Annotated in this window: 45 protein-coding genes (1 of these 45 running past the window's edge); 23 read left to right on the top strand and 22 right to left on the bottom strand. The window is 60.5% G+C overall.

The window, feature by feature from the left end:
• On the top strand, positions 1-846 hold the 3' portion of the coding sequence (locus BMY98_RS12555) for an SMP-30/gluconolactonase/LRE family protein (protein ID WP_074889505.1). 66 nt of this gene lie to the left of the window's left edge; only the last 846 of its 912 coding nucleotides appear in the window; its start codon lies off the left edge, out of view; its stop codon occupies positions 844-846.
• A 53-nt stretch (positions 847-899) separates the two neighbouring features.
• On the opposite strand, the gene BMY98_RS12550 is transcribed toward BMY98_RS12555, so the two are convergent.
• The gene (locus tag BMY98_RS12550) at positions 900-2,924 is read right to left on the bottom strand and encodes a methyl-accepting chemotaxis protein (RefSeq protein ID WP_074889502.1); all 2,025 of its coding nucleotides are present in this window, start codon (positions 2,922-2,924) and stop codon (positions 900-902) included.
• A 368-nt stretch (positions 2,925-3,292) separates the two neighbouring features.
• Here BMY98_RS12550 and BMY98_RS12545 point away from each other — a divergent pair, with 368 nt between their 5' ends.
• The gene (locus BMY98_RS12545) at positions 3,293-5,110 is read left to right on the top strand and encodes a sensor domain-containing diguanylate cyclase (RefSeq protein WP_074889499.1); all 1,818 of its coding nucleotides are present in this window, start codon (positions 3,293-3,295) and stop codon (positions 5,108-5,110) included.
• A 527-nt stretch (positions 5,111-5,637) separates the two neighbouring features.
• Here BMY98_RS12545 and gloA read toward each other — a convergent pair.
• On the bottom strand, positions 5,638-6,168 hold the full coding sequence (gene gloA / locus BMY98_RS12540) for a lactoylglutathione lyase (RefSeq protein WP_074889496.1): 531 nt from the start codon (positions 6,166-6,168) through the stop codon (positions 5,638-5,640).
• A 200-nt stretch (positions 6,169-6,368) separates the two neighbouring features.
• Here gloA and BMY98_RS12535 point away from each other — a divergent pair, with 200 nt between their 5' ends.
• Positions 6,369-6,872, top strand: coding sequence for a DUF4946 domain-containing protein (locus BMY98_RS12535; RefSeq protein WP_245760055.1), 504 nt, complete (start codon positions 6,369-6,371; stop codon positions 6,870-6,872).
• A 490-nt stretch (positions 6,873-7,362) separates the two neighbouring features.
• On the opposite strand, the gene BMY98_RS12530 is transcribed toward BMY98_RS12535, so the two are convergent.
• The 6 genes from BMY98_RS12530 to mexE form a co-directional block, all read right to left on the bottom strand.
• Positions 7,363-7,728, bottom strand: a complete 366-nt coding sequence (locus BMY98_RS12530; protein WP_074889491.1) for a histone-like nucleoid-structuring protein, MvaT/MvaU family — start codon at positions 7,726-7,728, stop codon at positions 7,363-7,365.
• 421 nt (positions 7,729-8,149) lie between these two features.
• On the bottom strand, positions 8,150-8,851 hold the full coding sequence (locus BMY98_RS12525; protein ID WP_074889488.1) for a haloacid dehalogenase type II: 702 nt from the start codon (positions 8,849-8,851) through the stop codon (positions 8,150-8,152).
• A 183-nt stretch (positions 8,852-9,034) separates the two neighbouring features.
• Positions 9,035-10,132 carry a HEAT repeat domain-containing protein gene (locus BMY98_RS12520; protein WP_074889485.1) on the bottom strand — a complete coding sequence of 366 codons (1,098 nt, stop codon included), beginning with the start codon at positions 10,130-10,132 and terminating at the stop codon, positions 9,035-9,037.
• Positions 10,133-10,361: 229 nt separating this feature from the next.
• Positions 10,362-11,759 carry an efflux transporter outer membrane subunit gene (locus BMY98_RS12515; RefSeq protein WP_074889482.1) on the bottom strand — a complete coding sequence of 466 codons (1,398 nt, stop codon included), beginning with the start codon at positions 11,757-11,759 and terminating at the stop codon, positions 10,362-10,364.
• Positions 11,759-14,950 (bottom strand): efflux RND transporter permease subunit, encoded by a 3,192-nt coding sequence (locus tag BMY98_RS12510; RefSeq protein WP_074889479.1) that lies wholly within the window; start codon positions 14,948-14,950, stop codon positions 11,759-11,761. Before BMY98_RS12510 ends, BMY98_RS12515 begins: the two co-directional genes overlap by 1 nt.
• A gap of 12 nt (positions 14,951-14,962) precedes the next feature.
• Entirely contained in the window at positions 14,963-16,204 is a 1,242-nt protein-coding gene (gene mexE, locus BMY98_RS12505) for a multidrug efflux RND transporter periplasmic adaptor subunit MexE (protein ID WP_074889475.1), read from the bottom strand.
• A gap of 419 nt (positions 16,205-16,623) precedes the next feature.
• Between mexE and BMY98_RS12500 the strand changes: the two genes are divergently transcribed.
• From BMY98_RS12500 to BMY98_RS12475, 6 genes are all read left to right on the top strand, one after another.
• Entirely contained in the window at positions 16,624-17,133 is a 510-nt protein-coding gene (locus BMY98_RS12500; protein WP_074889473.1) for a sigma-70 family RNA polymerase sigma factor, read from the top strand.
• Entirely contained in the window at positions 17,130-18,095 is a 966-nt protein-coding gene (locus BMY98_RS12495; protein ID WP_074889470.1) for a FecR domain-containing protein, read from the top strand. The genes BMY98_RS12500 and BMY98_RS12495 overlap by 4 nt, the downstream gene beginning before the upstream one ends.
• Positions 18,096-18,163: 68 nt before the next feature.
• Entirely contained in the window at positions 18,164-20,566 is a 2,403-nt protein-coding gene (locus BMY98_RS12490; RefSeq protein WP_074889466.1) for a TonB-dependent receptor, read from the top strand.
• Positions 20,567-20,814: 248 nt separating this feature from the next.
• On the top strand, positions 20,815-21,129 hold the full coding sequence (locus tag BMY98_RS12485) for a helix-turn-helix domain-containing protein (RefSeq protein ID WP_074889692.1): 315 nt from the start codon (positions 20,815-20,817) through the stop codon (positions 21,127-21,129).
• Positions 21,122-22,381 (top strand): type II toxin-antitoxin system HipA family toxin, encoded by a 1,260-nt coding sequence (locus BMY98_RS12480; RefSeq protein ID WP_074889463.1) that lies wholly within the window; start codon positions 21,122-21,124, stop codon positions 22,379-22,381. Before BMY98_RS12485 ends, BMY98_RS12480 begins: the two co-directional genes overlap by 8 nt.
• Positions 22,382-22,838: 457 nt before the next feature.
• Complete coding sequence (locus BMY98_RS12475; RefSeq protein ID WP_074889459.1) at positions 22,839-23,879, top strand: alpha/beta fold hydrolase; 1,041 nt, start codon at positions 22,839-22,841, stop codon at positions 23,877-23,879.
• Between the two features lie 87 nt (positions 23,880-23,966).
• Here the strand turns inward: BMY98_RS12475 and BMY98_RS12470 are convergent, their stop codons facing one another.
• The gene (locus BMY98_RS12470; protein WP_074889456.1) at positions 23,967-25,136 is read right to left on the bottom strand and encodes a mandelate racemase/muconate lactonizing enzyme family protein; all 1,170 of its coding nucleotides are present in this window, start codon (positions 25,134-25,136) and stop codon (positions 23,967-23,969) included.
• Between the two features lie 99 nt (positions 25,137-25,235).
• Between BMY98_RS12470 and BMY98_RS12465 the strand changes: the two genes are divergently transcribed.
• On the top strand, positions 25,236-26,144 hold the full coding sequence (locus BMY98_RS12465) for a LysR family transcriptional regulator (protein WP_074889451.1): 909 nt from the start codon (positions 25,236-25,238) through the stop codon (positions 26,142-26,144).
• A 216-nt stretch (positions 26,145-26,360) separates the two neighbouring features.
• On the top strand, positions 26,361-26,981 hold the full coding sequence (locus BMY98_RS12460) for a DUF7716 domain-containing protein (RefSeq protein WP_074889449.1): 621 nt from the start codon (positions 26,361-26,363) through the stop codon (positions 26,979-26,981).
• Positions 26,982-26,988: 7 nt separating this feature from the next.
• Here the strand turns inward: BMY98_RS12460 and BMY98_RS12455 are convergent, their stop codons facing one another.
• The 3 genes from BMY98_RS12455 to BMY98_RS12445 all read right to left on the bottom strand — a co-directional run bounded on the left by BMY98_RS12455 (position 26,989) and on the right by BMY98_RS12445 (position 28,710).
• Entirely contained in the window at positions 26,989-27,594 is a 606-nt protein-coding gene (locus tag BMY98_RS12455) for an SMI1/KNR4 family protein (RefSeq protein ID WP_074889446.1), read from the bottom strand.
• 22 nt (positions 27,595-27,616) lie between these two features.
• On the bottom strand, positions 27,617-28,126 hold the full coding sequence (locus BMY98_RS12450; protein WP_083398776.1) for a DUF4303 domain-containing protein: 510 nt from the start codon (positions 28,124-28,126) through the stop codon (positions 27,617-27,619).
• A gap of 134 nt (positions 28,127-28,260) precedes the next feature.
• On the bottom strand, positions 28,261-28,710 hold the full coding sequence (locus BMY98_RS12445) for a DUF7832 domain-containing protein (RefSeq protein ID WP_074889445.1): 450 nt from the start codon (positions 28,708-28,710) through the stop codon (positions 28,261-28,263).
• Between the two features lie 339 nt (positions 28,711-29,049).
• On the opposite strand from BMY98_RS12445, the gene BMY98_RS27280 reads away from it, so the two are divergent.
• Genes BMY98_RS27280 through BMY98_RS12430 form a run of 3 tightly spaced genes read left to right on the top strand, consistent with a single transcriptional unit; the run spans position 29,050 to position 31,605 of the window.
• Positions 29,050-29,916, top strand: a complete 867-nt coding sequence (locus BMY98_RS27280) for a hypothetical protein (RefSeq protein WP_074889443.1) — start codon at positions 29,050-29,052, stop codon at positions 29,914-29,916.
• A gap of 60 nt (positions 29,917-29,976) precedes the next feature.
• Positions 29,977-30,330, top strand: a complete 354-nt coding sequence (locus BMY98_RS12435) for a hypothetical protein (RefSeq protein WP_074889441.1) — start codon at positions 29,977-29,979, stop codon at positions 30,328-30,330.
• A gap of 27 nt (positions 30,331-30,357) precedes the next feature.
• Positions 30,358-31,605, top strand: coding sequence for a DUF4303 domain-containing protein (locus tag BMY98_RS12430; RefSeq protein ID WP_074889439.1), 1,248 nt, complete (start codon positions 30,358-30,360; stop codon positions 31,603-31,605).
• Positions 31,606-31,612: 7 nt separating this feature from the next.
• Here the strand turns inward: BMY98_RS12430 and BMY98_RS12425 are convergent, their stop codons facing one another.
• From BMY98_RS12425 to BMY98_RS12415, 3 genes are read right to left on the bottom strand one after another with little or no spacing between them, the layout of a single operon-like run.
• Positions 31,613-32,410 (bottom strand): hypothetical protein, encoded by a 798-nt coding sequence (locus tag BMY98_RS12425; protein WP_074889436.1) that lies wholly within the window; start codon positions 32,408-32,410, stop codon positions 31,613-31,615.
• Between the two features lie 3 nt (positions 32,411-32,413).
• Positions 32,414-32,791, bottom strand: coding sequence for a hypothetical protein (locus tag BMY98_RS12420; RefSeq protein ID WP_083398774.1), 378 nt, complete (start codon positions 32,789-32,791; stop codon positions 32,414-32,416).
• A gap of 39 nt (positions 32,792-32,830) precedes the next feature.
• Positions 32,831-33,745 carry a LysR family transcriptional regulator gene (locus tag BMY98_RS12415; RefSeq protein WP_065990323.1) on the bottom strand — a complete coding sequence of 305 codons (915 nt, stop codon included), beginning with the start codon at positions 33,743-33,745 and terminating at the stop codon, positions 32,831-32,833.
• A gap of 474 nt (positions 33,746-34,219) precedes the next feature.
• On the opposite strand from BMY98_RS12415, the gene BMY98_RS12410 reads away from it, so the two are divergent.
• The 5 genes from BMY98_RS12410 (at position 34,220) to pgm (ending at position 43,568) form a co-directional block, all read left to right on the top strand.
• The gene (locus BMY98_RS12410; protein WP_074889433.1) at positions 34,220-35,242 is read left to right on the top strand and encodes a zinc-dependent alcohol dehydrogenase family protein; all 1,023 of its coding nucleotides are present in this window, start codon (positions 34,220-34,222) and stop codon (positions 35,240-35,242) included.
• A gap of 526 nt (positions 35,243-35,768) precedes the next feature.
• A complete protein-coding gene (locus tag BMY98_RS12405) occupies positions 35,769-37,271 on the top strand; it encodes a hypothetical protein (RefSeq protein ID WP_074889431.1) in 1,503 nt (500 codons plus the stop codon).
• Between the two features lie 102 nt (positions 37,272-37,373).
• On the top strand, positions 37,374-38,771 hold the full coding sequence (locus BMY98_RS12400) for a GntR family transcriptional regulator (RefSeq protein ID WP_074889428.1): 1,398 nt from the start codon (positions 37,374-37,376) through the stop codon (positions 38,769-38,771).
• 708 nt (positions 38,772-39,479) lie between these two features.
• Entirely contained in the window at positions 39,480-41,750 is a 2,271-nt protein-coding gene (locus tag BMY98_RS12395; RefSeq protein WP_074889425.1) for an ATP-dependent DNA helicase, read from the top strand.
• A 174-nt stretch (positions 41,751-41,924) separates the two neighbouring features.
• Positions 41,925-43,568 (top strand): phosphoglucomutase (alpha-D-glucose-1,6-bisphosphate-dependent), encoded by a 1,644-nt coding sequence (pgm, locus tag BMY98_RS12390; protein WP_074889422.1) that lies wholly within the window; start codon positions 41,925-41,927, stop codon positions 43,566-43,568.
• Positions 43,569-44,409: 841 nt separating this feature from the next.
• Here pgm and BMY98_RS12380 read toward each other — a convergent pair.
• Entirely contained in the window at positions 44,410-45,105 is a 696-nt protein-coding gene (locus tag BMY98_RS12380; RefSeq protein WP_074889419.1) for a pirin family protein, read from the bottom strand.
• A gap of 373 nt (positions 45,106-45,478) precedes the next feature.
• On the opposite strand from BMY98_RS12380, the gene BMY98_RS12375 reads away from it, so the two are divergent.
• Positions 45,479-47,920, top strand: a complete 2,442-nt coding sequence (locus BMY98_RS12375; protein WP_175514165.1) for a UvrD-helicase domain-containing protein — start codon at positions 45,479-45,481, stop codon at positions 47,918-47,920.
• 18 nt (positions 47,921-47,938) lie between these two features.
• Here BMY98_RS12375 and BMY98_RS12370 read toward each other — a convergent pair whose 3' ends face one another.
• Positions 47,939-48,202 carry a DUF1652 domain-containing protein gene (locus tag BMY98_RS12370; RefSeq protein ID WP_425438869.1) on the bottom strand — a complete coding sequence of 88 codons (264 nt, stop codon included), beginning with the start codon at positions 48,200-48,202 and terminating at the stop codon, positions 47,939-47,941.
• 409 nt (positions 48,203-48,611) lie between these two features.
• Here BMY98_RS12370 and BMY98_RS12365 point away from each other — a divergent pair, with 409 nt between their 5' ends.
• Positions 48,612-50,237 carry a methyl-accepting chemotaxis protein gene (locus BMY98_RS12365; protein ID WP_074889415.1) on the top strand — a complete coding sequence of 542 codons (1,626 nt, stop codon included), beginning with the start codon at positions 48,612-48,614 and terminating at the stop codon, positions 50,235-50,237.
• 351 nt (positions 50,238-50,588) lie between these two features.
• Here BMY98_RS12365 and BMY98_RS12360 read toward each other — a convergent pair whose 3' ends face one another.
• From BMY98_RS12360 to BMY98_RS12340, 5 genes are all read right to left on the bottom strand, one after another.
• On the bottom strand, positions 50,589-51,569 hold the full coding sequence (locus BMY98_RS12360; protein ID WP_074889412.1) for a 2-hydroxyacid dehydrogenase: 981 nt from the start codon (positions 51,567-51,569) through the stop codon (positions 50,589-50,591).
• A gap of 14 nt (positions 51,570-51,583) precedes the next feature.
• On the bottom strand, positions 51,584-52,900 hold the full coding sequence (locus BMY98_RS12355) for an MFS transporter (RefSeq protein ID WP_074889408.1): 1,317 nt from the start codon (positions 52,898-52,900) through the stop codon (positions 51,584-51,586).
• A 70-nt stretch (positions 52,901-52,970) separates the two neighbouring features.
• Positions 52,971-53,936, bottom strand: a complete 966-nt coding sequence (locus BMY98_RS12350) for a sugar kinase (RefSeq protein WP_074889405.1) — start codon at positions 53,934-53,936, stop codon at positions 52,971-52,973.
• Positions 53,929-54,750: a sugar phosphate isomerase/epimerase family protein gene (locus BMY98_RS12345; protein WP_074889402.1), complete on the bottom strand. Its 822-nt coding sequence runs from the start codon at positions 54,748-54,750 to the stop codon at positions 53,929-53,931. Before BMY98_RS12345 ends, BMY98_RS12350 begins: the two co-directional genes overlap by 8 nt.
• Before the next feature lie 106 nt (positions 54,751-54,856).
• Positions 54,857-55,840, bottom strand: a complete 984-nt coding sequence (locus BMY98_RS12340; RefSeq protein ID WP_083398783.1) for a LacI family DNA-binding transcriptional regulator — start codon at positions 55,838-55,840, stop codon at positions 54,857-54,859.
• 577 nt (positions 55,841-56,417) lie between these two features.
• Between BMY98_RS12340 and BMY98_RS26775 the strand changes: the two genes are divergently transcribed.
• Entirely contained in the window at positions 56,418-56,618 is a 201-nt protein-coding gene (locus tag BMY98_RS26775) for a hypothetical protein (protein ID WP_139214486.1), read from the top strand.
• A 164-nt stretch (positions 56,619-56,782) separates the two neighbouring features.
• Positions 56,783-57,418, top strand: coding sequence for a hypothetical protein (locus BMY98_RS12335; RefSeq protein WP_425438868.1), 636 nt, complete (start codon positions 56,783-56,785; stop codon positions 57,416-57,418).
• Positions 57,419-57,671: the final 253 nt, after the last annotated feature.

The raw sequence follows: 57,671 nt of genomic DNA, 5'->3' as shown, positions 1-57,671 counted from the left end.
CTCGAGCACTTGTACGATCAGTGCCGCTGGGCCGAAGGGCCGGTGTGGTTCAACGACGGCGGGTATCTGCTGTGGAGCGACATTCCCAACCAGCGCATGTTGCGCTGGACCCCGGAGCAGGGCGTGTCGACGTTTCGCACCCCGTCGAATTTTTCCAACGGCAACACCCGCGACCTGCTGGGCCGGCTGATCACCTGCGAGCACGGCACCCGCAGCGTCACACGCACCGAACCGGACGGTTCGATCACCGTGCTGGCCGAGCGATTCGAAGGTAAACGCCTGAACTCGCCGAATGACGTGGTGGTGCACCGCGATGGCGCGGTGTGGTTCACCGATCCCAGCTACGGCATCCTCACCGATTACGAGGGCTATCAGGCCGAAGAAGAGCAGCCGGGACGCCATGTTTACCGGATCGACCCGGACAGCGGTGAGGTTGCCTGCATGGCCAATGATTTCGTGCAACCCAACGGCCTGGCGTTCTCCCCCGACGGGCAGACCTTGTACATCGCCGATTCCGGTCGCTCCCACGATCCGGACGGTCCCCACCACATCCGCGCGTTCGAGGTGATCAATGGGCGGGAGCTGGGGCAGTCGCGGGTCTTTGCGGTGATTGAGCCGGGCGTGCCGGACGGCATGCGCGTGGATGTGCAGGGCAATGTCTGGACCAGCGCCGGCGACGGCGTTCAGTGCTTCGCCGCCGACGGTACCTTGCTGGGCAAGATTCGCCTGCCGGAGAAGGTCGCCAATCTGACCTTCGGCGGCCCCCGCCGCAACCGCCTGTTCATCACCGCCAACACATCGCTGTATTCGGTGTACGTGGCGGTGGCGGGGGCCCAGGTGCCTTGAGGGATGGCTCTATGGCGCGCGGCGCGCGGCGTGTTGCGCCGCGCGCCGGTTCTTCAGAGTTTGAAGCGACCGACCACGGTGCGCAGTTCGCCGGCCAGCAGCGACAGCTCGTCCGCTGTTACCGCGTTGTCCTCGATGCCTTCCATCAACACGAAAGTGCTGTTGCGGATCTCGGTGACGTTGCGGTTGATGTCCTCGGACACGGCGTGCTGCTGCACGGCAGCGCTGGCGATCTGGGTGTTCATGCCGACGATCGACTCTACGCCTTCGTTGATTGCGCTCAGGCTTGAGGACGTCTGATCGGCCGAGGTCAGGCAATCCTGCGCCCGGTCTTTGCCCGCTTTCATCTGGTCCACGGCGGCGTTGGTCGCCAGTTGCAATTGCTGGATGATCCGCTGGATTTCTGCGGTGGAGTTCTGCGTACGGGAAGCCAGGGTTCTCACTTCGTCCGCGACCACGGCAAAGCCACGACCTTGCTCACCCGCGCGGGCGGCTTCGATGGCGGCGTTAAGGGCGAGCAGGTTGGTCTGGTCGGCGATGTTGCGGATCACTTCAATGACGCCACCGATTTCCTGACTGTGCAGCGCGAGAGCAGCGACCTTTTGCGCGCTGATGTCGACTTCGCCAGCCAGCGCTTCGATGGTCTGGCGGGTCTGCTGCATCACGCCGAGTCCTTTGCCCGATGCCTGGCTGGCCTGTTCCGCTGCACGCGCCGCACCTTCGGTGTTCTGGGCGACGTCGGCGACACTGGCGGTCATTTCGTTGATGGCGGTGGCGACCTGCTCGGTTTCGCCTTGCTGGGCGTTCATCGACACTTTGGCGCGGTCGATGGAGGCACTCAGGCGGGTGGCGGCGTCGGACACCGAGCTCGAACTGCGCTCGACCTGAGCCAGGGATTCACCGAAGGCCTGGACCATGTGGTTCAAGCCGGTGCCGATGTCGGCCATTTCGTCCTTGCCCGCCACGTTGACGCGTGCGGTGAGGTCGCCCTGGGCGATGCGGCGGGTGGCGCTCAACATCGCTTCCATGGCCTGGCGCATGGCGCTGTAAATCCCGCTGAAGGCGTAAATCAGCAGCAGGCCGGCGATGGCGAACATGGCCAGCATGGCGGCGCGGTCAACCGACTTGTCCTGAACGCGTCGCTCAAGTTCTGCGGACAGTGCTGCCTGCAAGGCGTCTTGGGCCTTATACAGCTCGGCGACCACGGCATTGCCTTTTGCCGGCAGGCCCTGGGTGGCGGTGATGGTGGTTTGCGGTGAGGCGATTAAGGTGTCCAGGTCACTGCGAAAGCTGTCCAGGCTCGCCAACCCGCTGGTGACGGGGGACTGGATGCGATCGGCGAGGGCCGGTTCTTGACGGCGCAGCAGGTTGAGGCTCTGCAGCAATTCCTGACGAATCTGGGTTTCTTGCTTGAGCAGCGACTTGAACGTGCTACGCGCGGCGTCGGTCAGCGGCTGGCCTTCGTGCAGACCGCTGGACAGACCGCGCAATTGCCCGACCACGTTGATCTGGCGCGGCAGTCGCAGGGTGCTTTGATCGATGAGGAACAGTGAGGCGTAGTCTTCGTCGAGGACCATCCCGGAAGTGGCGGACACGAAGTAGATGAAATTCAGGGTCTGGGTCAGATGGTCGCTCCATTGATCAAACATGTTCGTCTGATCGGCCCCGGCTTTGGTCTGGCTGATCAACCCTTCTGCGCCAGAGCGCAAGCGCTGCACGCGATCGCCTGTTTCCAGTGCGACGGTAAACTGTCGGTCAGTGGCTTCCAGTTTGGTCAAGGCGTCCTGCAATTTGGCCTGGTTGGCCGCGAGGTCCGGCTGAGCCGTTGCATCGCCGCTGAGCAGGCGATTGGTCAATGCCCGTTGCAGCATCGACAGGCGAAGTACGGGGGTAACGTCCATCAGATAGCGCTGGCCGACTTGTTCGGAATGGATGTTATCGATGCTGGCGTTGAGCTGATTCAGCAAGCGCGCGCCCAGCAGGGTCAAAGGAAGCAAAACAATAATGGCGAGCAGCGCGAACTTGGCGGGAAAGCGCAGGCGGTTGGTCAGGTACACGGCAGGGGCAAGAATATTCATGCAGTTCTCACAGCCCCTTAAGTGGGGCGCTTGGGTTGTTGTCGTTGAGAACGGTCCTTTTTCTCGGGTTAGAGTGCGGTGACGGCGTCTCAGGGAGGAGACGCTAGGGTTAATTGCGTGTCGCTCTGATCCATCTGTCGGCCGGAATCGTATTAACTTTATAAAAAGTTGTACAACAGAATATATTTGTACAGCTTCGGAACTGAAACGTTTAGTTGATGTCTTTCTGATATCACTTTTCTCAGCTCGGCCGAACTCTACTTTTGCCTGTGGTCGACGCCGGGCGACCTTCCGTCATTATCCAGAGCGGAAAGTAGTGGCCATGAGATATCATCTAATCCGCATTTTTATAATGGAGGGCGCACGCCATGAACTGTTCGCTGGAAATTGAGCAGAAGCGCCTGTCCGCGGTTCACGCTTTGCAATGGCTCGAAACCGCACACAGCGAGGATTTCGACCGCCTGTGTCGGCTTGCCGCTGCGCACTTTCGTGTGCCGACGGTGCTGGTCTCGCTGGTGGAAAAAGACCGCCAGTGGTTTCCCGGGCGGGTGGGCTTCGATGCGAGCCAGACGCCCATCGAACAGTCGTTCTGTCGCTACACCATCCAGAATTCCGGGGTTATGGTCGTCAACGACGCCCACCTGGATCCGCGTTTTGCCGATAACGCGCTGGTCACCAGACCCAATGGCATCCGGTTCTATGCCGGGGCGCCTTTGTGTAATCAGCACGGCGATGTGCTCGGCAGTTTTTGCCTGATCGACACAGTCCCCCGCACGCTGCAACCCGACGAAGTCACTGTCCTCGAAGATTTCGCGCAACTGGTCATGGGCCAGGTCGAACAATGCCAGGTGATGCGCTACCGCCACCCGGTCAGCCGCTTGCCCAATTTGCAGCAGTTTTTGCTGGACACCGAGGGCGTTGCAGTGAGCGGGAGCCAGGTGCGGCTGATGGTGGTGATCCGCACCCAGCCGATGGCGAGCGCTGCGAATGTCAGCGTGAGCAGCAACCTGGATGAGCAGCAGACGCGTCGTGACATGGCCCACTGCCTGAGCCGCCGTCTGGATGGCATCGCTGAGCTGTATCACGTGAGCGATCAGGATTTCTGTCTGCAGATGACCTGCGACCGGTCTCAACGGGACGACCTGGTCCGCATGGTCTTGGCGCTGATCACCGAGCCTTTCACCCATCAGCAGGTCGTGGTGGGGCTGGCGTGCTGTGACGACGGTCTGAACTCCGCCGCTGCGCTCATGGGCAAAGCGACCCACGCGGCGGGGAGGGCCGTTTATCGGCAAGTGCCCTGGGCGGCCTACGACGAAGCAGAGGATTGCGCCCAGCGTCGCGCGCTGACCCTGCTCAACGAACTCGCCGAGTCATTGACCAGTGGCGACATCTATCTGGAGTACCAGCCGCGTTTCAGTCTCCAGGATGGGCGGCTGCTCAGCGTCGAAGCGCTGATTCGCTGGACCCACCCGATGCTCGGCAAGATCTGGCCTAGCGAATTCATTCCGTTGATCGAGAGCGCCGGCAGAATCAGTACCGTGACCCGCTGGGTCATCGACCGCGCGCTGGCCGACCTCAGCGGCTGGATCGACGAAGACGTGCGGCTGTCGCTCAACCTGTCACCGCTGGACTTTGCCGATCTGGACATTGCGCTGACGCTGCAGAGCGCCTGCGACAGACACGGTGTCCAACCCGCACGGATCGAGGTCGAGATCACCGAAGGCGAGTGGATTCGAGCGGACAAGCGGGTCATCGCCCAGCTCACCTGCATCCGCGAGCTGGGCGTTGACGTGGCGATTGACGACTTCGGCGCGGGCTACAGCAACTTTGCCTACCTGCACGAGATCCCGGCCAACATCCTCAAGCTGGACAAATCCCTGGTCACCGACCTTGAGAGCAACCCGCGCAACCGCATCATCGCCCGCTCCGTGCTGCACCTGGCCAGCGAGCTGGGTTATCGCACCGTCGCGGAAGGCGTCGAAACCTTTCGCTGCATGAGCCTGGTGCGTGAGTTCGGCTGCGAAGAAGCCCAGGGCTATTTCCTGAGCCGGCCGCTGAAGCTGCAACAGCTCAAGCAGCAGTGCCAGAACATCGCGCTGACGTTCATTGCCGAGGTCGTCAGCGGGCGTCAGGAGGATGATCTGGTGGGTGAGATTGATATGAATCCGGTAATAGAAGCAGCGTGACGCCTGACGCTTTCCCGGCTAAAGCCGGTCCTACAGTCGAGGCCAGTCCCGCAGTTGAGGTAAGGACCGTCCTACAGTCGAGGTCGCAGCCAGTCCCACTGGATGCATGCGCTGCTTTTAGTGGGACCGGCCTTAGCCGGGAAGAGGCTGGTGTGACCACCCCCAATCTTGCGGTGTGACGCCTGACGCTTTCCCGGCTAAAGCCGGTCCCACAGTCGAGGCCAGTCCCGCAGTTGAGGTAGGGACCTCCCACAGTCGAGGCCAGTCCCGCAGTTGAGGTAGGGACCGTCCTACAGTCGAGGTCGCAGCCAGTCCCACTGGATGCATGCGCTGCTTTTAGTGGGACCGGCTTTAGCCGGGAAGAGGCTGGTGTGACCACCCCCGATCTTGCGGTGTGACGCCTGACGCTTTCCCGGCTAAAGCCGGTCCCACAGTCGAGGCCAGTCCCGCAGTTGAGGTAGGGACCGTCCCACAGTCGAGGCCACCGCCGTGCCCCGATCAAGGCTGGTCCTACCGATCAAGCGCTATTACTCGCCCTTTACCGGCGTCGGCTGGATGATTTCGACCCAGTAGCCATCGGGATCCTTGATGAAGGCCAGGCTTTTCATGCGGCCGTCGGTCAGGCGTTTCTGGAAGTCCACGCCCAGTTCTTCGAAGCGCGCACAGGCGGCATGCACGTCCGGCACCGAGATGCAGATGTGACCGAAGCCGCGCGGGTCGGCGTTGCCGCTGTGGTAGGAAAACTCAGGGTCGTTTTCGGTGCCGTGGTTGTGGGTCAGTTCGAGCACGCCGGGGATGCCTTTCATCCAGACGTTGCGCGCCGCGTCGTCCTGGGGGATCTGCGCTTTATCCACCAGCGCCAGGAAGTAAAGGCTGAATTCCGCTTCCGCGAAGTGGCGCTTTTCCACCAGGCTGAAGCCCAGCACGCGGGTATAGAAGTCCAGGGAAGCGGTGGCGTCCTTGACCCGCAACATGGTGTGGTTGAACACGAATTGTGCGGTCGAGGCGTCCGGGGTGGCCGTGACGCCGGGGAAGGTGTTCAGATCGTGCAGACTCATGGTTGTCTCCGGGTTAACGCTAAAATGTTGCGTAATGATACGGGCTCATGGCCGACGCGCCAAACCGGTGACGCATAAAGCCTGGCTTTCGGCTTGTGGGCAGGGGATGACCGGCTCACACTTCGCGGCTCGACATTCAGGTACCGCCCATGCATTTTTCATTGCGCTCATGCGCCCGCGTTGCTTTCTGTTTCGTGCTGATGATTCCGGGTGTCGCCTTTTCGGCGGACGCCATGATCATTTGGCCCGAAGGCTGGGAAGTTGAAGCGCTGCCCCAGCCGCCGGCGAGCGAAGGTCAGCCCGCCGTGCAAATACGACAGCGTGCGGTTAAAAACGATCAGAACGGTGATCCGGCGATGGTGGTCGAGCTGACCCAGACGCAGCTGCAGCCCGGTCATTCGGTCAACGTGCAGAGCGTGTTACTGGAAATGCGCAAGGCGGTGCAGGTCAATTTCGCCCGCGGTGGCTTTCAGAGCGTCTGCACGCGGATGAAGGACAGCACCCTGAGCGACATCCCTGCGATGGAGACCACGTGCACGATCACCCAGAACGGCAATCACGTCATGACCCAGACGCTGGTGGCGGCGGCCAGTCCGGAGTTGGCGTGGTCGTTGTCATACGCCGGCTCGGCGGAAGGCTATGCGGCCCATAAAGACGAAGTGTTGCAGATCAGGAATGGCCTGCGCCTGGGGTCGGCGCCGTAGGTCGAGGCGGGGTTTACACAAATCGCGGGCATAAAGAAGCCCGCCGAAGCGGGCATTGGGGCACTAATCCTTTAGTAGCCTCTATCCTCTACAAACCGGTGTGAAAAAAATGTGAAGCTAACGAGCCATTTAGCTGCGATGGATAAATTCATCTGTCGCGGCATGAAGGCTTATGGCCAGCTTCGATGCTCATCCAATAATACTTGATGGTATTAATAGAGCTGAAGAAGCGCCACGGTCGAGCATGCTATATGCCAGCGGTGCAGTGAAAGCGATATATCACATTAAAACGAATCTGTTCAGCTAATTGTCAGGTTGAATATTCAATCCAAGGCCTGCACCCGCACGCATTATTTAAATCCGTAAGACGTTTGCCGTAATCATCAGCGTTAAAGCACACGTTTCATTGCCATAACTCTACACTTGCAGAGAAGCCCCGCGAGCAGAGCTTCTTCTCAATGTTGCAGGGCGTTGTTGCAGGGGCAGAGGACTAACGGCCGCGCAACCAGGAGTCAACGGATTCAGCGCCGTATTGTAATTTCCAGTTTTTCAAACCGCGATGGTTGCCGCCTTTGGTCTCGATGACTTCGCCGGTATGGGGATTCTGATAAACCTTGACGACCCGCGGACGACGACGTTTCGGTGCCGCAGGCGTGGAGTTGGAGGCACCTGTGTGAGGGTCGAGGATGGCGATGATATCCCGCAAGGTCTTGTCGTACGTGCTCATCAGGGCCTGTAGCTGCTGCTCGAACTCGATTTCCTTCTTCAATCCGACGTCGTTCTTCAGATACTCAAGCTGGGCCAGCTGCTCCTGAAGGGCTTTTTCTGCTGCGCGAAATTCGGCAAGTCTGGACACAATGATACTCCGGCAATTAATGGCTGTTGTCAGCGCAATGCAAGCAACGATGCAGGCAACAAGACGCGCATCTGGGTCTGCTGCTTTGGGTGTCGCCACGTTCTACCTGTCCTTCACATCAGGATCAGCCGTCGGCACTAACTTCATGAGGATGAACGTAGGAATCACGACGGGGTAGTTCAGTTGTGGCGCGAGTAAATAATGCACGTTTTTTACGCGTTGTAAAATAGCGGATGACTAATTGTTAAGTGAAACATCCCGGCGGCGATAACCGGGTCTGACAAAAAAACAATAATGGGCGCTAAACGTTGTAAGTAATTTCTTATACTTTAGCGCCGTTGGAAACTATCCGTTCCGGGGGCAGCGACAAACAGCCGCCTACTTGCCCCGAGCGAAGCAGGTCAGCCCGGAAGGCCTTGGGCTATGCCGGTCCGCCCCAGCGTTGAATGATCTGCTCGGCCAACGCGCCCAATTCGGGGGCCATCAGGTCTGGCACTGGCACTCCGTCGATCAGTAAGGGTGCGTTGTGCGGCCGGGTCAGTAGGGCGCCCAGGCACCCCGCAGCCTGGGCGCCTGCCGTATCCCAGAGATGACACGCCACCAGAAGCAAGTCGGCCAGTTCGACATTCAGCTCCCTGGCAACCATTTGATAGGTCTCCGGGGCAGGCTTGAATTTTTTAACGGCCTCCACACTGAAGCTGCGCTCGAAGAATGTCGCTAATCCGGCGCGCTCAAGGGGCGAAGGGGACGCACCGCTGGCCGAGTTACTCAGCGTCACCAGCCGAAAGCCCGCGTTACGCAAGCAATCAAGTGCCGGCAGCACGTCAGGGTGCGCAGGCATGGCACTCATCCGTGCCTGCAATTCATCTATGTCGCGGGCATCGAGGGCGACCTGGTGGATAGACGCGACCATGTGCAGCGTGGCCACGCCCAGTTTGCCAAACGGGGTGTAACGGCCGCACAGGGTCATCGTTTGTGAGTAGAGGATCAGGTTGGCGAACCACTCGCGCAAAATGGCTCTGTCGCCGAAAACGCGCTCAAACAGCGGCTCAAGGACGGTGATGTCGAGCAAGGTTTCGTTCACATCGAAAACCAGGACCGGCGCTGATTTCTGCACTGCCATGAATATTTTCCTCTAAGGGGTGCACGCTGCTCCAGGGACGGCTTTGTCGCCTGAAGCCCGGATGTGCCGGATCGCGGAAGGTTAAGCCGATCGAAGCGGGGCGGCGTACTCATTCACATGAATCGATGGCTCGACGGGAAGGGCAGGCGCTCTTCGGCCAGTTCGAGACGTGTGCCGAATGCCCTAAAGTCCCTGCTGTAGAGCTGGGTCATCGGCGTTCAGCTGTTCCAGTTCAGCCAGCAGCACCTGCACTTTCTGCAGCTGCCCCGCGTCGGTCCAGTAGCGAATCAGCAGAATCCTCGCGCGGCGGTCGGCGGGTTGGCGCCGCAGTATTTCCTCCAGTTGACGCTGGGCGGCTTCGAGCTGGTCGAGATCGTGGAGCGCGACGGCGAGGTCGTAACGGTAACCGGTGTTGTCAGGATCCAGCTCAATGGCCCGGGTCAGCGGGAGCAGGGCGTATTCGTTCTGTTTATGACGCAATAGCCATTGGCCAAGGGCGTGTTGCGCCAGGGACGACTGGGGCTGTTTCTCCAGCCACTGGGCGAGCAGCTGGCGCGACCGATCGGCCTGGCCCTGCTGGTCGAGCAACTGCACCAACGCCAATCCGCTTTCGAGGTTATCCGGTTCCAGTTTTGTGGCCAGTTCCAGCGCCTCGATCGCCTTTTGCGGGGTGCCGTTGTTGGCGTAGAGCCGCGAGAGCGCGAGCTGGCGTTGCGCGCTAGGCGGCTGGGCGGTCAGCGCCTGTTCATATTGCTGAGCGGCTTCCTGCAAAGCGCCGTAATACAGGCCCACTTCATCCGGGCTCAACGGCAGCAGAGCCCGCACCGCGCTGAAGCGCACCTCATCGTCGGGATCGTCCAGCAGCGGGCCGATCAGCATGCTGCGTTGTTCCTCCGGCAGCATGGACGTCACCGTCTGGATGGCTGCCTGCTGAACCAGCGGAGCAGGGCGCATGAGATCGCCGCGTAGAATTTTTATGGCCTGGGTGCTGGGGTAGTTAACCAGTTCGGCGAGAAGCCCCGCACGGCGGATTTCGGACAGGTCGGTACGGGTGAATTGCTGATACAGCACCCGCGCAGCGCCCGGCTTGCCACTGTGGGCCTGCTCCAGTGCTTCGGCGTAGCTGTGATTGACCTGCGGGGCAGCCGGCGGCGCGTGCCAGTTTCGCACCAGCATCGCCATGGCGATGACCAGCAGCAACAGCACCAGCGCAACTGCCACCTGCCAGCGCCGTCGCGTCTTGAGCTGAGCGGGTGTGCGCCGGGAAGACGATTCAGACATATCGGTTTCCGTTTTTGCGTGTGCAGCAGCTTCGGGGAGAGACTGCCGGGTGTCAAACGCTGTGGGGAATTGATTGGCCCCTAGGCCGCTCGTACGGTGTCTATCAATGTTCCAGAAAAAAGCCCCGAACCTTGTGGGTCCGGGGCCTTCGAGAGCGGCAGATCGTGGCGGCAGATCAGCGCTGAATATCAGCCGCCGGTCAAAGGATCCCGCCGTTCATCCCATCACCTCAGGCGTTCGGCTGCCAGCCACCGCCCAGGGCTTTGTAGATGGCAACGATGCCGCGGTACAGATCGATCTCGGCCAAAGCCTGGCTGTCTTCGGCGGCCAGACGCTCGCGTTCGGCGTCCAGCAGCACGAGAAAATCAGCGGTGCCTTCGCGGTACTGGATGTTCGCCAGATTGGCCGCCGAACGACTGGCCTCACTCTGCCGCACCAACGACACCAGGCGCTGCTGACGCTTGTCGTAGTCGCTGAACGCGTTTTCGGTTTCTTCCAGGGCCAGCAGCACTTGCTGCTCATAGTTGGCCAGCGCGCCTTCCGCATCGGCGTTGGCGCCGCGAATCCGCGCCCTTACGCTGCCCAGGTCAAACGCAGCCCAGGTGATGCTTGGGCCGAGGCCCCACGCTTGAGCCGCGCCGGAACCGATCTGCGAACCTCGACTGGCCGTGAATCCCAGGAAACCGCTGAGGCTGACCCTTGGAAACAGGTCAGCCGTCTGCACGCCGATCCGCGCAGTTTGCGCCGCCAGTTGCCGTTCGGCACTGCGCACGTCCGGACGGTTTTCCAGCAGTTTGGTCGGATCACCGATCGGCAGGGCCTTGGAGATCGCCGGCAGTTTGGCCGGGGCGAGGGTCACGGTCATCGCGTCCGGACGTTCGCCGAGCAGGGTGGCGATGCGGTTGCGTTCGCGGACCTGTTCGGCCTGAAGCTGCGGAATGGTCGCTTCGACTGCCGCCAGACGCGCGTCGGAACGCACCACGTCGAGCTCATTGCCCACGCCTTCGTCACGCAGTTGTGCCGTGACTCTGCGGGATTCCTGCTGGTTTTTCAGGTTGTCCCGGGCGATGTTTTCACGAAGTTGTGCGCCACGCAGCTGGCCGTAGGCGTCCACCAGCTCGGCAATCATCGTCACCTGCAGCTGATAAAGGTTCGCCTCGGCCGCCTGCTGGTCGGCATCGCTGGCTTCCAGTTCGCGCTGAATGCGGCCGAACAGGTCGAGTTCCCAGGCCATGTCCAGGCCCAGATCGTAACGTTCCTGATTGACGCGCTGTTCAGTCTGCCCTGGCACCTGGCTGCGACCGACCTGGCTGCTCGCGCGGCTGGTCACCACCGGCATTGCGTCGTTGCTGATGTCGTCCCGAATCGCGCGGGACGCCTTCAGCCGGGCGAAGGCAACGCGCAACTCGCGGTTGCCCTGCAGCGATTCGGCGACCAGTTTGTTCAGGGTCGGGTCGTCGAATTGCTGCCACCAGATGGTTTCGATGTGGCTGCGGTCGTAGGCGCGCTGGGTGGCGGCCTGGATGTTGGCCGCCGCCGTTTCCGGCTTCTTGTAGTCCGGGCCGACGGCGCAGGCCGCCAGCGTCAGCACCAACAGGCTCGGCAGGAAGAGTTTTGCAGCCTTCATCAATGAGCCTCCGGGGCGGTGGTCTGAATGCGTTGAGCCTTGGCCGCCTTGCGCGCCTCTTTGCGTCCAACGTAGTTCCGAATCAGTACATAGAAGACCGGCGTCAACAGCAGACCGAAGAAGGTCACACCGAGCATCCCGGAGAACACCGCCACGCCCATGGCATGACGCATTTCGGCACCGGCGCCGCTGGAAAGGACCAGCGGAACCACACCCATGATGAACGCGAAGGAGGTCATCAGGATCGGCCGCAGACGCAGGCGGCAGGCTTCAAGCACAGCCTCCAGCGGAGTCTTGCCCTTGTCTTGCTCATCCTTGGCGAACTCGACGATCAGAATCGCGTTCTTGCAGGCCAGGCCCACCAGTACGATCAGGCCGATCTGGGTGAAGATGTTGTTGTCGCTCCCGGCAATGATCACACCGGCAATGGCCGACAGCAGGGTCATCGGTACGATCAGGATCACCGCCAGCGGCAGGCTCCAGCTTTCATACAGCGCCGCCAGTACCAGGAACGCCAGCAGTACGCAGAGCGGGAAGACCAGCAACGCGGTGTTGCCCGACAGGATCTGTTGGTAGGTCAGGTCGGTCCACTCGTAGGTCATGCCGTTGGGCAGTTCTTCCTTGAGCAGTTTTTCCATCGCCACCTGCGCTTGACCCGAGCTGAAACCCGGACCCGCCGCGCCGTTGATCTCGGCGGTGATGAAGCCGTTGTAGTGCATGACGCGGTCCGGGCCCGAGGTGTTGGTGACTTTCAACAGCGTCGCCAACGGGATCATTTCGCCGCGGTTGTTGCGCACTTTCAGCTGACCGATCTGTTCAGCGTCCTGACGGAACTGCTGTTCAGCCTGGACGTTGACCTGATAGGTCCGGCCGAAACGGTTGAAGTCGTTGGCGTACAGCGAGCCCAGGTAGACCTGCAGGGTGTCGAAGATGTCGCTGATCGGCACACCGAGGGTCTTGGCTTTTTCGCGGTCGATGGCGGCATCGACCTGGGGCACGTTCACCGTGTAGCTGGTGAACAGCGCGGCCAGTTCCGGCACGCTGCGGCTCTTGCCGATGATGTTCATCGTCTCTTTGTACAGCTCGTCATAACCCAGGTTGCCGCGGTCTTCGATCTGCAGACGGAAACCGCCGATCGTGCCCAGGCCTTGTACCGGCGGCGGCGGGAAGATCGCCATGTAGGCTTCCTGAATCCCCGCATATTTGCCGTTGAGGGCACCGGCGATGGCACCGGCCGACTGGTCGGCTGCCGTGCGATCTTCGAATGGCTTGAGCGTGACGAAGACGATGCCGGAGTTCGGGCTGTTGGTGAAACCGTTGATCGACAGGCCCGGGAAGGCCACGGCGCTTTCAACGCCTGGTTGCTTCAGCGCGATGTCGGACATGCGCTTGATCACGTCTTCGGTGCGGTCCAGGCTCGCGGCGTCCGGCAGTTGCGCGAAGGCCACCAGGTACTGTTTATCCTGCGCCGGCACGAAACCGGTTGGCGTGGTGGAGAAACCCAGCCAGGTCATGACGATCAGGCCGGCGTACACCACCAGCGCCACACCGCTGACGCGGATCACCCGACCCACCGTGCTCACATAACCGTTACTGGCCTTGACGAAGAAGCGGTTGAACGGCCGGAACAGCCAGGCGCCGAAGAGCTTGTCGAGGAAGCGTGAGAAGCCATCCTTCGGCGCATCGTGGGCGCGCAGCAACACGGCCGCCAGGGCAGGCGACAGGGTCAGGGAGTTGAAGGCCGAGATCACCGTAGAGATGGCGATCGTCAACGCAAACTGTTTATAGAATTGCCCGGTCAATCCGGAGATGAACGCCGCCGGGATGAACACCGCACACAGCACCAGGGCCGTGGCGATGATCGGGCCGGTCACTTCTCGCATGGCGATCTGTGTGGCCTCCATCGGTTCGTGGCCAAGCTCGATGTTTCGCTCGACGTTCTCCACCACCACGATGGCGTCGTCCACGACGATACCAATCGCCAGTACCAGCCCGAACAGCGACAGCGCGTTGAGGGAGAAGCCAAACAGGTGCATGACCGCGAAGGTACCGATCAACGACACCGGCACGGCGGCCAGCGGGATGATCGAAGCACGCCAGGTCTGCAGGAACAGAATCACCACGAGTACGACGAGGATCAGCGCCTCGAACAGCGTGTGAACCACCGCCTCGATGGAGCCGCGCACGAAGATCGTCGGGTCATAGACGATGCTGTAGTCCATGCCTTCCGGGAAGTTCTTCTTTAGCAGTTCCATCTCGCCGCGCACTTCGTTGGAAATGTCGATGGCGTTGGAGCCCGGGCGCTGGAAGATCGGGATCGCCACCGCCGGCTGGTTGTTCAGCAACGAACGCAGCGCGTACTGGCTGGAACCCAGTTCGACGCGGGCGATGTCTTTGACCCGGGTGATTTCGCCGTTGTCGCCGGCGCGCACGATGATGTTCTCGAACTCTTCTTCAGAGACCAGACGGCCCTGGGTGTTGATCGACATCTGGAAGCTGGTGGCGCTCGGGGAGGGCGGTGCGCCCAGTTGACCGGCGGCGACCTGGCGGTTCTGCTCGCGAATGGCGTTGACCACGTCGGTCGCGGTGATGTTGCGCGAAGCGGTTTTGTTCGGGTCGAGCCAGACACGCAGCGAGTAGTCGCCCATGCCGAACAGCTGCACATCGCCGACACCGTTCAGGCGTGCCAGCTCATCCTTGATGTTGAGGACCGCGTAGTTGGACAGGTACAGCATGTCGTAGCGCTGATCCGGCGAGGTCAAGTGGACCACCATCGTCAGGTCAGGCGAGGCCTTGTCCACGGTGATACCGATGCGCGTTACTTCTTCCGGCAGCTTCGGCTCGGTCCGGGTGACCCGGTTCTGCACCTGCACTTGCGCGGTGTCGAGGTTGGTCCCCAGCGCAAAGGTGATGGTCAGGGTCAGCTTGCCGTCGGCCGTGGCCTGGGAGGACATGTAGAGCATGTTCTCGACGCCGGTGATCGCCTGTTCCAAAGGCGCGGCGACGGTTTCGCCGATCACTTTCGGGTTGGCGCCGGGGAAGTTGGCGCGCACGACGACGGTCGGCGGCACGACTTCCGGGTATTCACTGATGGGCAGCTGGAACAGCGAGATCGCGCCGGCGATCAGGATCAGCAGCGAAAGCACCGCCGCGAAGATCGGCCGCGTGATAAAGAACTTGGAGAAATTCATCGAGTGTGTCCCTTAACCGCGTGGCGTGGCGGAAGCAGCCACCTTGGCGTCCAGCTTCGGCTGGGCCTTGGTTTGGTTGCTGGCTTCGAGCGCCTGGCGTTGTTGTTGCAGTGCGGTGAGTGTTTCGGCGCTGGCCATCGGTGTGTCCTGCGGGTCAACCGGTGAACCCGGACGCACGCGCTGCAGGCCGGTGACGACGATGCGGTCGTCTTTGCTCAGGCCGCTGCGCACGATGCGCAGGCCTTCAAGCTTCGGCCCCAGATCGACGCTGCGGTAGATCGCCTTGTTGTCCTTGTCGACCACCAGCACGAATTTCTTGCCCAGGTCGGTGCCGACCGCTTCGTCCTTGATCAGCATGGCCGAGTAGGTGCCGCTGCCGACCAGCTTCAGGCGTGCGTACAGGCCCGGGGTGTATTCGCCCTTGCTGTTGTCGAACACGGCGCGCCCACGGATGGTGCCGGTGCGCGGATTGACCTGGTTGTCGACGAAGTTCATCTGACCCAGGTGCGGGTTTTCGGCTTCGTTGGACAGGCCCATGTACACCGGCGTCGTTGCGCCGCGCTTTCCGTCGCGGGCCAGCTGGTTGTATTTGAGGAACACGCGTTCGTCGGCGTCGAAGTAGGCGTAGACCTTGTCGGTCGAGACCAGGCTGGTGAGGATGGTCTGATCGGCGGTAACGATGTTGCCGGCGGTGATTTCCGCGCGGCTGACGCGGCCGGTGATCGGCGCAGTGACGCGGGTGAAGCTCAGATTCAGACGTGCCAGATCAAGCTGCGCCTGGATGGCGGCAACGGCGGCTTTCGATTCCTGGGCGGTGGTGGTGCGTGAGTCGGCGAGTTCGGCGGAGATCGCATTGTTGGTGCGCAGACGTTCGCCGCGCTGGGCTTCGTTGGTGCTGCGCTGGGCAGCGGCCTTGGACTGCTGCAGTTGCGCTTCCAGACGATGCACTTCGGCTTCGAACGGGCGGGGGTCGATCTGGAACAGCAGGTCGCCTTTCTTCACCAACGCGCCGTCAGTGAAGGCAACCGAATCGATCTGACCGGAAACACGCGGGCGAACCTGAACGGTTTCCGGCGATTCCAGGCGGGCGGTGACTTCGTCCCACTCGTTGACCGGTTGCTCGATCACCTTGGCCACATTGACTTTCGACGCCGCCGGCGCAACCGTCGCTTCAGGCGTCCGGCCGCACGCGCTGATGACCACAAGGGTCAACGCGGCGAGGGGATAGCGCAAAGGAGTTAAAGACTGAAGCATGGGAGAATCCGCCGATGTTATTGAGATGGGCGGATAATGTTCTCGGGGGTGTTATTGCACGAATCGAATGACGCGAAGGTAACTATCATTCGTAATGATGTTCGGCGTACTAAAAGGTCTGTAATCGATAGTCTGCACCGTCATGCAGCATAAGCCTGTTTAACCTGGATACGCGGTGATTTAGTAGGACCGGCTTCAGCCGGGAAGGGGGCGGAATGAACACCCTCACATTTGCAGGGTGATCACTGATTCATTCCCGGCTAAAGCCAGTCCCACTCATGCACGTCCCGCGTTTCAGGCCCCAAGCACGGAGGATGTGCGCAATCGCAAGGGGGCTTTTAAAAAAGAGCGTGGACTCGGCATAGGCCAATGATTAGAATCATTCTCATTTGGCGCATCCATCGCTCAAGGCTCTTGTCATGGTTGACACAGCGACGCTAACTCCGCGGACCCTGCATTCCCTGTACCGCGACCACCACGGCTGGCTTGAAAGCTGGCTGCGCAAGCGAATGGGCAATGCCTGGGATGCTGCGGACCTGAGTCAGGATACTTTTTTACGGGTGCTGTCCAGCTCTCAACAGATCGCCGATCTGCAGGAACCACGGGCGTATCTGTTGACCGTGGGCAAGCGCCTGCTCAGCAATTTCTACACGCGGCGCAGTCTTGAGCAGGCCTATCTGGAGGCGCTGGCCCGGTTGCCTGAGGACAGCGCGCCTTCTCCCGAACAGCGTTGGCTGCTGCTGGAAACCCTGCAGGCACTCGATGAGTTGCTGGACGGTCTGCCGACGCCGGTACGCCGGGCATTTCTTTTGAGTCAGCTCGAGGGCCTGGGCTATCGCGACATTGCGCAGCGCCTTGAGGTGTCCGAGCGCACCGTCAAGCGCTACATGGCGCAAGCTTACGAGCACTGCCTGTCGGTGGATTGGTGAGTCGTTCGGCACCCTCTAACGAAGAGCGCGAGGTGGTTCGCAGCGCTGCACGATGGCTGGCGCTGCTGGAATCCGGCAGTGCCAGTGAGGAAGATCATGCCGAGCTGCAGCACTGGCGCGACAGTGCGGTTAACAACGAGCGCGCCTGGCAAAAGGCTCAGCAACTGCGCCAGCGCTTTTCGGCCTTGCCCGCCAATCTGGCGATGGCGACGCTGGATCGCCCCGACGAGGCTCGACGCGCCGCGCTGAAAAGCATATTGGGCGTTGTCGTACTGGCTCCGGCGGTATGGCTGTTGGGACGTCAGTTACCGGTGGAGGTCTGGCGCGCCGACCTGCACACCGCCATTGGTGAACACCAGCGCCTGACCCTGGCCGATGGCAGTGTCCTGCAGCTGAACACTGACAGCGCCGTCAATGTCGATCTGAGTGCCCGGCAGATAAAGCTGATACGCGGAGAAATCGCACTCAACGTGCCGGGCAGCGCGCCTTTGACTATCGAGGGTCCATACGGTCGTATCGTGCTCAGTCAGGGTGAAGTCTGCGTGCGTCTGGACGAGAGCGACTGCCGGGTCTCGGTGGTCCGCGGCTCGGTGCAGGTCCAACCGTTGCAAGGCCCAGCGCTGCTTTTGCAGGCGCAACAGCAAATCAGCCTGCACAGAAACGGCGCAGGGCCGGTCACCGCTTTCGACGCCATGCTGCCCGGCTGGCGTGACGGCGTGCTGACTGCGCAGAATCAGCCGTTGGGTGATTTTCTGCGAGAGCTCGGTCGATACCGCCCCGGCCTGCTGCGCTGGGAGCCTGAGCTAGAAGCATTGCGGGTAACCGGCAGTTTCCAGCTCGATAACACTGACCGGGTCCTGTCACTGCTGGCAGCCAGTCTGCCGGTAGAGATTCACAGGCGCACCCGCTACTGGGTCACCCTGGCGCCCCGAAAAAACACACCCGCAAAAAATAGTGCGTGAAGCCTGTCCCTTTTTTTCGTCCCACTGGTCATTCCAGGTAGTGAACAAAATGACGAGAGCTTCCCTTTATGTCCGCAGTTTCTTCCCATCGTTTGCGGCCGCTGCTGCATTTCAGTCTGTTGCTGACCCTGAATTCCACTCCTCTGTTCATCTCGACCAGTTGGGCCGACACCGCGAACAGGCGCGGCTATGAGGTGCCCGCTGGCACGCTGAGTGCCGCGCTGACCCGGTTTGCCGGGCAGGCCGGCGTCAACCTGTCGGTAGACCCTGCGCTGGTGAACGGACGCAACAGCGCCGGGCTGTCGGGCGACTTCGCAGTCGAAGAAGGCTTTGCGCAACTGTTGCAGGGCACGGGCCTGCAACTGGTGCCCGTGGGCGATCAGGCGTACACGCTGATTCCTGCCGTTGAAAGCACGAGCATGCAGCTGGCGCCGACGTCAATTGTCGGCGACGGCGGCGCCACAGACGGTCAGGAATATGCAGGCGGTCAGGTCGCGCGCAAAGGGTCGCAAGGCATGCTCGGCTCGCGGGATTTCATGGAAACGCCGTTCAGCATGACCACCTACACCCAGGAGGCGGTGAAAAACCTGCAGGCCCGCACGCTGGGCGACCTGATTGCCAGTGATCCGTCGGTGCGCTCCACCAACCCGGCGGGCGGGCGTTACGAACAGTTCACCATTCGTGGTTTCAGCCTGTTCAACAGTGACGTTTCCTACAACGGTCTTTACGGCATTCTGCCCACCTACACCATCGACATGGAAATGGCCGAGCGGGTCGACATCCTTAAAGGCCCGAGCCAAATGATCAATGGCATCTCGCCCCGCGGCAGTGTCGGCGGCGGCATCAACGTGGTGCCGAAACGGGCAACCGACAAGCCAATCACCGAATTCACCACCAGCTATGCGTCCAAGGGGCAGGTCGGCACCGCTGTGGACGTGGCTCGCCGGTTCGGTGAAGACGACAGGTTTGGCATCCGCTTCAACGGCGTGAAGCAATCTGGCGATACCGAGTGGGACCACCAGAGCGTCGACCGCGAGATGGCGGTGCTGGGGCTGGACTTCCGCGGCGAGCGTTTGCGCCTGTCGACCGATATCGGCCACACCGAACGTGACACCGACGCACCCCAGGAGCGTGTGCAAGTCGGTGCCAATGCCAAAGTGCCCGACGCCAAAGATGTGCGCGACAACTATGCGCAGGCCTGGAGCAAGGCGCGCACCCGGGACACCTTCGGGGCGGTGAATGCCGAGTACGACGTCAATGATTCGGTCATGCTCTATGGCGGAGTCGGTGCGCGCAAAAGCAACCACGAGTTCCTGCGCCATGCGGTGTCGGTGACCAACAATGCCGGCGACTTCAGCGTGCAACCCCGTGACTTTACCCGTGACGAAAATGTCCGGACGGCCAACGCAGGGGTGCGCAACTGGTTCCACACCGGCCCGGTCAGCCACGAGGTCAATCTGGCTGCCAGCTATTTCTACATGGACTTCGAGAACGGCGGCGCGCGTTATGCGTCCTCGCCCAGCAACCTGTACGACCCGATAGAGACGCCGACTCCGGTCAACCCGACTCGATCCGACGCCAGGGTCTACACCGAAAACCGTTTCAGCGGTGTGGCCTTGACCGACACCCTGGGTTTCTTCGATGACCGCCTGCTGCTGACACTCGGTGCCCGCTGGCAGCGGGTCAAGGTTGATGACTGGACTGACAACGTCAAGGGCGACACCGCCTACGACGAGGAGAAGGTCTCGCCTTCAGGTGGCATTCTGTACAAGGTCACTGATGACCTGTCGGTGTACGCCAACTACATGGAAGGCCTGAGCCAAGGCAAAATCGCGCCGTCTACCTCGATTAATGAAGACGAGATATTCCCGCCGTTCGTCAGTCGTCAGCTCGAAGTCGGTGCCAAGTATGACTTGGGATCGTATGCGTTCACCGCCAGTGTGTTTCGTGTCAAACAGCCGGCTTACGAGACCAACGCCACGTCGCGGGTTTTCGGCGCCAATGGCAAACGCCAGAATGACGGCGTCGAGCTGACGATGTTCGGCGAACCCCTCAAGGGCTTCCGCCTGCTCGGCGGGGTGATGTACATCGACAGCAAACTCGCCCACACCGTCAACGGTCAGTTCGATGGCAACCGGGCACCTGCCACGCCCGAATACAACGCCAACCTGGGTGTCGAGTGGGACGTGCCGCAGGTCAAGGGCCTGACCCTGACCGGCCGGGGTATCTACACCAGTTCGCAGTATCTGGATCAGGCCAACAGCAAAAGTATCGATTCTTCCGAGCGGTTCGATGTAGGTGCGCGCTACGCCTTCAAGGTCGACCAGAAGGACATCACGCTGCGTGCCAATATCGAAAACATCATGGACAAGCGTTACTGGGCCTCCGCCGGCGCCTCGGATGACAGCGAGCCCGGCCTGACGCTGGCCACTCCCAGAACCTACCTGCTGTCAGCAACCATCGGTTTTTGAATGCAGTTGACCGCTTGGATCAACGCTGGGCGAAGATGAGGCTCGCGCCCGGCACATTGCCCCATTGCTGGAGCAGATATCTCCGGTACCAATGCTCGAAGCGTTGTTCAAATTATAAATCCATTAAACTGTGTCCTAAGCTCATAAAGCTGCCATAAGCCCCATCAAGATGGAGTTACAGTCGTTGAAGTCATTAAAGAGCTGGCCCATACTGGCTCGCATCAATGGCAGACGGACTGTGCGCCCTCATGTTGGATTTAAGCTTCAGCAAGCCCGGTGAAATCGTCAGTCGCCTCTGCGTCCGATTGCGCGCCGAGCGCCTTGCGCTGGAGATGACCCAGGCCGACGTCGCCAGTCGCGCCGGCGTGGGCGTCAATACCGTTTCCAATCTCGAAGCCGGGCGCAATGTCAGCTTCGAAAATCTGGTCCGCGTGGCCATGGTCCTCGGCCGAACCAGGGAGCTGGAAGGGCTGTTCATGCCCAGGCTCGACAGCCTGGATGACATTCGCCGCTACGAAGCCGCCGCCGAGCGTCAACGTATCAGGAAGTCGGGCGATGCTTGAGCAGGTCAAGGTGTATTACAACGGCTGGGACGAGCGCTGGCTGTGGGGCACGTTAGTGTCGACGACGGCCATCACCGGGCGTCCGCAGATTGTCTTCGAGTACAGCGACGAGGCGAGGTCCAGAGGCCTGGAGCTGTCGAGTTACACGCTGCCGCTGGAGGGGCCGCGCCTGCGCCGTGGCTTCGCTGCCCACCAGCTCGGTCTGCCGGGGCCGGTCTACGACGCGTTGCCGGATGGTTGGGGCATGCTGCTGATGGACCGCTTGTTCAGGCGTCGTCAGCTCAATGCGGCGCGCATCGGGCCGCTGGAGCGGCTGGCCTACATCGGGAATACGGCCATGGGTGCGATGTCGTTCGAGCCTGTCGCCCCCGAGGGACTGGAGGCCCAGGCCCATGTCCCCATCGAGTTGCTGGCCGCGGAGATTCAGGAAGTGGTCCAGGGTGACGGCGGAGAATTCCTGCACACGTTGATGCTGGTTGGCGGCTCGCCCCAGGGCGCACGGCCCAAGGCGCTGGTCTACCGCGATCCCGAAACAGGCGCCTTCACCACCGCCGCGACACCGGGTTTCGAAGCCTGGCTGATCAAGTTTCCGGCCAAAGGCGAGCACGCCGAAGTCTGCGCCATCGAGATGGTCTACGCCCACTGCCTGCGCTTATGCGGCATCAAAACGCCCCACACTGAGCATTTCGTATTGCCCAACGGCCTGGCAGCATTCGCCAGCCGACGCTTCGACCGCATCCAGGGCAAGCGAGTACCCATGCAAAGCCTCGCCGCGTTCACCGGCGCGGACTACACCTCGCCGGGATCGCTGGACTACGTCAACTTCCTGCGCGCGACGCAACTCTGCACCAACGACGTCCGCGAGAAAGCCATCGCCTTCGAGCGCGCCGTGTTCAACGTAGCGTTTAATAACCGCGACGATCATCCGAAGAATTTTGCCTACCTCATGTCGGCGTCCGGCACCTGGACGCTGGCGCCGGCCTACGACGTGACCTTCTGCGAGGGACCGGGGGGATATCACCAGATGGACGTGCTGGGAGAGGCGCTGGCGATTGATCGAAAGGCGATGCTCCGGCTTGCGGATGAGGCCGAGGTGTCAGCGGAGAAGGCGGGCAGGGTGATTGACGGAATTTGCGATGTGGCGAGTCGATTTGCGGAGATCGCCGAGCAGACCAGCCCCGGCTTGATCACTCCGGCAACCGTTGTGATGCTGCAGGCGCGGATCGACGAAAACGTCGCGTTATTGCGCTGATAAACGCTACACCCGACATTGGCTTTCCGGTGTGACGTATGGCGCTTTCCCGGCTAAAGCCGGTCCTACCGGGATACGCGGTGCCTTTAGTGGGACCGGCTTTAGCCGGGAAGAGGCCGGCATGAACGTCCTCACATCTGCAGCGTGACCATTGACGCATTCCCGGCTAAAGCCAGTCCTACTGGGATGCACGGTGCTTTTAGTGGGACCGGCTTTAGCCGGGAAGAGGCCGGCATGAATGTCCTCACATCTGCAGCGTGACCATTGACGCATTCCCGGCTAAAACCGGTCCTGCTCATGCGCGCGGTATGTCAGTGGGTACCTGTTTGCTATCGATACTCGCAGCAGGTCTGACAACGTTGCACAATCAGAAATGGTGAGTTGAGTTTTCTGGTGATTCACGGTCTTCATTGCAGGCAATAGGCTTCATCATGAATCCACTCATGCAGGGCTTCCAATGACTTCCGCCGATTCCGTCAACTCCTCGAACAGCAAGCCCGGCGTCAGCCGGCGCAGCATTTTGCAAGCGTCCGCGGTTGGAGCGGCGTCTGCCGTCGTCGCATCATTTGCCAGCACGGCCTCGGCCGCCTCACATCCTTCTCGCCGGAGCAGCGGCGCCGGGTCCGACGATGCCTTCCGTGTCAGGTTTCTCACGCAAAATGTCGGCGATGTCGAGGTGTTCTACCGCGAAGTCGGAGAGAAGGATGCGCCAGTGCTCTTGCTGCTCCACGGTTTTCCGAGCGCCAGCCATATGTTCCGCAACCTGATGCCGCTGCTCGCCAGCGAGTACCGCCTGATCGCGCCGGACTTGCCTGGTTTCGGCAACACCCAGGCGCCGCCGCGAGGCCAGTTCGATTACACCTTCGACAACCTTTATAAAGTGGTTGAGGGCTTCACCGAGGCCCTCGGGTTGAAGCGGTACGCGTTGTACATCTTCGACTACGGGGCGCCCATCGGCCTGCGTCTCGCCGCCGCGAACCCGGAAAAGGTCACGGCCCTCATCAGCCAGAACGGCAACGCCTACCTTGAAGGTTTCAGCGATCAGTGGGACCCGTGGCAGGCCTATTGGCGTGATCCTTCGCCCGCCAACCGCGAAGCCTGTCGCCCCTCGCTGTCGCCCAAGACTATCCGCGAATGGCAATACGGCACGGGTTCTGATCCCGAGAAGCTTTCCCCCGACGGCTACAACCTGGACATTTTTTACATGTCGCGACCCGGTGCAGAGGAAATACAGCTGGACCTGATTCTCGATTACCGCAGCAACGTGGCGGCCTATCCAGCGTTCCAGGCGTACTTGCGCAAGCACCAGCCACCCTTGCTCGCGGTGTGGGGCAAGCACGACCCGGCCTTCATCCCGCCGGGCGCGCAAGCGTTTCGCAAGGACATCCCGAGTGCCGAGGTGCATCTGCTCGACGCCGGACACTTTGCACTGGAGACCCATGCGCCGGAGGTTGCGCAGTACATTCGGGATTTCCTGTCGCGAAAGCTGCAGGCGTAACGACGCCGGTCATGCCACGTTGGCGGCGCAATGACCGGAGCATTTCGCGGATCAGCTGTGGGGCAAGAGGGCTGATGCCATCGCCAGTCAGCCTTCACCCAACTCGCGCATCACCGCGTACAAGGCGGACTTCGCTTCAAAGCCGACCCCCGGAATATCCGGAAGCCCGACGTAGCTGTTTTCTACCTTGATCCCGTCAGCGAAACCGCCGAAGGGCTGGAACACGTCCGGGTAGGATTCGTTGCCGCCCAGGTGCAGGCCGGCGGCAATGTTCAGGGACATCTGGTGACCACCGTGGGGCACCACGCGGCGTGACGACCAGCCCATGTCTTCCATCACCTTCAGGGTGCGCATGTATTCCACCAGTCCGTAGGACAACGCGCAGTCGAACTGCAGAAAGTCACGATCAGGGCGCATGCCGCCGTGACGCAGCAGGTTGCGGGCGTCCTGATGGGAGAACAGGTTTTCACCGGTGGCCATGGGCAGCTCGTAGTGATTGGCAAGCTCGGCCTGGAGCGCGTAATCCAGCGGATCACCGACTTCTTCGTACCAGAAGAGGTTGTATGGCTTGATGGCTTCGGCATACGCAATGCCGGTCTCCAGATCAAAACGGCCGTTGGCGTCCACCGCCAGACGACGCCCGTCACCCACCACCTCAAGCACCGCCTCGATGCGGCGGATGTCTTCGTCCAGTGGCACGGCGCCGATCTTCATTTTGACCACGTCATAACCGCGATCCAGATAGCCCTGCATCTCCGCCTTGAGCTTGGTCTGGTCTTTGCCGGGGTAGTAATAGCCACCTGCGGCGTAGACCCAGACTTTGTCATCGGCCACGCCGTTACGGTAGCGGTCAGCCAGTAGGCGATAAAGGGGTTTGCCTTCAATCTTGGCGACTGCATCCCAGACGGCCATGTCAATGGTGCCAACGGCGACCGAGCGCTCACCGTGGCCGCCTGGCTTTTCGTTGGTCATCAGCGCTTTCCAGATGGCGAACGGGTCGAGGTTATTGTTTTCGTGATCGACGAGTGTGTCGGGATCGGCTTCGGTGATGCGCGCCAGAAAGCGGTCACGCATCAGTGCGCCTTGGCCATAGCGGCCGTTGGAATTGAAGCCGTAGCCGATGACGGGCTTACCGTCGCGAATCACATCAGTGATCACCGCCACGACCGAGCAGGTCATCTTGGAAAAATCGATGTAGGCGTTGGCGATGGGCGAGGCGATGGAAACGGTTTTTTCACGGATTTCGACGATGCGCATGACGGTTCCTCTTGTTGTTCGTGACCCCACGTTAGGCTTTGCGACGCGACCCGCCCAATGCTATTAATGCCGCACCCTATGCACAGGAGGCATGGCCCCTTGGAACTCGTCTGGCTTGAAGATCTCTCGGCGCTGGCGGAGTACGGCAGCTTTGTCCGTGCCGCCGAAGCACGGCACGTGACCCAACCGGCCTTCAGCCGCCGCGTTCGCTCGCTGGAGAACTGGATGGGTGTGGAGTTGTTCGTGCGCACACCCCAGGGCGCAACGCTGACGGAAGCCGGGCGGCAGATTTTGCCCAGCGCTCAGGAGGCCGCCCGGCACCTGTACCGGATGCGCAACGAGGCCCAGGAAGTGGCGGGGATGGCGGCGCGGTCACTCAAGTTCGCGGCGACGCATTCGCTGTCGTTCACCTTCTTTCCCAAGTGGCTGCGAAGCTCGGAAAACGCCGCGCTCATCGAGGCCGTGCAGCTGCACTCCGACAGCATGGCGGTCTGCGAGCAGATGCTGATCCACGGTCAGGTGCAGTTTCTGCTCTGCCATCGCCACCCCGACGTGCCGCCACTGCTGGCCCCTGATCAGTTCATCAGCAAGAAGGTCGGTGAGGACGTGCTGGTGCCCCTGGCAAGCAGATCGACCCAATTCGGCACCGCGCCGGCGGCGTTGCCGTATCTGGCGTACACCCATGAATCCGGGCTGGGGCGTATCGTCGCGCACCGACTGCGGGGCAAGGAGGATTACCTTCACCTCAAACCGCTGTTCAGCAGCCACCTTGCGGCGGTGCTCATGTCCATGGCCCTGGAAAGCAAAGGTGTGGCGTGGCTGCCGAAAAGCCTCACCGAGCAGGAAGTGCTGGAAGGGCGACTGGTCAGAGCGCTCGATGAGAGCTGGGACATTCCGCTGGAAATTCACCTGACCCGGCCGAAGGCGCGATTGAGTCAGGCGGCGGAGGGGTTTTGGGGCGAGGCGGGCGGTGACGTGGGGCTGGCGTTGGGCGGACGGGCGGGTTGATGCGATCCGCTGTCAAACCGTTAATCAAGACTCGAAAATGTTAACCAGAGCGGGGGTGGTACTCGAAAACGTTAATCCGATGGCGTGAAAGTATTCCTCCATCTAGAGGCGCCATACCAACCATAAAATGGGCAAACTCCCGCCTCTGAAGTTTCAGACCACGAGTCGGGTTGATCCGTTTGGGCACTACAGTGACATGCAAGGAGAGTTGGCAGGATGTTCAAGCTTTATTCGCTCCGCGAGACAGTAGAGACTATTGCTGCATGCTCTGACGATCGAGCCCTATGGCATCGATACGCGTGGGTCTACGTTCAAGGGCACGCAGCGTTGCTGGAGAGCCGGTTTTACCTGGTGTCGAATATTGATGAAGACGATGAGCGTCGCGTGCTGGACTTTGGCGACAGATTCGAGCTTTCGTCATGCCTGGAAGCGGCTAGTTTTGCGGACGTGTTGTGTGTACAGAAGCGACAGCAGCCGCACTCTAGCCTGGAGGACTACGTTATCGCCCTTGAGCATTACTCTGAGCAAGATGCCTTCCTGGAGGTGCCCGGTGGTGATGACCCGAAGGCAGCAGAACCCGGTTTGTCGCGCGAGTTATACGCCGAGTACGACCTGTTTCTTGCTGAATGCTCGCCTGACCAGTTGGGTGTCGCGGCGCGAGAGGTCAGCGCTGTCCTTGAGATCAATATTGGCAGTGCGTTGCAGGCTTGTCGGGCGTTGCCCTTGTGCCTGGGAGAGCGCATGAACGGTGATCGGTGCATGCAAGTCGAAGCGCGTTTCTCCGCGCTTTCGGTTCCGTTGCAGCGAGTGACCCACCGCTCATTTCCGTGGCAGTAAGCCGGCTTTAGGGCTCTGGGCGAATGAACGCGTAGTCGTCATCGATCAACTGTTGCAGGTAGTGATCGAAGCTCGGCGCAATCACTTCATAGTTATCTGGGTCATGCAGAAAGCGCATGACCTGACCCACCGTGCCGCCGGGCGCCGGATTGAGGTCTATGTACAACCTCGAAGTGCCCCCGTTGTTGATGCAGTGTGAAAAACACAGCCGCTCATTCATGCCCACCGTAGGGTCAATGCCTTCTCCGATCAGATCCATCTCCTGATCCAGCCAGCCATTTTCAAACCAGCCTTCATAAAGTTCTACGATGCTTTCAGTATCAAGGCCGTCAGCCTCTGCAAGTATGTCTTCTACCGAACTCAGGTAGTAGGGATAGCCGGGCAGGTCGGAGCCCAGCATCAGTACCATGACCTCGCCGTTCGGGTAATCCCGATAATGTGTGCCGTCAATCTGGCCGAGCAGTTGCAACAGGCTTGCGGGGCACAATGGGTAACGCTTGCTGAGTCGCTGCAGGTCTGCCGCCGAAGCTCCGTGTGCATGTTTCAGTTGATCGAGATCTTCGGCCACTAACGACTGACGCAGGCCGGCGAGGTAGGTATCGACGAGGCTCATGATCCGAGTTTCCCGCCGACGCTTATTCTAGCCATGTTCTGAATTCGTAGGCCTCTTCCGGAGTGTTGAGAGCGGTTACCCAGGCGATCTCGTCCTCCACGCATTCAAAGTCAGAAACCGAAAATACATAAATGGCAGTGTCGAACGTCGTCGTCAGTTTTTTCAGGGCGATGACACATTGCTCAAATATAAGCCTGCGATGCGCCACGAAGTTGTTGTCGGTGGTCGCGTCGGCCATGTTCCAGAGCATTGTCGAGAGATCGTTAAAGCAATCCCCGCCGTAGGCTTCGTGGCTCCATTCGGCGGGGGACCACTTGAAGTATTTCGCATCATCGGGGTATTCCGCCTGGACACGCGTCAGATGGTCTTGGGTGTTGAAAGAGGGTGCCAGTGTTCGTGCGTCGGCGTCGGAATACAGCGCAAAGCCACAGACCTGCGTGTTCGGAAAGTCCGACCGAAACTGTTCAATGGCGCTCATGGACGCTTTGAAAACATCTTGTTGAAACTGCTCGACGTCGGGCTCTTCAGTCAAGCGTCAAACCACCCCATCAGGCAGACAACAATCACAGCCTGTGGGATGAGGACAGTGATGCGATCAGCTCAAGGCTGGCGGGCACTGCCGAAGGGGTTGCTGCCACCTGCGCCAGCAGGTCATCTAAAGCACGTTCAAATAATATATTCAGGCCGCCCGGCTGCATTCCAGGCCGCGAAGCGTGCGTCCATCACGCCAGACAGCTGATCGTAATTAGCCCAGCTGTCCTCAACGCCGTAGAGGGCTTCAAGGCCGACACCGAAGGTCAGCAGGTAGTCGTCGACGTAACGACTGTCGTTGTTCAAACCTTCGTAATAAGCAACGGCAAACGCATTGCCGGCTTCAGAGAACTCCTGGTCAGTCAGTTTTTCGTCCAGCACGGTCATAACGAACTGTGCCCCGGTGAGGGTGCGATCCTTGAGTTGGGCGAGTTCGCTCTCGGCGTCTTCCTCCAGTTCTTCGCTGGCGAGATCATTGATCAGCATCCACGCGAGAAACATACCGATATGCGTGGCGCCAGCTGACTTTGGCAGATGTTTGGGGAAGGTGCCCCCGTAGTGCCAGGAGGCATCGTCGTATTTCATGTGTGCTCCAGTGATAGGGGGCAGATGTTCTTCTGTGACTGGGTGATGATGCCCGCAGCGAGTCCCTCAGAGCATCTGGGCCGATGGCGCGTTGCTGTTGGTGAGTCTGAGTGCCTTCATGAAGGTATTTTTCCTTAAAGGCTCGGGCTCTGAGTCCCATCAGAGATCGTCTTTGGAAATGATGGTTCAATAGTCTGCGGATTCGAGCTGTCGCGTAAAGGGTTCAGGTGTTATGGCGCAGATAGTCGAGCACTACCCGATTGACCTCGTATTTGTGGAAGAACCGAAGCTGGATGCCAAGGCTGAAGGTCGAGCCATAAAAAACAAGGAGTATGTGCGTTGAAAGCAGTCAAGTGGATTGATGACGCTGTGTTTGTGGTTGAAGTGGAAGAGGGCGTTTATACCCTTGCCCAGATGCGAGAGCACGGCCTGTTGGAGCTTTTTGATGTCTTCAGAACTGTCGACGAATGGGACGGCATAGATTTAAACACCAGCCCCATGTTGTTTTGCATGTGGGTTGCTCGAGACCCGCTCAAGGCACTTTTTCGGAGGTTTTTAACCGCAGATGAAGTGAAGATGAATGAGCGCCCGATACTGAAAAATATGCTTTCATTCAGGTGGGTCTCAGAGGGCAAATACACGGCTGACCTCATAGAGTTGACCGACCTTTATTCGAACATCGGGGCGACGGTATTGAAGTCTGATCTGTGCCCTGACAAAGATTTTGCAATCATAGAAAGTCATGAGTTCTGCGGCCTTCAGGGCGATACCGTCAAGTTGCAGCAAAGGCTGCGACTTTTCTACCACACGGGCATTAACTGGGATGAATCCAAAAAATTTACTTTCCCAGCGCTAAAAACGCCAGATGCGCTGCTCCTGTACCGCAAGGAAATTCCCATGGTGACGACATCTGAACCGCAGGTGAAATCTGGACTTGAGTTGCTGGAAGGGGATGAAGAAGTTCTGGCAAAAATTTACCCCGTGGTTTCTGCGCTTTATGTTGAAGTGCTGAAATTGCAGGGTCCCGATGCCGGTGATCGCGCGCTACTGCTGTTCGAAAACGCGATGCTGCAAATCAACCAGTTTGAAGATGAGATTGAAACGGTAGAGCGCGAATCCCTGATGGAGGTGTTGTACCAACTGGGGGAAAGAGTCGGTCTGTCCAGAGACACAGAGTTTCTCGAACAGTGGCGGGGCGACTGGTAGTGGCGGGTCGCTTACTGTTCGCATGGCCCCGTCGCCAACGCCCTTTGCAGGAGCACACCCATGAGCGACATTGAATTACTGTCGTTGTCTCCCGACGGTCGCTACCAAGTCCAGGCGATCCCGTGGGAAGCAGGCAACTCCCATTGGGTGTTCCCGCCGCAAATCATTGATACCCAAAACGGGAATGTGGTGTTTGGCTTCGAGGACGATCTGTGGTCGGCAGACCGCAGCACTTGGCTAAGCCCGACCCGTGTTGAACTCAAGCTGCGTAAATACCCGGGCCACCGGGGACGTCTGGGACTCACGGTGATCATTGAATGCGCGCGGCGGACCGCCGAATATGGCGATGGCACCCACATCGACTTGTCCCGCCTGGAGAGCACCCTTGAGGGCATGCTCGACCTGCTCGGCTGAACCCAGTAGTCAGCAAGGAGCTGAATGATGAATTGGAAAGCCCTGGAACAGGCACTGTTCGACGCCGCCAGAGACACATTGCAAACACTGCTCGATGAAGGCGTTAGCCCTTTGTACGCCGCAGCGTTTCATGCCAGCTACCGGGAAGAAGAGGCGGTTCTGACGCTGCCTTGCTTTGCCGCAAACAGCGTGCAAGCACTCAGCGAAGACTACCCCGATGAGGAAGATGAAAGCTTCAGCTCGGTGAAGTGGAACCCGGCGGACTGGCGATGGGATTGGGAGATCTGCGCTGCTGCGCAGTTCACGCCGCTTGACGATGAGCTTCAAGCACATGCCAATCGCCTTGGCCCGCGCCAGTGGCAAGCGGCTGAGCGACGCTTTCTGGTCACCGTTAGCCGTGCCGCCAGGGCGCTGGGTCGACATTTCAGCCAGCACCCTGGTGTGACGCTTGGCTTCGTGGTGATTTTCCATGACTTTGCTGGCGATATTGCCTTGGCTAAGCGCAGCATCACCCGCCAGCAGTTCAAGGATAATTTCCCTGTCGAATGGGCCATTGAAAATACACTGCGGGAAGTGTCTGTCTGGCCGCACGACGAGCAGGCCGCGTTCTATGTTAGCCGCTTACACTGTTCGCATGGCATTTCGGGGGAAGACGCTGAGCGCTGGCTGATTGCCAACGGCCGCCCCGCGCAGGCTGCGCTCATCGAGCAGGTCAACGGGCATAAAAACCCTACACCTGCAGCGCGCATTCTCGGGCTGGCCGGCATTGCTGATGAGCCCGTCATCCAGACCCTGCGCCGACAAGCGATGGAGGCCAATGAGCAATCGACGCGCAACTGGTGCGCGACGGCCCTGGGTTATCTCGAGGATGTCGACTGGCTGATGCAGCAAGCGCCCGACATCGCTGTTTCGGGTATCTGCGCTAACTTCGCCGGTTTCCGCTGGCGGAGCGTGAAGCCACCGGTGCTGAACTACAGGCCCCTTGAGCGTCTGCTTGAGCAGCGCCCTGAAGTTCGGGCTGCGGTTGAAGAGACCCTTGAAGACGCCTGCGGCCAAATCGATACCACCACTGCCGATGTCAGCGAAGCCTCGCGCGGCCTGGCTTCACCCCACGTGGCGATTCGTCGTCATGCTGTGAGTGCATTGAACAACCGTGGCCTGCTGCCCGACGCCGCGCTTCGTGCAATCGAGGCCCTACGCCGGGCAACTCAGGATACCGATGAGCAGGTGTGTTACATCGCGGGCCTTGGTCTTGAGGCTATGCAGCGGCGCTAAAGGCTGTTCAATGGTGACCAAACGCGTGCTGCATGTCTTGCAAGAGGGCGAACGGGTCGCTTACGACGAACAGCCCAACTGATGGTTGCAAATGATCAACACTGGGAGCGGGCAAGCCGCTGGCGATAAGCTGAAACTGCCTGGCCCTGTCCGGTACATCCCGCAGCCCATAGGGCGCGTGATGTTCGATGCGCATCACGCCATCATCGTAGCGCTGCCCTTTAGCCTTGCACTGCCGGAGGTCTTCAGGCTCTGGGCGCTGGCGTGAGGCGAAGTCGTATATCTCGACTATCGGTGCCTCGTGATTACCCAGAATGTTATGGACGTAGATTGCATAAAACCATTCACCAATCTGCACTGACGCGGCGTCGCCCTCTCGCCAGAACGTTACGTTTTTGGCCACAGGCGGACGTCGTACCAAAGGTGTAGGTGGCGAAGTCATCAGCGCTTTGATGGCATCGCTGTTGCGTTCGAAGGTATCGCTCAGCACGACATGTTCATTAAGCCTATCGACCGAGTCCAGCGCAGTCAGGGTCAACGCCTCATCGCAAAATCCGTGACGATGAAGCACTGCCGCCATGGTCAGGCAAACCAGGTCTTTGTAGTGTGGGTTCGCCTCATCACCGGGCTCCTTCAACACACAACCCCAACGCAGGAACACCCGCTTGAGCACCTGTGCAGTCAGAACCTCATGTGGAATTTTTTCAGGGGCAAGCATCTCCCTGGCAGTCACCCGCGCAACGTCATGGGTGATCGGCTCAACCAGATCGCCGGGAAGATAGCCCAGTAGCTTTTTATGATTCAACGTTCATTGCCTCGGCAGCGAGTAGTGCTTGATGCGGCAAGGATAAGCATGACCGTCGCCTTTACAGGTGCCGTCCAGGTACCGGTAATCAAAGCGCACTACTTGTCCCTGTTTAGGCCAGCTTCGGCGTGGAAGCACAGCCTGATAGTCCGAAGTTTCCGGAGTAAACATGAAAGTCGTCCCCCGCTCCGGGCAGTCGACATTGGCCGTCTTTGCGTGCACTTCCAGGATCTCGGCCTGCAACTGCGGAAATGGGTTAGTCATGGCATCGGTAATACGCAACTTCATCCTGCAGATTTGCCACGATGATGCCCAGGCGGGTTGGCAGAACAGTGAAAGCATCACCGTAAAGAGTGCGTAGTAGGGGAGCTGATGTTTCATTGTTGGCGTTGCTCTTCAGTAACTGTGCACGGGCATCCATTACAAGCTATCCGGATCCCCAAAAAACATCTGAATCCGCGACCTTAACCATCTCTCCCCCGGATCATTGTCCTGCGACCCGCGCCAGGCCATGTGCAGCTCAAACGTACGCGATTCAATCGGCAACTCCTCCGAGCGCACACCTCCAGCAGCTGTCAGCACGGCAGCCGCGTAGTCCGGCACGGTCGCCACAATGTCGGTCCCGGCAATCAGCGTCGCCAGCCCGTTGAACTGCGGAACCGCCAGCACGACGTGGCGTTTGCGGCCGATTTTTTCCAGGTGTTCGTCGATGAACCCGCCCAGGTCGCCGGCGAAGGACACCAGTGCGTGGGGGCGGGCGCAGAAGTCGTCCAGGGTGATCGGACCCGGCATGGTGTCGGCGCGCAGCAGTTTGGGTTTGCTGCGGCGCAGCACTTTGCGCTTGGCGTTGGCGGGGAGGTCGTCGGTGTAGCTCACGCCGATGGAGATTTCGCCGGACGACAACAGCGCGGGCATCAGGATGTAGTTGGTGCGGCGTACCACCAGCACGATGCCCGGCGCCTCCGAGCGCAGACGCTTGAGCAGTGACGGCAGCAGGGCGAACTCGACTTCATCGGACAGGCCGATCCGGAACACGGCCGTGCTGGTGGCGGGGTCGAAGTCGGCGGCGCGGCTGACGGCGGTGGAAATGGAGTCCAGGGCAGGGGACAGCAGGCCAAAGATCTCGATGGCCCGCGCGGTGGGTTCCATGCTGCGCCCGGTGCGCACGAACAGCGGATCGTCGAACAGCCCGCGCAATCGAGACAACGCCGCACTGATCGCCGGCTGACCGAGGAACAGCTTCTCGGCAGCGCGGGTGACGCTGCGTTCATGCATCAGGGTTTCGAAAACGATGAGCAGGTTGAGGTCGACGCGACGCAGGTCGTTGCGATTCATGACGGGGGTCTCGGGGACATGGGTCGATGCATTTTCCAAACAGCAGCGGCGGCCCAGACGCGCGCCACGTGTTCAACTCAGGCAGGGATATTACGGGTAAATACCGGTTGTCTGCATCGTTGAATTTTCCCGCGTGTCTGTAAATGCGCTTCCGCCACGCCCGCTGGCGCGATTAGATGAAACATCGACCGGCAGAACCAGCCCCGTCACTGCGTACTGGCCCTTTGTAATCCGGTGGGTTGCAGCCGGCCTGGAGCCCGCAATTCATCTATGTTCGGCCTCCGGGTTGCAATGTCGCGGTGCGCACCCAACAATGTGCGTCCTGCAGGCCCGGGACGGCTGCTACAGATTCGGCGACCGCTTTCACCATCAGAATCGACAGCAGGCATGTTGACTATTAATAGCCACTGATAGTGTTACCGGCGGCGTCCGGATAGAGTTCAGGGCATCAAGGTTCATAAGGCGAGGTTCGAAATGTCCCGCACGATCCGTTTTCATCAGTTCGGTCCGGCCGAGGTGCTCAAAGTAGAAGAGCTGCCGGTCGCGTTGCCTGCACCCGGTGAGGTGCAAGTGCGCGTTCAGGCGATCGGCGTCACTTGGTACGACGTGCTGTGGCGACAAAATCTGGCTTCATCCCAGGCGCGCCTGCCGGCCGGTCTGGGTTCCGAAATGGCGGGCGTCATCACCGCCATCGGCGATGGCGTAACCGACCTGAAAGTGGGCGACAAGGTCGCCAGCTTCCCTGCCGCTGACGTCAATGTGTACCCGGTGTATGGCGAACTGATCCTGTTGCCACGTACGTCCGTGACTCATTATCCGGACGTGCTGACGCCTAACCAGGCGGCCGTGCACTACACGCCGATGCTGGTGGCGTACTTTGCGTTCGTTGAACTGGCACGGGCAAAAGCCGGACAAACCGCGCTGGTCACCGATGCCAGCCATTGCGCCGGGCCCGCGTTCCTGCAACTGGGCAAGGCCCTCGGCATCAAGGTGATTGCGGCGACCAAGACCGAAGCATGCCGCGAATACCTGCTGAAAATGGGCGCGGACAAAGTGATCGTGACCGAAGAAGAGGATTTGCTTCTGACGATCAACCGCTATACCGACAACCGTGGCGTGGACATCGTCCTCGACGGTTTGGGTGGCCCGCAGATGTCGATTCTGGGTGATGTACTGGCGCCCCGTGGCAGTCTGATTTTGTATGGCCTGCAAGGCGGTAATCAGACACCATTCCCGGCGTGTGCAGCGTTTCAGAAGAACATTCAGTTCTTCGTGCATTGTGTGGGCAACTTCACCGGCAAGCCGGAGCTCGGCATCAAGCAGGACGAAGAGGCGATCAAGCGTGCGTTGCGCGACATCAACCAGATGACGGCTGATGGCATGCTGGTGCCGCAGATCACCAAAGTGTTTCCCTTCGATCAATTGATCGAAGCCCATCGTTTGATGGACGGTTGCCCGGTGGGCGGTCGTGTGGTGATTGAGGTTGATCCATCCTGAGCGCAGACCATCGCTCTCATTGAATGCTCGACGCTTTTGATCCGGCGTCGGGATTGAGGTGTCGGAAACCCGCTTGAAGGTATCCGCCCTGTCAGTCACGGATCACGTTGTCTCACTCAAGCCTTCCCGGATGTTCAGGAAGGCTTTTTTGTTTATGGGTGTTTAATTTATTTATCAACGCGCTAAAAGTGCGATGTTGATAGTCCTGTGAACGGCTCGAACCCAGACAGTGTTTGCTTTAATAAACGCTGATTTAAACACTCCCGTTTAATATACGTTTGAATTTGTCGAAAACAGAACATTTACGCGTCGGTGATGACTGGCTTGTAATTGTTCCGTATGCGTCGATAATAGTTTCAATAATTAAATGCTCAAGGAACGAGTCGATGCTTGTTGACCTGCCGCCCTCTGCTTTGCCTGCCAATCGGTCCGCCGCCCCCATGGGTGTCGGGCCTGCCCTATGCCTCGGTATAAAACTTCTTATAGCGCACCGTGTTGCCAGGCTGATCAGTCGGGTATCGAAGCCATGAGTTCAATGCACGAACAAGCCATGAATTACGTCTATCAGCAAGTGCTGCAGCGCCTCTCGGGTTATTTGAATCGTAATGAGCGAACAGCGCTGCAGTTGTTGATTCAGCGTTTGATTGTTGCCGCGGGCGGAATTGACAGGATCGGCGGTTATAAAGTGCTGGTGGCCTTCAGCGGTGGCAAGGATAGCGCCTATACCGTGGCCATGTTGCGCGCCGCGCAACTGAGCATCGCCGCACGGGGGCCGGCAACGTTCAGGCTGCGGGTGGCCAACATGCGCCATGCGGGCATTACCTCGGCGGTGATGGGCAACATCGACCGCTGTTATTCAGCGCTGTTTCTGCACGACGACCCGAGGGTCGAGCTGCTGGTGATCGATCATCAGTACGTACAGATCTTCGAGCCCGACTTGCCCTTTTCGACGGCGGGTCGTGAGCAGAATCGCTCCGACCTGCTGCTGGGCGGGCACCTGACGGCAGGTGATGCGCGGACCACCTTCTGTAACAGCTGTTATCTGGGCATGGCGGATTTCATGGTCCGCGCCGCCAGCTGGGGTGACGGCGTCAACGCGGTGATCAGCGGCGACTCCCTCAAGGAGCAGAAGCAATACGCAACGTGGATCATGCGTCTGGCACGCCATGGCGGGCAGAAGGTCGAGCCCTGGCACACCTTGGGTTTCAGTGGAGCAATGAGTGTTATCGACAGGGTCGGGCGCGCCTACTACGAGGAGCTATACGGCGAGTCAGCCGAAGCGTCAGGCTACAGCCGGCCACCGGTCTACCTGAACCGAACCATCGCCCCGACCCTGCTGACCGCTGCGGACCTCATCGGCTTTCGCACCGAGGAACACTGGGGGCTGCTCACTGACTTTCTGGGCTTCCGCTTTGATGATTTGGCGTTCAGCTTCAGTGAGTCCGACTGCGCCAACCCGCTGCTGATGGCCCACCTGCGCGGGCTCAAGGCCGAATTCATCGAGGGGCGTACGTACGGCGAAGGCATCGCCGAGTACCTGGAACTGGCGGGGGCCATGATGCGCCGCAAACGCATGCCTGCGCGATTGATCGCCCAGGCGCTGGCCGCCTACGACAGTCCGGAAAAAATCGAGGATCGCCGTCAGCTTGCCGAAGGCTACGGTCAGGAGGCTTTTGGCCTGGGCGAGACCCAATGGGTGTGCCTGCTGTTCTCACCCTTCGTCGACGCCGGCGCGCGGCTCGAGGATTTCCTGCGTCGCTATCACCCCGGGATGCTGGTGGGGCTCAGCGATCTGCACAAAACCCTCGCCGGTGAGATCGTCCCGGACTTGGTGCCGCACTGGCTGGTGGAAGTCAGCGGCCTCAGTCTGAAGGGACTGCAATCGCTGTACGCCAAGCGCAACGTGGACTTCAACGACGACCGTTCGATCATCGCCCGGGTACGCGCCAGCGACCCCGACAAACGGCGGGTGGCGACGGTCGATCCGCTCACTGGCGCCCTGACCACGGAACTGATTTCGGGGCGCTGAAGGCTGCACGGTGAACTGACGCGAAGTGATGCGCCGAGCCTCGGGCGGTCGACGGGGCTCTTTCTCAATGACCCTGCGCCTTGCGCATGGAAGGGGTGTTCGATGAATAACAACAAGACCGACTTCGCCTACCAGATGGTTTACCGCTACCTGCTCAGGCTGACCAACGAACTGTCGGCCGGGCCGGCTGTGCGCCTGCCTTCGTTGCGGCTGTTGGCGCGACGGCTGCGCGTGTCTATTTCCACGGTGCAGAACGCCTACAGCCTTCTCGAGAAGGAAGGGCGCATCTGCTCCGTGCCCAAATCCGGCTATTTCGCGTTGCCCAACCCCTGCAACGAGCTGCCGCTGGAAGGCGGTGACGTGTTCACGCGCTTTCATGCCAGCGCCCGGCGCCCTGACATGTTCGTCTTTGGCGCCGACGAGCCAACGCTGCTGGTGTCCCTTCACGGCGCGCTGCTGAGCGTTGAGCGCGACCTCATGCGTCATTATCCCTGCCAGCCCGACCCGCGTTTTCAGCCCTTCGGCGATGTCGAATTGCGCACGGCCCTGGCCGGCGACTACACCTCGTCCACCGAGCATTGCTGGCACCCGGACAACGTGTTCATCGGGCCGGACAAGACCGGCGTGCTGAAAACCGTGATCGAAGCGTTGCAACTGCGCGACGGCGCCGTGCTGGTGGAGTCGCCGTGCGGCTGGAGCATCCTGCGCACGCTGCAGACGTACGGGATTCGGGTGATCGAAGTCTGCACCGACGCACAAGGGGGGATTGATGTCGATGAGCTGGGTGCGGTGATCCAGCGGGAAGGCGTGAAGATGGCGGTTGTGTCGTCGCAGATGGACCCGGTTCGTGGGCAGCTGATGACGGCCGTGCTGCGTGCGCGGATGGCGGAGGTTCTGAACCTGCACGGGTTGTGGGTGCTGGAGAACGATACCCATGGCGCGTTGTGTTTTGAGGACGACCGTTCGCCGTTTCGGGATTTGATTGATCCGCAGCGGCTGTTGGTGTTGGGTGCGTTTGACAAGATGATCGGGCTTGAGGCGCCGTTCGGGTATCTGTTGAGCCGGCATTCGCGGGCGCTGTTGCATCAGCAGTGGCTGTTGCGCTCGTTTCGTTTGCCGCCGGTTCGGCAGAAGGCGATTGCGCGGTTGTACGCGTCGGGGCAACTGGATCGGCATATGGGTGAGTTGCGTGGTTGTCTTGAGCAGCGGGTCGGTGAGTTGGCGAGCGGGGTGGAGGCGTATCTGGGGGATGAGGTGACGTTTGTGCGTCCTCGGGGTGGGGCGTCGATCTGGCTGGAGAGTGTGCATCGGGTGGATACGGCGCGGGTGTTCAATCGGCTGCTGGAGCAGCGGATCGTGGTGGCGCCGGGGGAGTTGTTCAGTGTGCGGGGGTTGCATCAGCAGTGTTTGCGGATCAGCGGGACGGTGGATTGGGATCAGAATATTGAGTCAATGCTGGTGATTATTCGCAATGCGCTGGTTCAAGAGCGGTTGGGATAGGTCCCTTTAGATCAAGATCAAGATCAAGATCAAGATCAAGATCCTTAAGATCAAGAGCGTCTGCCTGGGGGCAGACTGTTTCGCCTTCGGCAAGTTACTTGGAAAAGTCGAAAGTCGCACCATCCCCAAGTAACCAAGGGTGCTTGCTCTCGGTTGGGTTCCTCCTTCGTCGGAATACCCTCACTCCGACGACGTTCCGTGGGCCCGCGCCGAACGGACATCCATGTCCTGACGGCGCTCTCGCCGCATCCATGCGGCTCGGCCCACTGCGCGTCGTCTACGTTCGGCCTGCACCAAAGTCGCGTTTGGTGGTGTCTGGGCTTTTTGTGTATGAAGATCAAAAGCGCTGAGCAGATCAAGAGCTTCCCGGCTGAAGCCGGTCCCACAGTCGAGGTCGCCGCAACTCTCACTGACTGCACGCGCTGCTTTTTAGTGGGACCGGCTTTAGCCGGGAAGAGGCCAGTTCATGCACTATCAATTTTGATCACTAAAGCTGGCTTATTGATCGTTCCCACGCTCCGCGTGGGAACGCATCCCCTGGCGCTCTGCGCCGAAATCCGTCCGCCAATCCATTTCCGTTTGCCTCCACCGCTTTGAGCTGTTATCTGTACGTCCGTCCAGTGTTCCGATCGACGGCCAGCCTTTTCAGTGACTTCCATTCCCGGCATTTCCCCCGATACCCGCGCAGCTTCCGTCGAGCCTGCGGCGGTGGCGGCTGTCGATCCGGAAACGGGGTATCGGGTGGCGGTGCGGGAGTTGTGCGAGTTCACGGCGAAGGCGGGGGATCTGGATTTGCGGTTTACCCCGTCGCCCACGGCGCAGGAGGGGATTGCCGGGCATCGGACGGTGGCGGCGCGGCGTGGGCCGCAGTATCAGTCCGAGGTGGCGTTGAGCGGGGTGTTTCATGAACTGAGGATTCGGGGCAGGGCGGACGGCTACGATGCTGCGCTGAACCAGCTGGAGGAGATCAAGACCTATCGCGGCGAGTTGAGCAGCCTGCCCGCCAACCACCGACAGCTGCACTGGGCCCAGGCCAAGGTCTATGGCTGGCTGCTTTGCCAGCAGTTGCAGCTGGCCGAGGTCAATCTGGCGCTGGTGTATTTCAACATCATCAGTGAGCAGGAAACCCTCATTCAGCAGCGTTTCACGGCAGCCGAGTTGCAGGCGTTTTTCGAGGCCCAGGCGGGAATCTTTCTGCAGTGGGCGCGGCAGGAATTGGCCCATCGCGACGCCCGCGACCATGGGCTCAGCGCTTTGAAGTTTCCCCACGCCGGTTTTCGTACCGGACAGCGGGCGTTGGCCGAGTCGGTGTACAAGGCGGTCAGCACCGGACGCTGCTTGATGGCCCAGGCGCCCACTGGCATCGGCAAGACCATCGGCACCGTGTTCCCGATGCTCAAGGCCGCGCCCACGCGCAAGCTGGACAAGGTGTTTTTCCTGACCGCCAAGACCCCGGGGCGCAAGCTGGCGCTGGATGCGCTGAGCGTGATCGGGCGAAGTGCGCCGGAGTTGAGCCTGCGCGTGCTGGAAATGGTCGCGCGGGACAAGGCCTGCGAATACCCGGACAAGGCCTGCAACGGGGATTCATGTCCGCTCGCCAAGGGTTTTTATGACCGCCTACCCGCAGCGCGGAGCCAGGCAATGATCAAGCCGTGGCTCGACCAAGCGGGGGTTCGTGAGGTCGCGCTGGGTCATCAGGTCTGTCCGTATTATTTGAGCCAGGAGCTGGCGCGCTGGTCGGACGTGGTGATCGCCGACTACAACTACTATTTCGACCTCAGCGGCATGCTGTTCGGGCTCAGTCAGTTCAATCAGTGGCGCGTCGCGGTGCTGGTGGACGAGGCCCACAACATGGTCGAGCGGGCGCGGTCGATGTACAGCGCGACCCTCGATCAACACAGCATGAATCAGGTAAGGCAGAGCGCGCCGGTACCGGTGAAAAAAGCCTTGCAGCGGCTTAACCGCGACTGGAACGCCCTGCACAAGGAGCAAGTCGCGCCTTACCAGGCCTACGCCGCCACACCGGCCAAATTTCTCAACAGCCTCAATCTGTGCATCACGGCGTTCGGCGACTATTTCAACGAGCACCCCCACGCGGCCAACGGCGAGCTTCAGAGCTTCTATTTCGAGGCGATCCAGTTCGGCCGCATCGCCGAGCTGTTCGACGAACATTTCCTGTTCGACATCAGCAAGCGTGAGCTGGGCAGCAAGTCGCTGTCCCGGCTGTGCCTGCGCAATGTCGTGCCGGCGGGTTTCGTGCGTCCCCGTCTGACCGCTGCGATCAGCGCGGTGCTGTTCTCCGCGACCCTTAATCCACGGCATTTCTACCGTGACTTGCTGGGCCTGCCCGACACCACGGCGTGGGTCGACGTCGAGTCGCCGTTCCAGCGCTCGCAGCTGGACGTGGAAATCGTCAGCCGCATTTCCACCCGCTACACCCATCGGCAGGCATCGCTGGCGCCCATCGTCGAGCTGATGGCGCGGCAGTTCGAGGCGCGGCCGGGCAATTATCTGGCGTTTTTCAGCAGCTTCGATTACCTGCAGCAAGTGGCCGATTTGATGGAGCGCAGCCACCCCGATGTACCCGTCTGGAAGCAATCCCGGGGCATGGCGGAAACCGAACGTCAGACGTTTCTCGAACGTTTTACGCCGGCCAGTCAGGGCATCGGTTTTGCGGTGCTGGGCGGGGCCTTCGGCGAGGGCATCGACCTGCCGGGCGCGCGGTTGATCGGGGCGTTCATCGCCACTTTGGGTCTGGCGCAGATCAACCCGGTCAACGAGCAACTCAAGCAGCGCATGAGCCTGTTATTCGGTGCCGGTTACGACTACACCTATCTCTACCCCGGCATGCAGAAAGTGGTGCAGGCGGCGGGTCGGGTGATTCGTGGTGTGGAGGATCGCGGCGTAGTAGTGCTGATCGACGATCGTTTCGCCGAGCGCAAGATTCAGCAACTGTTGCCGGCGTGGTGGCAACTCTGATCAGCGTCTGTTAATTGTCTCAGGACGTTATGGATCAATAGCCGAGCGCCACGGTCCAACTGCCAGTAAACTGCCGCGGCACTGTCATTTCAGGCGGCGTTTCAGGTTGCTTCCCGCCTCGTCGGGACCTTTTCTTCTTGTCATTTCCCTATTTTTCATCCACGGAGGTTTCGCATGAGTATCAGTCCATTCGCGGGCAAACTGGCGCCTGCAGAATTGCTGGTCGATCTTCCTCGTCTGGTGACGGCCTATTACACCGGTCAGCCCGACGCGTCGGTGGCGACCCAGCGTGTTGCCTTCGGTACCTCCGGGCACCGCGGCAGCTCCTTCGAATTGAGTTTCAACGAATGGCACGTGCTGGCCATCAGTCAGGCGATCTGCCTGTACCGCCAGGCCAACGGCATCGACGGCCCGTTGTTCCTCGGTGCCGACACACACGCGCTGTCGACCCCGGCGGCCGCTTCGGCGCTGGAAGTGCTGGCGGCAAACGGCGTCAACGTGATGATTTCCGAGGGTGATGAATACACCCCGACGCCGGCGATTTCCCACGCCATCATCTGCTACAACCGCGGGCGCACGACCGGTCTGGCCGACGGCATCGTCATCACCCCTTCGCATAATCCGCCGGAAAGCGGCGGCTTCAAGTACAACCCGCCCAACGGCGGCCCTGCTGATTCGCACATCACCAAGTGGATCGAGAACAAAGCCAACGAATTGCTGGCCGAGCGCATCGTCAACGTCCAGCGCATCACCCACGAAAAAGCCCTGCGCGCCGACACCACTCATCGCCACGACTACATCAACACCTACGTGGCGGACCTTAAGAACGTCATCGACATGGACGCCATTCGTGGCGCCAACCTGCACCTGGGCGTTGATCCGCTGGGCGGGGCGGGCGTGAATTACTGGTCGGCGATCGGTGAGCACTACGGCCTGAATCTGGAGGTGGTGAACAAATTTGTCGACCCGACCTTCCGCTTCATGAGCGTGGACTGGGACGGCAAGATCCGTATGGACCCGTCGTCCAATTTCGCGATGCAGAGCCTGATCGGTCTGAAGGATCGCTTCCAGGTGGCCTTCGCCTGCGACCCTGACCACGACCGCCACGGCATCGTCACGCCAACCGGTGGTCTGTTGGCGCCGAACAATTACCTGGCGGTGTCCATCGATTACCTGTTTCAGAACCGTCCTGAATGGCGTGCGGATGCGGCCGTCGGCAAGACCGTGGTCAGCAGCGGCATGATTGATCGCGTGACCCAGCGTCTGGGCCGCCGTTTGTATGAAGTGCCGGTGGGCTTCAAGTTCTTCGCCGAAGGCTTGTTCGAGGGTTCGCTGGGCTTTGGCGGTGAGGAAAGCGCCGGTGCGTCGTTCCTGCGTCGTGACGGAACGGTCTGGACGACGGATAAGGATGGTTTGATCCCGGCATTGCTGGCCGCAGAGATCCGCGCGCGCAAAGGCCGTGACCCAAGCGAGATGTACAAGGCGCTGACCGATGAGTTGGGCGAGCCGGTGTCGACCCGCGTTGAGGCGAAGGCCAATTTCGAGCAGAAGGCGCTGTTGAGCAAACTGTCGCCGGAGCAGGTGACATCGACGGAGCTGGCAGGGGAGAAGATTGAGAGCATCCTGAGCAAGGCGCCGGGCAATGATCAGGCGATTGGTGGCTTGAAGGTCATTACCGAGAACGGCTGGTTCGCCGCGCGGCCGTCGGGGACTGAGGATATTTACAAGATCTATGCCGAGAGCTTCAAGGGCGAGGATCACCTCAAGCGTTTGGTCGAAGAGGCGCAAGTGCTCGTTGACGGCGCGATAGCGCCTTGAAGGTACGTAGATCAAGAGCGTCTGCCTAAGGGCAGACTGTTTCGCCTTCGGCGACTTACTTTTGAAAAGCACCAAAAGTAAGCAAAAGTGCCTGCTCTCGGTTGGGCCCGACTTCGTCGGGTTCCTTCACTCCGGTGTCGCTCCGTGGGCCCGCCGCCATCCGCCATCCATGGCGGGGGGGCGGCTCTCGCGGCATCCATGCCGCTCGGCCCACTCCGCGAAACCTGCGTTCAGCCTGCACCCAAGTCGCGATTTGTGGTGTTTGGACTACCGCGTAGAAGATCAAAAGCAAAAGCAAAAGCTTCCCGGCTAAAGCCGGTCCTACAAGGGCGCGGCGTGTCAGCTTATGGTTTGATCGTTCCCTCGCTCCGCGTGGGAATGTATCCCGTGACGCTCCGCGTCAGTTCTGCAAACTGGACGCGCGTCGTCTGCAGGACGCAGAGCGTCCGGGGCGGCGTTACCACGCGGAGCGTGGGAACGATCAGAAAGAGCGGCGGCGATCTCCACTGTAGGACCGGCTTTAGCCGTGAAGCCCTTGATCTGCTCTTGATCTTTGAACACAAAAATCCCAAACACCGCCAATCGCGACTTTGGTGCAGGCTGAATGGAGGTTTCGCGGAGTGGGCCGAGCGGCATGGATGCCGCGAGAGCCGCCCCCCGCCATGGATGGCGGATGGCGGCGGGCCCACGGAGCGGGACCGGAGTGAAGGAACCCCGAGGAACGAGGGGCCAAACCAGGAGCAGGCACTTTTGCTTACTTTTGGTGCTTTTCAAAAGTAAGTCGCCGAAGGCGAAACAGTCTGCCCTTAGGCAGACGCCCTTGATCTTGATCTACCGCTTTTCAAGCCACATCCACGAGGACAATCTCGCTGTCTTCGAGGGCCGTCACCCGCAACACACGCTCATCCTCAACCGCCACACCATCCCGCGATTCAGCACGAACGCCGTTGACCTCGATAACGCCCGTCGCAGGCACCAGATAAGCCCGGCGGCCCGCATCCAGCACGTACTCAGCGGACTCACCGGCCTTCAGATTCGCCGCCACCAACCGGGCATTGGCCCGAATCCGCAGCTCGATATCGTCATCCGCCTTGCCGCTTGCCAGCGTCACGAAACCTTCGCGGTCGCCTTTCGGAAACGGCTTGGCGCCCCAGGACGGCGGAGCACCCACCTCGTCCGGCATGATCCAGATCTGGAAAATGCGCGTCTCCTTCGACTCCAGATTGTATTCACTGTGCGCCACACCCGTGCCGGCACTCATCACCTGCACATCGCCGGCTTCGGTACGGCCACGGTTGCCCAGGCTGTCCTCATGAGTGATGGCGCCCTCACGCACATAAGTGATGATCTCCATGTCCCGGTGCGGGTGACGCGGGAAGCCCGTGCCGGCTTCAATCACGTCATCGTTCCACACCCGTAGCTGGCCCCAGTTCATCCGGCTCTCGTCGTAATAACTGGCGAACGAGAAATGGTGATGGGCGTTCAGCCAGCCGTGGTCTGCGCCGCCAAGGGATTTGAAAGGTCGAAGTTGCAGCATGATCACTTCCTCCGTAGCAGGGCCGGGCCTGTGGCAGGGCGCCGCTGGTGATGACTTGTCAGTCGATGGGGCAATGATCTATCAACTAATTATCGATAAAAAGCGTAAGTTCTGCATGAATGCAATCGGTTAATTCGATGTTTTTCGATGTGTGCAGGCGATAAAGAACGTGCCCTTTATCGGCTAACTCCCTGACGGCAAAGCATTTCACTGGAGCTGAACGACGAATGGGGCGACCATAGGCGCCCTGTCGAAAACGCTGATATCCGGAGCCCGCGTGCCGCACGATTTTTCCGCCGAGCTACCCACCGAGCCAAACCCGCTGCCGCCCGACCTGAACACCCCCGAACGCCTGCCGTTCTTCAAACGGCTCATGGCCCGCATGATGGGCGGGGGCTTGTCGCGCATGCAGGCGCAGCACGTGCCGTCGTGGCACCAGGGCCACGCCGATGGCTACCTCAATGGCCATGCCGAGGGCATGAACGAGGGTTACGCCGAAGGTCATCTGGATGGCATTGAAGAAGGCCGTCAGGTGCTGGTGATTCGCGACACCCGGTCCCTTGAGCACCGCGGTCCACGGGTTGACGATCACCTGTTCGACGACTGGCGGCTGGCGCTGACCAACGAGCTGAAAAAGCGGATCAAGGCAGACGTCGCCGAGAAGCTGCCTGCTCACGCGCAACCTACCACCGCTCAGTGGAAGATGATTTTCAGTGACAACCCGTCGACCTACGTGATCGCCGGCGCCGGGGCGGGCAAGTCGACGTCGCTGGTGTTGCGCGTGCTGCTGCTGAACCACTACCTGGGCTTCGAGCTGGACGCCATGACCGTGGTGACCTTTACCCGCGAGTCGCGCAAGGATTTCATCAACAAGCTCATCGAGATCATGGCGCTGTGGGGGCATGAGCTGACCCTGCGTCAGGCCCGCGAGGTGGTGCGCACGTTCCATTCGCGCATCCTGCCGCTGGTGCGCAGCCTGCCGGGTTTCGAGCAGTTGCAGGCCTTCGAGAACCTCAGCAGCCAGTCCGGCCAGCTGTTCGACGACAGCGCCGACAGCAACCCTTTTGACTTGCGCATCAATGACGCCCAGCGCCAACAGTTGAACCTCTGCTACCGCGATCTGTACGCCGCCAATCCGCGCTTTCGTGAAGTCATGGCGCCCTTGTACCGGCAGTCCCTGCAACTGAAGGAACTGGACCGCGATCATCCGGACGTGCAGAAGCGCATCACCGTGATGGGCCTGTCGTCCAAGCGCGACGAGGAACTGTGCGACGTCATCGAAGACCTGTGGATTCGCGCCGGCGCGTGGCCGATTCAGGGCGTCGAGCCGATGCGCCAGACGGTCGAAGTCAGCGGCCTGACCTTCCACGTCCACGGATATGCCGCCGAGCTGGATGCCTGGATTGTCCTTGGCTTCGACCCGAGCGAAGACCAGCACCTGCGTCGCCCGGACGCCAAGTTGCCGGTGTGGGCCGAGTGGGTGATCAAGCGCACGCTGTTTCAGGCGTTCTGCCGCAAGCCGGTCATCTGGCTGGAAAATTACCAGGCCTCGCGGGGCATGATGCAGTCTTTGTCCGGCGCGGCCGTGGCGGGTCCGGGGTTCGATTACAAAGTCAAAGGCGAGCTGAGCGCGGCGCCGCTGCTGGACTGTTTCGTGGCTGCCGCCAGTTTCATCGAAAACCTCGGGCTGGACGTGCCGGACGCCGTGGCGCAGATGAGCTTCTCGGATCAGGACCCTGACCGGTTTTTCTTCGAGGCGCTGAGCCTGTTCTGGAAGGCCTTCGAGAATCACTTGCTGGACCAGTCACCGCCGGTGATGACCTATAACCGGATGTTCTCGCTGTTCGGTGAAAACTCGCCGGAGAACCTCAAGCTGGTCAGCGATGCAGGCTTGCGACCGCTGTCGCATTTGATGATTGATGAGTTTCAGGACGTCTCGCCGCAGATCGTCTCGTGGATCCGCGCGAGTCTGCGCGAGATCCGCAGTCGCGGCCCGGCGCTGCATGCCGGGCGCGGTGCCCAGCGTTCATCGCTGTTGTGCGTGGGCGATGACTGGCAATCGATCTACGGCTGGCGCGGCAGTTCGCCGAAATTCTTCATGGAGTTTGCCAAGGAGTTTTCCTCGCCCGCGACCACCAAGGTCATGCTCAGCGACAACTTCCGCAGCCATCAGCACATCATCGACGCCGCCGAACATATCGTGCGCGCTGCGCCGGCGATCAGCGGCAAAAAGGCCCGCGCCAGCGGCGCTGAGCAGGAGCTGGTGCCGGTGACCGTACTGGACCGCGACGATGACCGTTTGCTGGCCAGCCTGACGCAACATTACAACGCCGGCGACTCGGTGCTGCTGCTGTACCGCAAAGGCAGTGAACGCAGCCGCCTGCCGGAAGCCTTGCAGGCCCTCGCCGATGCCGATTACAGGCTGCCGCCCCAGGACCGTCGCCTGAAGCAACTGACCTACCACAGCGCCAAGGGCCTGCAGGCAGACGCGGTGTTTCTGCTCGGTGACTGCCAGCATCTGACGCAGTCGCCGTACAAGAATCAGGTCTATCAGCTGGCGGGTCTGGGTCGGGAAGGGGATCTGGAAGCGTTCGACAACGCGCAGAAGGATGAGGTGTTGCGCCTGGCCTATGTGGCGATCACCCGCGCCGTTCGCCACTGCTACTGGTTCATCGACGCAGCGGGAAACGACGATGCCAATATTCCGCGCGCATCGGCGCGAGTTGCAGGGGACAAGCCGTTTTTCGACGATCGCCGAGGCACTGCTTCACTCAGCACTTCGTTGAGCACTTCAATTGGCACTTCAGTCGAATAGGGCAGGAAGCTCAGGCGCTCAGGCCCGATTGAGGTACAGAGAGCGCCTGGGAATGAAAGTTTCCACCTCCAGCTCAATGGCCTCAATGATGCGTTCCACGTCTGCCGCATTCATCACGCTGGCGCAGGGGATGGCGGCGATGGCGATCACCGTCTCGCCGCTGGCCCTGTCGAACAGGCGGGCCACCATGCTGCCGGGCGCATCCATGTTGGCTTCGAAGCCCACCGGATGAAAATGCCAGCGCATCAGCTGGCAGGCGTTCGGGAACGTCACTTTATTCATGAGCCCACCTCGTTCAATCGAGCACTTCACAAGCTCCGCAGGGTAGGAAAACGGCAGGTCTGTCCAGGTTTCGGCGGCGATCGACGCGTCGCGTGAGGAAGCCTGGCCCGCAGACCACGAGTCAGGTAAAGGTAGCACCGAGTCCTGTCAGTGTCGGTAAATAAATCCTCGCCCATTAAAAATTTCATCTTTAGTTGATCCTGGTCATAAATCGCTTATATCCAGGTGCATGTTTAAACATAGGCTGAATCGTTATAGCTATCTAAAAGCTCTTGTATGAAGTAAGGCAGCATAAATAAATCTCTATAAACGTTTAATGCGCTCGCATGAAAGTTAAGGTGTTGCCGATAACAGGACGAGTGACAATAAAAAGACGCCACGCAGTATCAGCCTTCCAGAGAGATCATCCATGTCGATAAGAAACATGAACATTGCGCCTCGCGCATTCCTGGGATTCGCTTTCATTGCCGCGCTGGTCATTGGCTTGAGCGTTTTCTCCATCCACCGAATGGCGCAGATCCGCCAGGCCACCATCGACATGGAGTCCAATCAGCTGCCAAGCATTGGCTACCTGAGCGGGATGCTGGAGAACAGCCTTCGCTTGCGAATCACCTCATTCCGCACACTGGTTAACCGTGAGCCCGCCTCCCTGCGAGAGGTCGAAGGCCGTATTGCCGAATTGATCGGCAAGTTGCAGGCCGCCAAAAAAGCCTATGCCGCGCTGCCGGCCGAGGTTGAGGAGCTGACGGTGTATAACCAGTTTGAAGCGACGCTGGCAACGTTCCTCGACATTCAGGCCAACGTGTTGGACTTGTCGCGTCAAGATAAGGTTGAAGACATGCGCGCCTTGATCAATACCCGCATGAAAGAAGCCACTGATCTCATGGGTGTGCAGATCAACCAGTTGATCGCCCTGAACACCAAAAGCGCCAATGAAGCGGGGGAGATCTCCAGAGCTGAATATGAAAGCGCCAACCTCAGCATGATTGCTGTTTCAGGGGTTGCCGTCCTGCTGACTATCATGCTGGCGTGGTTGCTCACCCGGAGTATTGTTAACCCGATGACCCGGGCGGTTCGCGCCGCGGAAGGGATTGCCTCGGGCGACCTGACCCGTCCCATCGACGTCGACGGCAAGGACGAAGCAACCCAGCTGTTGCGCGCCCTGGCGACGATGCAACGCAATCTTCGCCAGACCATTGAGCTGATTGCCGGCTCGTCCACGCAACTGGCGTCGGCGGCCGAAGAACTGAGCGCGGTGACCGAAGAGTCCTCCCGCGGTTTGCAGCAGCAGAACAACGAGATCGAGCAGGCGGCGACGGCGGTCAACGAGATGACGGCGGCGGTCGAGGAAGTCGCGCGCAACGCGGTGTCGACGTCCGAGGCGTCACAGCAGTCCAATCAGGCTGCGCGTGAGGGCCGTGATCGGGTGATCGAGACGGTGAAGTCTATTCAGGACATGACCCGGCAGATCCAGACCACTTCCGGATTGGTCGAAGGTCTGGCGGCCCAGGGCCGTGATATCGGCAAGGTGCTGGACGTGATTCGATCGATTGCCGAGCAGACCAATCTGTTGGCACTCAACGCCGCCATCGAGGCCGCGCGGGCGGGGGAGGCGGGTCGCGGGTTTGCCGTCGTCGCCGATGAAGTCCGGGCACTGGCCCACCGCACCGCAGAATCGACCAAGGAAATCGAACAGATGGTCGCGGGGATTCAGACCCGCACCGGCGACGCCGTGCAATCGATGTCACGCAATACCGACAGCACCCGCACCACGTTGAGTCTGGCCGGTTCGGCGGGTGATGCTCTGGAGGTGATCACCGTAGCCATTGCGCAGATCAACGAGCGCAACCTGGTGATCGCCAGTGCATCGGAGGAGCAGGCGCAGGTGTCGAGGGAAGTGGACCGCAATCTGGTCAACATCCGCGACCTTGCCGCGCAAACGGCGGCGGGCGCCCACCAGACCAGCGCAGCCAGCCATGAGCTGTCGCGGCTGGCGGTTGATCTGAAAGCGATGGTGGCGCGGTTTGTGGTTTAACGCAGACGGTGCACGCCGGGATTTTGTGTGCGCCGACGATTGCGTGGGTTGCCGAGATCCATGGCAGGAGCACGCTTGCCCGCGAATGGGATCTGCCAGCGCCAGCCATTTAGCCTGACCCATCGCATTCGTCCGATCGCGGCCCGCAGCAAGCCGGCTTCGGGTGGGATCTTCGGCTCACCCTTTCACTGCGTCGAACGCAAATTAGCCTGTAGGAGCAATCGGAGGTTACGACGGTCGCGAAGGCGGCGGATCTGTGACATCGGCGTTGTTTGACCCAATGCTTTCGCGGGCAAGCGCGCTCCTACAGTTTTGTGCCCATGTTCGAGCCGTCTCCTACCGTCTGGATCTTCAACCGCGCCACGCAGCGGGGTTGACCAGATCCTTCGGTCGCTCGCCCGCCAGGGCCGCCAGAAGGTTGTCCACGGCACAGCGGGCCATGGCCTCACGGGTTTCGTGGGTTGCCGAGCCCATGTGCGGGGTTGCCACGACGTTGTGCATCTTCAACAGCGGCGAACCCGGGCTAACCGGCTCCTGTTCGAAGACATCCAGACCCGCCGCGCGGATCTGGCCCTTCTGCAGCGCGGCAATCAGCGCCTGTTCGTCCACCACCTTGCCCCGGGCGATGTTGATGAATATCGTCTCCGGGCGCATCTGCGCGAACTGCTCGGCACCGATCAGCCCCTCGGTTTCAGCGGTCAGCGGCACGGTCAGGCAGACGAAATCAGCCTCGCGCAACAAGTCTTCCAGGCTGCGATAGCGGGCATCAAACCGCGCTTCCACCGCAGGCTTCGGGGAATGGCTGTGATAGATCACCGGCATCCCGAAACCGAAATGACCCCGTTGCGCGACGGCTTCGCCAATCCGGCCCATGCCGATAATGCCCAGTGTCTTGCCATGCACGTCGGAGCCAAAGTGTGGCGGCCCGATGTTCTGTTTCCACTGGCCGTCGCGAACCATGTTTGCCAGTTCCACCACCCGACGGGCCGTGGCCATGATCAGTGCAAAGCCAGTGTCGGCGGTGGTTTCGGTGAGCACATCCGGGGTGTTGGTGAGCAGAATGCCGCGCCGCGTCAAATAGGCGATGTCGTAGTTATCGACCCCCACCGAGACGCTGGACACCGCTTTCAGCTTCGGCGCCAGGTCCAGCAGTTCGGCGTCCAGTTTCACGCTCGCGCCGAGCAAGGCATCGGCGTGGGGCAGGGCGTCGCGAAGGCGGGCCAGGCCTGCGCTGGATTTCGGATCATCGATCAGCGTGACCTCGGCTTGGGCTTGGAGGCGCTGCATCAACGGCGCCGATAGTTTCTTGTAGAGCACAACATGGTGAGTCATCGAAAGGCTCCGGATCAGGAATGGGCAGGGGCAGGACCAACGCCGGGTTTGTCACTCAGGGGCCGGGCCTTGCTGTCCGGCTTGAGCAGCAGCGTCAGCACCACCGACACCAGCAGCGCGCCGCTCATGAACAGGTACGACGCGCTCAACGTGCCAGTCACGCCGTTGAGGTAGCCGACGAGGTAGGAACCGGCGAAGGACCCCAGCGCGCCGAGGCTGTTGATCAATGCCATCGCGCCACCCGCGACGTTGGCCGGGAGGATTTCCGGGACGATGGCGAAGAACGGACCATAGGGCGCGTACATGCAGGCGCCGGCAATGACCAGCAGCGAGTAGGACCACCAGAAATGCTCGGTGCCCAAGGCGTACGAGCCGTAGAACGCGACGGCAGCCAGCAGCAGCGGCGGCCAGACAAACGCTTTGCGTTTCTGGGTTTTATCCGACGCCCACGACACCAGGACCATGCCGATCACCGCCGCAAGGTACGGCAGGGCCGAGAGCCAGCCGGCTTCGACCATGTCCATCTGCATGCCTTTCTTGATGATGGTCGGCAGCCACAGCACGAAGCCGTACACGCCGATGCTCCAGCAGAAATACTGCGCGGCCAGCAGCAGGACCCGCGGGGAGCGGAAGGCTTCGGCGTAGTTTTTCACCGGTTTGATGCCGACCTGTTCGGCGTCGAGGCGCGCTTGCAGTTCGGTCTTCTCTTCAGCCGTCAGCCATTTGGCCTGGGCTGGACGCTCGTCCACCAGACGCCACCAGATAAATGCCCAGATCACCGCCGGCAGGCCCTCTACGATGAACATCCAGCGCCAGCTGAAGTGCGCCACCAGATAGCCGGACACCACCGACATCCACAGCATCGTCACCGGGTTTCCGAGGATCAACACGGTGTTGGCGCGCGAGCGTTCGGCCTTGGTGAACCAGTAGCAGAGGTACACCAGCATCGCCGGCATCACGGCCGCTTCGACCACGCCAAGCATGAACCGGATGCCGATCAGCATGTAGGCGTTGGAGACGATGCCGGTCAGTGTGGCCAGGCCGCCCCACAGAATCAGGCTGACGAAGATGAGTTTTTTGACGCTCTTCTTCTGCGCATAGATCGCGCCAGGCACTTGGAAGAAGAAGTAACCGAGAAAGAACAGCGCCCCCAGCAGAGACGACATGCCCGGCGTGATATTCAGGTCCTCGGCCATCCCCGAGGCAGCGGCGAAGCCGTAGTTGGCGCGGTCCAGGTACGCCAGGCTGTAGGTGATGAAGACGATGGGCATGATCAATAGCCAGCGACGTTTAAGGCCGGCGTGTTTCACGGATTCGAGCAGCTTGTCCATTTCAGGCTCCCTGAGCATGTTGTTTTTGTCGCAGCAGGTGATGGAGGTTCGGTGTGTATAAAAGTGAGGTTCAGGCGCTCTGTCGTCGCGTGCCTGCCGAGACGTTGGCGGCATCGAGGGCGGCGCGGCAGGGCAGGCCTTCCATGTCGCCACGGCTTTGCACGGCCTGGCTGCCGACCCAGTTGCCGCGGGCAGTGGCCTGTTCGAACCCGAGGTTTTCCAGCAGCGCGCTGATCACGCCGACCGCAAAGCCGTCACCTGCGCCCACGGTGTCGACCACCTTGGTCACCGGCACGCCGGGCAAGAACGCATCATTAAGCTGGGTGCGGTAATACGCGCCCTTGGCGCCGAGTTTGATGATCACCGCCTCGACGCCCATGTCCAGGTAGAAACGGGCGATGTCCGCCGGGGTGTCGAAGCCGGTGAGCAGCTCACCCTCCGCCAGGCCCGGCATGACCCAGTGGGCTTGGCTGGCAAGGTGGTTCACTTCACGGATCATCGTCGCCTGGCTCGACCACAGCGAAGGCCGCAGATTGGGGTCGAACGACACGCTGCGACCGGCCTCGCGCATTTGCGTCATCAGCACGTGGGAAAGCTCCCTGCAGGTGTCGGACAGCGCCGCTGGAATGCCGGTGGCGTGCAGATGCCGGGCCTTGAGCAGCTCGGGAACGATGTCGTTGACCGACAGGTGACTCGCCGCCGAGCCGCGACGGAAGTACTCGACCACAGGGTCCGCGCCTTCCAGCTCCAGGGACTTGAACTGAAAACCGGTAGGGTGCGAGGCGTCCACGGTGACATGGCCGCAATCGACGCCTTCCTGTTGCAGGCTGTCGGTGACGAAGCGGCCCATGGAGTCGTTGCCGACCCGGCTCAGCCACGCGACCTTGAAGCCCAGCCGCGACAGACCAATCGCCACGTTGCTGTCGGCGCCGGCGATGCGTTTCTCGAAGTGGCGAACCTGCGCCAGGTCACCTGTTTGCTCGGCCACCAGCATGGTCATGGTTTCGCCGAAGGAGAGAATATCGATCTCAGACATGGCTCAGCGCCTCCGTTTCCGTTGCGTTGGATTGAGTGGATCGCGACTGGCCGAGGCGGGCGAGCAGGGCAACCTGTTCGCGGGTCACCTGCAGCAGGTCATCGCCTTGCAGCGGGTATTCAACGGCTCGGGGCAGGTTCACCGGCATGTGCTGGATGAGCTGCTCCCACTGTTGCAGGTCGGCCGGCGCTGGCGGCACGGCGATGAGTTTGCCTGCGGCGTTGACCGTGATCGCCTTGCAGTGCAGGTACTCGACGTAACGGCCCAACTGCTGCGCGGCGTCGCGGGCGGACTGTTCCTGCCAGCGCCAGTTGCCGATGTCGAAGGTCATGCCGATGGGCATTTGCAGTGCGGTGATCTGCGCGAAGAACTCCACGAAGGGCTCGATGCGGCCGCCCTGTTCGGTCTGATCGTTTTCCACCAGCAAGTGAACGTCGTAAGGCGCAAGGCGATCGGCCAGCGCGGCAACGTCGCAGTGCTCGCCAAAATGTCCCAGCGATACTTTGAGCCAGAACGCACCGCACGCGGTGGCGCGCTCAAGGGTCGGTCGAAGTTCAGGGTTCGGCTGCGTGTCGCCTTCGAGCCACAACTCAAGGGGCGCCGAGTACAGGCATTCCAGGCCCTGAGCCGCAATGGCACGGGCGAGGGCAGGGAAGTCTTGATCGTGGAAGCTGGGGCTGAACAGCTCTTCCCGCAGCTCGATGCGCTTGACGCCAGCATTGGCCAGCAGCGGGATGAAACTGGCCTGGCCTTGCCCACGTACATGATCGGCACCGTAGGCGCCCAGGCTGATGGCAACGGATGGTAGGGTCATTATTATTGTCCTCTGAAACCGGTTACATTTTTGTTCGAACGAGCGAATCGAGTAAAAGTTCGCGTCGGGGTGCAAGGGTTGACCTGCGGTATCTGTCAGGCAGATGTCAGGTCTGTCGTCGGGTCGAGCCGCGGGCGATCAGTTGCGCGGGGAAGTCATATAGCCGCACTGGCTCCTGATCACCGCGCAGTCGGTTGAGCAGGCACTCGAAGGCGGTGATCCCCATTTCGTGGGTGGGCTGCGCGAGGGAGGTGATGCCGCTGCCGACCAGCGGGTACCAGTCCAGCTCGTCGAGGGCGATCAGGCCGATATCGTCGAACAGGTGGCAGCCCAGCTCATGCAGTTGACGGGTGGTGATCAGGGTAGCGACGCCATTGGCGGTGAACAGTGCTTTGGGGCCGGGGCCTTGCTGAGCGAGGAAGTCGCGCAACCGGTCGTGCAGTGGGTCGCCGGTTTCGCAGACCTGGCCACGCATGCCGGCGCGCTGGGTGATCTGTTGTTTGAAGGCGTCGACCCGCTCAAGCCGCGAGCTGGTGCCGTCCTGGGGTTCGGTGACCATGAGCACGTCGCGGTAACCGGCGTCCTGCAGATGATCCAGTGCCTGCCGGACCGCCGTGACGTTGTCGAGGCCGACGAGGTCGCTGCGCAGTTCATCGACCTTGCGGTCCACCAGCACCATTGGCAGTTCGCTGTGCAGTTCGCGCAGCTCGTCGAGGTGATGGCCGAGGGTGTTCACGATCAGGCCTTCGATGTTGTACGAGCGCAGGGCCGCGAGGTGCAGGCGTTCCTGTTCGTCGTCGCGGTCGGTGTTGCACACGACGAGGCTGTAGCCGTGCTTGCGGCAGGCGGTTTCGACGCCGTGCATGACGGCGATGGAGTAGGGGTTGCGGATGTCGGCGACGAGCATGCCGATCAGGCGGGTGCGGCCGCGTTTGAGGCCACGGGCCATTTGGTTGGGGCGGTAGCCGAGGGTGTCGATGGCCTGTTCGATGCGTTTGGCGATGGCTTCGGACAGCAGTTGGCGGTCATCGCCGATGAAGCGCGAGACGCTGGCCTTTGAGACGCCGGCGAGGTCGGCGACGTCGTTCATGGTGACGCGGGTGCGCGTCGGGGTGGAGATGCTGTTCACGGCCTGGACCTTATTGGATTTATCAGCAGGCTTGATGGGAGAGCTATTTGGCTCTGAAACCGGTTTCAGGAGACACCAGATCTTTGTGGGCGTCAATACGCCGTGAAGGGCATCTGCCTAACGGCAGATATTTCGCCTTCGGCGTTTTTAGATCAAGAGCGTCTGCCTGAGGGCAGACTGTTTCGCCTTCGGCGAGTTACTTGATAAAGCCCCAAGTAACCAAGGGCTTGTGCTCCTGGTTGGGCCCGACTTCGTCGGGTTCCTTCACTCCGGTCTCGCTCCGTGGGCCCGCGCCGAACGGACATCCATGTCCTGACGGCGCTCTCGCAGCATCCATGCGGCTCGGCCCACTGCGCAAGACCTGCGTTCAGCCTGCACCCAAGTCGCGATGGGTGTCGTCTGGGCTTTTTGTTTACGAAGATCAAAAGCGCTTTTAAAGCAGATCAAAGGCTTCCCGGCTGAAGCCGGTCCCACAGGGGGGAGGCGGTGCTTTTAGTGGGACTGGCTTTAGCCGGGAATGGACGCGGAGGGTCCCCGGATGCATACCCACGCCAGGCGTGGGCACTATCAGCAGGATCATGGGCGCGCGGCTGTTGCCTTTGATCTTGACCCTGAAAACGAATCGGCACAGCGCTCTTCAGCCAACATGAGCCCGAGGCTCAAAACAACGGCATTTGACCGTTCGGCGATTAATCCGGCAAATCAGGTGGTTGCGTGCAACCTCTTGAGCGTTTTCTGATCTGATTGGCATTCGTTATACGGAAATATTCGTTCGCCATACTGCACCGAGCCACACGCTGACAAGGACGTTGCATCGGGCGTCACGCCCATCACGAACCATCAGAATTCCATGCCGATATGAGCCTTACAACGCCTCCTATGTTGTCCCGCGCGATGCAGCGCATGACCTATTTTCTGTTGCCGACTCTGCTGATCGCTTCCGCTATTTTCTGGTTCGCCGCCGGTAAAGGCGTGCACGCCGAGGCCAAGAACGGCACCCAGACGCTGGTGTTTCTACGCCACGCCGAAAAGCCCGAAACCGGCCTGGGCCAGTTGAACTGCCAGGGCCTTAATCGCGCCATTGACCTGTCCACTGTGCTGCCGAACACCTTCGGCAAGGCCGACTTTATCTTTGCGGCGAACCCCAGCCGCCATGTGGAAGAGGGCGAGCACGATCATTCTTACAGCTACCTTCGCCCGCTCATGACTGTCGGTCCTAGCGCGATCAAGCTGGGTCTGCCGGTCAATATCGACTTCGCCGCCAATGACACCGGTGATCTGGCCGATGAGCTGATGCGCGACAAATATCACGACGCCACTATCTACACCGCCTGGTCCCACGGTTACCTGCCGGAGCTCATCAACAAAGTCGCCGAGGAGGCGTCGGGCAAGAAGCTCAAACTGGTTGACGACTGGATGGCCGGGGACTTCGATTCAGTGCTGGTCCTGACCCTCAAGTGGAACGACGGCAAGGCCACCCTGCAGTATGAAAACTACAAGCAAAACCTTGATGGCGGGGCCGTGGGCTGCCCGAGCTGATGGGGACCCATCGGATCTCTTAGTGGGACCGGCTTCAGCCGGGAAGAGGCCAGTGTGATCACCCTCAATTTTGCGGTGTGACCCCTGACGCTTTCCCGGCTAAAGCCGGTCCCTCAGTCGAGGCGACATCCAGTTTTGCTGAGTGCACGCGATCTCTTGGTGGGATCGGCTTCAGCCGGGGAGAGGCCAGTGTGATCACCCTCAATTTTGCGGTTTGACTCCTGACGCTTTCCCGGCTAAAGCCGGTCCTACA

It is taken from the genome of Pseudomonas graminis, assembly GCF_900111735.1.
GTDB classification, from domain to species: Bacteria; Pseudomonadota; Gammaproteobacteria; order Pseudomonadales; family Pseudomonadaceae; genus Aquipseudomonas; species Aquipseudomonas graminis.
This window is presented reverse-complemented; position numbering and strand designations above follow the sequence as displayed.

Excerpts from the sequence above, each read along its gene's own strand:
- BMY98_RS12550 (WP_074889502.1), bottom strand. The coding sequence starts at position 2,924 with ATGAATATTCTTGCCCCTGCCGTGTACCTGACCAACCGCCTGCGCTTT.
- BMY98_RS12545 (WP_074889499.1), top strand. The coding sequence starts at position 3,293 with ATGAACTGTTCGCTGGAAATTGAGCAGAAGCGCCTGTCCGCGGTTCAC.
- gloA (WP_074889496.1), bottom strand. The coding sequence starts at position 6,168 with ATGAGTCTGCACGATCTGAACACCTTCCCCGGCGTCACGGCCACCCCG.
- BMY98_RS12535 (WP_245760055.1), top strand. The coding sequence starts at position 6,369 with ATGATTCCGGGTGTCGCCTTTTCGGCGGACGCCATGATCATTTGGCCC.
- BMY98_RS12525 (WP_074889488.1), bottom strand. The coding sequence starts at position 8,851 with ATGGCAGTGCAGAAATCAGCGCCGGTCCTGGTTTTCGATGTGAACGAA.
- BMY98_RS12520 (WP_074889485.1), bottom strand. The coding sequence starts at position 10,132 with ATGTCTGAATCGTCTTCCCGGCGCACACCCGCTCAGCTCAAGACGCGA.
- BMY98_RS12515 (WP_074889482.1), bottom strand. The coding sequence starts at position 11,759 with ATGAAGGCTGCAAAACTCTTCCTGCCGAGCCTGTTGGTGCTGACGCTG.
- BMY98_RS12510 (WP_074889479.1), bottom strand. The coding sequence starts at position 14,950 with ATGAATTTCTCCAAGTTCTTTATCACGCGGCCGATCTTCGCGGCGGTG.
- mexE (WP_074889475.1), bottom strand. The coding sequence starts at position 16,204 with ATGCTTCAGTCTTTAACTCCTTTGCGCTATCCCCTCGCCGCGTTGACC.
- BMY98_RS12500 (WP_074889473.1), top strand. The coding sequence starts at position 16,624 with ATGGTTGACACAGCGACGCTAACTCCGCGGACCCTGCATTCCCTGTAC.
- BMY98_RS12490 (WP_074889466.1), top strand. The coding sequence starts at position 18,164 with ATGTCCGCAGTTTCTTCCCATCGTTTGCGGCCGCTGCTGCATTTCAGT.
- BMY98_RS12485 (WP_074889692.1), top strand. The coding sequence starts at position 20,815 with ATGTTGGATTTAAGCTTCAGCAAGCCCGGTGAAATCGTCAGTCGCCTC.
- BMY98_RS12480 (WP_074889463.1), top strand. The coding sequence starts at position 21,122 with ATGCTTGAGCAGGTCAAGGTGTATTACAACGGCTGGGACGAGCGCTGG.
- BMY98_RS12475 (WP_074889459.1), top strand. The coding sequence starts at position 22,839 with ATGACTTCCGCCGATTCCGTCAACTCCTCGAACAGCAAGCCCGGCGTC.
- BMY98_RS12470 (WP_074889456.1), bottom strand. The coding sequence starts at position 25,136 with ATGCGCATCGTCGAAATCCGTGAAAAAACCGTTTCCATCGCCTCGCCC.
- BMY98_RS12460 (WP_074889449.1), top strand. The coding sequence starts at position 26,361 with ATGTTCAAGCTTTATTCGCTCCGCGAGACAGTAGAGACTATTGCTGCA.
- BMY98_RS12455 (WP_074889446.1), bottom strand. The coding sequence starts at position 27,594 with ATGAGCCTCGTCGATACCTACCTCGCCGGCCTGCGTCAGTCGTTAGTG.
- BMY98_RS12445 (WP_074889445.1), bottom strand. The coding sequence starts at position 28,710 with ATGAAATACGACGATGCCTCCTGGCACTACGGGGGCACCTTCCCCAAA.
- BMY98_RS12435 (WP_074889441.1), top strand. The coding sequence starts at position 29,977 with ATGAGCGACATTGAATTACTGTCGTTGTCTCCCGACGGTCGCTACCAA.
- BMY98_RS12430 (WP_074889439.1), top strand. The coding sequence starts at position 30,358 with ATGAATTGGAAAGCCCTGGAACAGGCACTGTTCGACGCCGCCAGAGAC.
- BMY98_RS12420 (WP_083398774.1), bottom strand. The coding sequence starts at position 32,791 with ATGAAACATCAGCTCCCCTACTACGCACTCTTTACGGTGATGCTTTCA.
- BMY98_RS12415 (WP_065990323.1), bottom strand. The coding sequence starts at position 33,745 with ATGAATCGCAACGACCTGCGTCGCGTCGACCTCAACCTGCTCATCGTT.
- BMY98_RS12410 (WP_074889433.1), top strand. The coding sequence starts at position 34,220 with ATGTCCCGCACGATCCGTTTTCATCAGTTCGGTCCGGCCGAGGTGCTC.
- BMY98_RS12405 (WP_074889431.1), top strand. The coding sequence starts at position 35,769 with ATGAGTTCAATGCACGAACAAGCCATGAATTACGTCTATCAGCAAGTG.
- BMY98_RS12400 (WP_074889428.1), top strand. The coding sequence starts at position 37,374 with ATGAATAACAACAAGACCGACTTCGCCTACCAGATGGTTTACCGCTAC.
- pgm (WP_074889422.1), top strand. The coding sequence starts at position 41,925 with ATGAGTATCAGTCCATTCGCGGGCAAACTGGCGCCTGCAGAATTGCTG.
- BMY98_RS12380 (WP_074889419.1), bottom strand. The coding sequence starts at position 45,105 with ATGCTGCAACTTCGACCTTTCAAATCCCTTGGCGGCGCAGACCACGGC.
- BMY98_RS12375 (WP_175514165.1), top strand. The coding sequence starts at position 45,479 with ATGGCCCGCATGATGGGCGGGGGCTTGTCGCGCATGCAGGCGCAGCAC.
- BMY98_RS12370 (WP_425438869.1), bottom strand. The coding sequence starts at position 48,202 with ATGAATAAAGTGACGTTCCCGAACGCCTGCCAGCTGATGCGCTGGCAT.
- BMY98_RS12365 (WP_074889415.1), top strand. The coding sequence starts at position 48,612 with ATGTCGATAAGAAACATGAACATTGCGCCTCGCGCATTCCTGGGATTC.
- BMY98_RS12360 (WP_074889412.1), bottom strand. The coding sequence starts at position 51,569 with ATGACTCACCATGTTGTGCTCTACAAGAAACTATCGGCGCCGTTGATG.
- BMY98_RS12355 (WP_074889408.1), bottom strand. The coding sequence starts at position 52,900 with ATGGACAAGCTGCTCGAATCCGTGAAACACGCCGGCCTTAAACGTCGC.
- BMY98_RS12350 (WP_074889405.1), bottom strand. The coding sequence starts at position 53,936 with ATGTCTGAGATCGATATTCTCTCCTTCGGCGAAACCATGACCATGCTG.
- BMY98_RS12345 (WP_074889402.1), bottom strand. The coding sequence starts at position 54,750 with ATGACCCTACCATCCGTTGCCATCAGCCTGGGCGCCTACGGTGCCGAT.
- BMY98_RS12340 (WP_083398783.1), bottom strand. The coding sequence starts at position 55,840 with ATGAACGACGTCGCCGACCTCGCCGGCGTCTCAAAGGCCAGCGTCTCG.
- BMY98_RS26775 (WP_139214486.1), top strand. The coding sequence starts at position 56,418 with ATGCATACCCACGCCAGGCGTGGGCACTATCAGCAGGATCATGGGCGC.
- BMY98_RS12335 (WP_425438868.1), top strand. The coding sequence starts at position 56,783 with ATGACCTATTTTCTGTTGCCGACTCTGCTGATCGCTTCCGCTATTTTC.